Genomic DNA, 45,452 nt, shown 5'->3' on the forward strand with positions numbered 1-45,452 from the left:
GCCGGACAGGAAGCAGCTGGAATCCGGGCAGAAGGTATCGCCCAGGTTAATGCTGGTGCTCAGAATGGACCGGATCGACGGTTTTGCATTGACTGAAAGCGACTCGTACTCGGTGTTGCCGGCCAGGTCGGTGGTGGTTTTCAGGGCTGCCTCGGAGTGCAGGGTAATCCGGGTGGAAAAGCCGGCATCGATGCCCCGCCACAGCGTAGTCGCCCCGCCGAGGTTGAGAAACAGCGGCTGGCGGTCATAGGTCAGGAACTGGCCGGTATCGGAGGTCTCGGATCCAAAAGCCAGCAGCTCCTTGCCAAATTTTTCGACACCAGCGACAAAACCAAGGTAGATCGGGTGCTTGACCCGGGTCAGCGACGACAGATTGGTCTTCATGCCAATCAGCACATGCTGGCTGGGGCGATCTGACAGCACTTCCCCGGTGCGGTCTGACCCGGTTGCCCGGAGTTCCGGCTCGGCATGCAGGATGCCGCCGGTAAGCTCGCCTCTTTCGTCTGCTGCCAGGTACGCCGGGTTGTAGTAGGTGGCGGATACCTGGGTGTTGAACATGGACAGGGCCTGGGCGGAGGCGATGTCAGAAGGCAGTATGCCGTAGGTAGTACCGATGTTACCCATGCTGGCGGCAACATTCATCGAGAGGCCGGCTGATGCGGCGGCAATTGCGAGAGACAGTGCCCGGACAGAAGAGCGGGAAGAAACGACCATGAATATGACTCCAGTTATTTTTGTCTTTCCATCTGCCGGTGCCCGCGACAAAGCCCGAGGCACCAGGAATTCAGAACGTGTACTTTTGTTCTATTTCGGAGTGTAACCACCTTGTCTTTTTAGGACGTTGGCCACCATGACACCGGCTGACGTCTGAATAACCACCCCGGCTCATTACGGAGGGGCCCGGGGCGAACGGAGCCGCGGGATTCTTCCGGAAGCACGCCGGGTCCAGTAGATGGGGCGACCTCCCTATTGTTGACCGCGTTGCTCGGATATTTCCCGCCGAGATTTGTTGGAGATTTGTCAGTAAAACCGGGAGTTTGGTGAACCTGAACACGTCGTGGTGCGGGCGGTGGGCTATTGGGGGGGGCTTGCGGAAGGGAAAAAACAAAGGGGCGCCATTATGGCGCCCCGAATCAGCCGGTCAGCTTTCTGTAAAGAAAACTGACGGCCTTTTAGTAACGATCAGGATGCTTGTTTTTTGCGACGCTGGAGACCGAGTCCGATCAGGCCAAGGCCCAGCAGGGCCAGGGTTCCCGGCTCGGGTACGGTCACTGTGCCGCCGTTAAACTCGGTTACGTGACTGAGCTGGAGCTCTTCCAGCTTGTGGGTACCGAAGTAGTCCAGCAGGCTGAACACTGCCCAGTCCAGGCTGGGATTGTTCAGGAACAGGATCGTGGTCTGGGCGTCTTTGACCAGGTACCAGCCCGGGCTGGTCAACAGCTCGATGGCAATGACGTTCGGATCCTCATCGGTAACCTGGAAAACTGCCGGGTCTGACTTGGATGTCAGCGTGACGTCGAAGCCCAGAACCCCCGAAACCCAATCGGTTTCGGCCTGTTCACCACTGAGTACGCCGGTTTGGTCGACATAATCATCGAGCCCACCAACGTCGGTACTGCCGACAGAATATGCGAAGGCTGTACCGCTGATGCCCAGTGCAGCCGCCGCTCCCATACTTAAAAGCAGATTTTTCATTTTCATAAGCGACACTCCTTTACCCCTTCAGCGGCACCGTGCCACTGCAATCTCTCGAGTACTTCCCGTTATCGAGACGCTCTGAGACTTCCAAAGTGGGTGAAGCAAGGCGGATGCCACATTTGTAATGGTCTGAAATAGCGAGGGAAATTCCGCCGACGGATGCCGTGGATGGCGAGGGGTGTAAGAAATTCCGACGGCCCGAGAGGGTGGTGGAGGGGAAGGAGTGGTGGGCCCGGCTGGGCGGAACAGGAAATTGCGGAAGCGAAGCTTGCGCCCTGTGGAGCGACAAAAATCCGTGATTTTTGGCTGGAATAGTGCGCTGTGGTTCAGCACGACTGAAAGGAGTGGTGGGCCCAGCTGGACTCGAACCAGCGACCAAGGGATTATGAGTCCCCTGCTCTAACCAACTGAGCTATAGGCCCGGAAGACGCGTTTCTGTATGAAGAAAGCGGGCGCCATTATACCCATGAGGGTAGGCGCCCGCTACTGATGCTGCAGAGTTATGAGCCCTGGTCGTCGATAAAGCCGCGCAGGTGATCGGAGCGGGACGGGTGGCGCAGTTTGCGCAATGCCTTGGCTTCGATCTGCCGGATTCGTTCGCGGGTCACGTCGAACTGCTTGCCCACTTCTTCCAGGGTGTGGTCGGTGTTCATCTCGATGCCGAAGCGCATCCGCAATACCTTGGACTCGCGGGCGGTAAGGCCGGCCAGCACGGAGCGCGTGGCTTCGCGCAGGCCCTCGGCAGTGGCAGAGTCCACCGGAGACAGCGCCTGGATGTCCTCAATGAAATCGCCCAGATGGCTGTCTTCGTCGTCGCCGATCGGGGTTTCCATGGAGATCGGCTCTTTGGCGATCTTCAGCACCTTGCGGATCTTGTCCTCGGGCATTTCCATGCGCTCACCAAGCTCTTCCGGCGTCGGCTCACGGCCCATTTCCTGCAACATCTGGCGGGAGATGCGGTTGAGCTTGTTGATGGTTTCAATCATATGCACCGGAATACGGATGGTGCGGGCCTGGTCCGCAATGGAGCGGGTAATGGCCTGACGAATCCACCAGGTGGCATAGGTGGAGAACTTGTAGCCGCGACGGTATTCGAACTTGTCCACCGCCTTCATCAGGCCGATGTTGCCTTCCTGGATCAGGTCGAGGAACTGCAGGCCGCGGTTGGTGTATTTCTTGGCGATGGAAATAACCAGGCGCAGGTTGGCCTCGACCATTTCCTTCTTCGCACGGCGGGCCTTGGCTTCGCCAATAGACACGCGGCGATTGATTTCCTTGATGTCAGCCACATCCAGGTCGACTTCGGCCTGAATGTTGTGGATGCGCTTCTGCAGGCGCACGATTTCATCCGCGCGCTCGACGATCGCTGCGGCATATGGCTTCTTGCTGCTGGCGAAACTGGTGGCCCATTCCAGGTCGGTTTCGTTGCCCGGGAACCACTTGATAAAGTCCTTGCGCGGCATCTTGCAGTCTTTGATGCAGATCTGCATGATCGCCCGTTCGTTCTCCCGCACCATGTCGTTGGTGGAGCGAACCACGTTTACCAGCTCGTCGAACGCCTTGTTGGCCAGCTTGAAGGGCGCGAAGACCAGGCCAAGTTCGTTCAGTGCTTCCTGGGTACGCTTGTCTGAGCGACCATGAGCGGCCAGCGCCTTGTCAGCGGCATCAAGCTTTTCTTTCAGCAGCTCGAAACGCAGCCGGGTCTCTTCCGGATCCGGACCGTTATCATTGTCGTCTTCGGTGGTGGTGCTGTCGTCGTCATCGTCATCACTGTCGGCGGCAGTGTCATCACTGGTGTCTTCCGTGGTGTCCTCACCCATAAACGGTTCGGCGTCATCGGGGTCGAGGAAGCCGGTCACGATGTCGCTGATGCGGCCTTCGTTTTCGAGAATACGCTCGTAGGCCTGGATTACGGTGCCCGCGGTACCCGGGAAGTGGGCGACGGCGGCCATGACATCCCGGATGCCTTCTTCGATGCGCTTGGCGATGACAATTTCGCCTTCGCGGGTCAGCAGTTCAACCGTACCCATCTCGCGCATGTACATGCGAACCGGATCGGTCGTGCGGCCAGCATCGGATTCCACGGCGGCAAGGGCGGCGGCAGCTTCGGCGGCGGCGGCTTCGTCAGCGGTGGAATCGCCTTCGGTCATGAGCAGGGTGTCGGCGTCGGGCGTTTCCTCGCACACCTGAATGCCCATGTCGTTAATCATGCGAATGATATCTTCGACCTGGTCCGGGTCGGCAATGTCTTCCGGGAGGTGGTCGTTAACCTCGGCGTAAGTCAGGTAACCTTGTTCCTTGCCTCGTGCAATGAGGTCTTTCAAACGTGATTTTTGCGAATTGCCTGACATAGACACCCTGTGAACTCGCTTATAAAAGGAAAAAAGTTAAACAGCCATTATAGCTGTCGCCCGGTTGCTCTGCCACCGATTGGTTAGATGGTGATCAACCCTTCAAGTTTCAAGTGGGCAAGGGAATTTTCTCCCTTGTCGCTGGTTTTCGTTGTCCGTCCGGGCCCCGGAATCCGACCCGCCAAATTCACTCTTCGCTCTGCCGGCTCAGGGCGCGCAACTCGTTGCGCTCCGCTTCGGTGAGGTCCGCCAGGCTGCGCTTTTCCGTGAGCAGGGCGCCTAGCCGCTGCTTGCGGCTGGCTTCCTGGTCGGGCGTCAGCAGTTCACGGGCGCCGGCGAGGGTTTTCTCCCGGGCCGGCACGTGTTCGATGCCATCAAACAGGCGGTAGAACCGCGTCCTCGCAGCATCGTCCGTTGCCAGGGTGTGCAGCAGCTGGCGTTGCCCCGCAATCTGCTGGCCGAGGATCCACTCGGCGAAGCTGCGGGCCTGGTGGAGCTGGCGGTCGCTGCGGCACAGTTCGGCCACTTCCGCGGCCAGGTCCGGTGCTTCCAGTAGCGCCAGGCACAGCATGCTGTCCTTGCTCAGCCGGACGTCGATCCGCTCTTCGCGGATCCGCTCCCTGCGGTCGCCAAACCTGCCTCGGTCGCCCCGGCCAAAATTGCCGGCACCCCTGTTATCGCGTGTGTTATCACGGGGCTGCCACTCCCGGCGTCCGCCACAGAGCCGCAACATTTCGTGCCACATGGCATCCCGCAGGGTGCTCTTGGGCATCTTGTTGAGCAGCGGCTCGGCGCGGGCGCGCAATTCACCGCGGTGTTCCGGCAAGGACAGGTCAAGCCCTTCGCTTTGCCTGTTGAACAGGTAGCGGGACAGGGGCGTGGCGCCGTCAATCCGCTGGCGGAACGCCTCGGGGCCTTCCTTGCGCACCAGCGTGTCGGGATCCTCGCCGTCCGGAAGCATCAGGAACTGCAAGTGAAGCCCGTCAGTGAGTAGCTCGAGTGCATTTTCCATGGCCCGGTCTGCGGCGCGGTAACCGGCAGCATCACCGTCAAAACAGAACACCAGGTGGCGCACCTGCTTGAGCAATGCGCTGAGGTTATCCTGGTTGGTTGCCGTGCCGAGTGTCGCGACGGCAAAATCAATGCCGTACTGCGCCAGGGCAATCACGTCCATGTAGCCTTCGACCACCAGCAGGCGGTCCAGTTGCCGCAGTGCCTGCTTCGCCTCATACAGGCCGTAGATCTCGCGGCTCTTGTGGAAGACATCCGATTCCGGGGAATTGATGTACTTCGCCTTGTCGTCGCCCAGGGTGCGCCCGCCAAAGGCAACGGTCCGTCCCCGGGTATTGCGGATCGGGAACATTACCCGGTTGCGGAACAGATCCCGCGGCCGGCCATAGCGATCCGAGACCGTGCCGGTTTCCAGCAGGGGGCCGCGCAGGTCTGCCGGCGCACTGTCAAACAGCGCAGTGCCTGTGCCGGGGGCGTATCCCAGCTGGTAGCGTTCGATGATGCCCTGGTCCAGCCCGCGCTGGTTCAGGTAATCCCGGGCGATGGCTCCCTGGCTGCCCAGCAGTGCCTGACGATAGAACTGGCTGGCGTAGTCCAGCGCATCGGTCAGGGTTCTGGCCTGCTGGATCTCCTGGCGTGCCGTCTTGTCATAGGGCACTTCGAGCCCGGCCCGCTTGGCCAGTTCCTCCACCGCGTCGGTAAATCCGAGGCCGTCGAACTCCCGGACAAAACTGATGGCATCACCATGGGCTCCGCAGCCGAAGCAGTGGTAAAAGCCCTTGTCGGGACGAACATTGAAGGACGGGGTCTTTTCATCGTGGAAAGGGCAGCAGGCCTTGTAGTTGCCACCAGCTTTCTTGAGCGTGATACGTGATCCAATCAGCTCTGCCAGATCAATGCGATCAAGCAGGTCTTCTACAAAACGTTGCGGGATCAGTCCGCTCATGATGTCTCCGGTACCGCCAAATAGTGCCTCAGAGATCGTGGCTGCGTGTCGGACGCAATAGCCAAAAATGCCGCCGAAGCCAGGCCCCGGCGGCATTTTTGGTCGTAGTCACCCGGCGCAGGCCAGGCGATACGGCTTGGAGCTTTCAGTCAAGTGAGGTCTGGCTAAAAACTTAGTACAGACGCTCGAACTTGCGCTGTTCCCGCTGAAGCTTCTTGAGATGACGCTTAACGGCAGCGGCTGCTTTGCGCTTACGTACGGAAGTCGGCTTCTCGTAGTGCTCACGACGACGGACTTCGGACAGGACGCCTGCTTTCTCGCAGGAGCGCTTGAAGCGACGCAGTGCTACGTCAAACGGTTCATTCTCTTTCACTTTAACAGCTGGCATTCGAAAATCACCTACCTGATAGATTCGGTTTCTGTGTTGTCCGATCGACCGAGTCGGACCGGCTCATACCTGGTCAGATTGGCTAAAACTCGACCAGTGCGTATTTAAGGCCGGCAATGATAGCGCCTGCCTGTAGCCGAGGTCAATGTTTGTTCGATGAATCTGCCGTTGGCTTTCGGGTTTCTGCTAAACTGCCGCCCAGTTTTTAAACCGATCCGAATCGTGGCCCGAATCTATGCTGATCCTTGGTATTGAAACTTCCTGTGATGAAACCGGCATCGCCCTCTATGACAGCGAGCGCGGCCTGCGGGCCCATGCCCTGTTCAGCCAGATCGATATGCACGCGGACTATGGCGGGGTAGTTCCTGAGCTGGCCTCGAGGGACCATGTCCGCAAGCTGTTGCCGCTGTGTGACCAGGTTCTGGCGGACGCGGGTTGCGGTCGCGCTGATATCGATGGCATTGCCTATACCGCAGGCCCCGGTCTGGTGGGTGCGCTGATGGTGGGCGGCTCGGTCGCCCATGCCCTTGGCTTCGCCCTGGGTGTGCCGGTGCTGGGTGTCCACCATATGGAGGGGCATCTGCTGGCCCCGATGCTGGAGCCCGAGCCGCCGGCCTTTCCGTTTGTGGCGCTGCTGGTCTCCGGTGGGCACACCCAGCTGGTGCGGGTGGACGGTATCGGTGAGTATGAAATGCTGGGCGAGTCGGTGGATGATGCCGCCGGCGAGGCGTTCGACAAGACTGCCAAAATGCTGGGGCTCGACTACCCCGGTGGGCCGCGGGTTGCCGCCCTTGCTGAACAGGGACGTGAAGGCCGTTACCGGTTTCCTCGCCCGATGACAGACCGGCCGGGTCTGGATTTCAGTTTCAGTGGCCTGAAAACGTTCACCCTGAACACGGTGACTGCGGCGGAGGAGGCCGGTGAGCTGGATGATCAGGTTCGGGCCGACATCGCCCTTGCCTTCGAAACTGCAGTCGTCGACACCCTGGTTATCAAGTGCCGGCGCGCGCTCCAGCAAACCGGCTGCAAGCGCCTGGTCATTGCCGGGGGTGTCAGTGCCAACAAGCGCCTGCGACATGCCCTCGAAGCGATGACCGGTAAACTGGGCGCAGGGGTGTTCTATGCCCGTCCTGAGTTCTGTACCGATAACGGCGCGATGATTGCCTATGCCGGCTGTCAGCGGTTGCTGGCGGGGCAACGGGACGGCGAACGGATTGTGGCAGTGCCCCGGTGGCCGATGAATACCCTGCCGCCGGTTGCGGAGCCCCGTACCAACGGCCTGGCAGACTGACCACGCGCCGTTGCCCGGGGCAGCTCAGAAGCGGGCCTCGCGCCCCTGGGCGAGGCGAATCAGGTTGTTGCGATGGCGCACCACGATCAGGATGGCAAGCAGGCCGAACAGCGGCAGCGTTTCGGGATCAAGCAGGGCGCTGAGCACCGGCCCGCTGACAATGGCGACGATGGACGCCAGCGCGGAAATCCGCCAGCGCCACATCACCAGGGACCAGATGGCCGCCAGTAACAGGGTCGTCACCGGGGCCAGTGCCAGGCCGCCCCCGAGGGCCGTAGCCACGCCTTTGCCGCCCTGGAACCGGTAAAACAGCGGGACCATGTGGCCGGTGACGGCGCACAGCGCCACCATCGCCTGGCTCAGGATTGACAGCTGGGCATGATGGGCCAGCCAGACCGGTAACCAGCCTTTGGCGGCATCGAGGACCAGGGTGACCAGGGCTGGCAGCCAGCCGCCGGTGCGATACACATTGGTGGCGCCTGGATTACCTGAACCCTGGGCCCTGGGGTCTGGCAGTTGCCATAGCTGGCATACCGGCAAGGCAAACAGGATCGAGCCCAGCAGGTAGGCCAGCGCGCACAGCATAACGGTCAGCAGCGGGGCGGGGATCAGATCCATGACAAAGACGTACGCCAGTAAATTGTGAGAAAATGCCGGACCGCAAAGCAGCGGCGGAAGGCTTCACACTAGCCGCTGGACGAAATGCAATCAATCATCAATGAGTCGCAACCCGGGAGACGAAAGCCGTTGACAGACAGTGTCCTGATCGAAGGTTTGGCTGTGGAGGCAGTCATCGGTGTCTATGACTGGGAGCGAGAGGTGTGCCAGCGTCTGTTGGTCGACCTCGAAATGGCCTGGGATAACCGCAAGCCGGCAGGCTCCGACGATGTCGCCGACGCACTGGACTATGCCCGGGTCAGTGAACGGGTAACCCACTATCTGCAGGGGGCGTGTCCGCAGTTGCTGGAAACCGCAGCGGAAGGCATTGCGGCGTTGCTGCGGGATGAATTCAATGTCCGCTGGTTGCGGCTCACCCTGCGCAAGCCCGGTGCGGTTCCCCAGGCACAGGCGGTGGGTGTGCGTATCGAGCGGGGTGACCGGTGATGGTTGCGGGCAAGCGGGTGTACATCAGTATCGGCAGCAATGTGGACCGTGAGCACTATGTTCGCGCGGCACTGGATGCCCTGGCCGACTGGTTTGGCGAGCTGACCGTTTCGTCGGTGTACGAGAGTGAGGCTGTGGGCTTTGATGGCGAGCCGTTCCTCAACCTGGTGGTCGGCGTCACAACCTCGCTGTCCGTGGCGGAACTCAGTCGTCGCTTCAAGCAGTTGGAGGCGGATAACGGCCGCCGTCGTGATGTTCCGAAGTTCAGTGCCCGGACGCTCGACCTGGATATCCTGACCTACGGGGACGCCACCGGACCGGTGGATGGTGTTGAGTTGCCGCGCGGGGAAATCCTGAAGAACGCCTTTGTGTTGCGCCCGCTGGCGGAGATTGCCCCCACCGAACGGCACCCGCTGTGCGGCCAAACCTACGCCGATCTCTGGCTCGCGTATGATCGTGACCAGAAGCTCTGGCCGGTGGATTTCGACTGGCGTGGCCAGCGGGTGTCCCGTGCACAAGGCGTCGTCTGACGCCTCGTGCAATGCTCTTCGCAGTTGGTGCTGGCTGTCAGCTGCCGTTGTGATGGCGGGAGCGGAACAGCTCGATCAGTCCGTCTGTTGAGCTGTCGTTGGCACCGGGCAGCGCATCCCGGCTGAGCAGCCGATCCAGAATGTCCTTGCCCAGCTGCTTGCCCAGCTCCACGCCCCACTGGTCGAACGAATCCACGTCCCAGATCACGCCCTGGGCAAAGGTCTTGTGCTCATAGAGGGCGATCAAGGCCCCCACGGTACGCGGGGTGCCTCGTTCGAACAACAGGGTGTTGCTCGGCTTGTTGCCCGGAATGACCTTGTGGGGCGCCAGTCGGGCCACTTCCTCCGGTGGCAGTCCCTGGGCTTCCAGCTCCGCACGGGCCTCGGCCTCGGTCTTGCCTTGCATCAGTGCCTGGGTCTGGCTCAGGCAGTTGGCAAACAGGATGGCGTGGTGATTGGCCACCGGATTGTGTGTGTGCAGGGGGATAATGAAATCTGCCGGTGACAGTTTGGTGCCCTGGTGGAGCAGCTGGTGGTAAGCGTGCTGGCCATTGGCACCGGCGCCCCCCCAGATGATCGGACCGGTCTGGTAATCCACGGGCTCGCCCGCCTGGGTGACGCATTTCCCGTTACTTTCCATGTCGAGCTGCTGCAGGTGTGCCGGCAGGCCCCGCAGGTAGTGGTCGTAGGGCAGGATGGCATGGGCATCTGCCTGCCAGAAGTTGCCATACCAGATACCCAGCAAGGCCAGGATCACCGGCAGGTTGTCTTCCAGTGGGGCGGTGCGGAAGTGCTGGTCCATGGCGTGGGCGCCGGACAGCAAGGCGCGGAAGTTCTCCATACCAATAGTCAGGGCGGTGGGCAGCCCGATGGCGGACCACAGGGAGTAGCGGCCACCCACCCAGTCCCACATCGGGAAGATGTTCTCCTCGGTGATGCCGAAGTCAATAGCTTCCCGGGTATTGGCGGTGACCGCCACAAAGTGCTTGCTGATCAGTTCCTCATTGCCACCGTTATGGAGGAACCACTCCCGCGCTACCTTGGTATTCTCCAGGGTTTCCTGGGTCTTGAAGGATTTGGACTGGATCAGGAACAGTGTGGTTTCCGGGTTGATGTGGCGCAATACTTCTGTGATGTGGCTGCCGTCGATGTTGGCGACATAATGGCAGTTCAGGCGCCCGTGCCAGTACGGCTTGAGCGATGCGGACACCAGTTTCGGGCCGAGAAAAGAGCCGCCAATGCCAATACTGACCACGTCGGTGAATGGCTTGTTGGTGAAGCCGCGCCATTGAGTGCTGCGTACCCGCCAGACAAACTCTTCCATCCGTGCCAGGGTGCCGCGAACCTCGGGCATGATGTCTTCGCCGGCGACGGTGATCGGCTCACTACCCATGTTACGCAGTGCCACGTGAAGTGCCGGTCGATCCTCGCTGGCGTTGATGTGCTCGCCGCGGAACATGGCCTCGATCCGGTCCGGCAACTGGCAGGCGCGGGCCAGGGCCATCAGCCGCGCCATGGTGTCCGTGGTAACCAGGTTCTTGGAGTAGTCCAGGGAAATACCGGCCGCTTCGGCGAAGAATCGACGGAAGCGGTCCGGGTCCTGGTGGAACAGGTCGCGCATGTGAACCTGCTGCATGCTGGCCTGATGCTCCGCCAGTGCCCGCCATTCCGGGCGCCGGCTGAGAAGGTCGTGAGCCTGGGGCATCGGTGATTCCTTTCGGGTAACGGGATTAGCGGGTGACTGAGAGATTGTCGATCAGTCGCGTCGTGCCCAGGTAAGCAGCTGCCAGAATGGTCAGCTCCCGGTCCTCGGGGCTGGCAGGCTTGAGAGTCAGGCTGTTCACAATGGTGTAGTAGTCTGGCCGGAATCCGGCATTTTTCAGCGTGTTGCTGGCAGCCTGTTCAAGGGCCGCATAATCGGTCTGGCCCCCGGTCAGCGCGCTGGCGGTGGTCTGCATGCTCTGATAGATCGCCGATGCCCGGTTGCGCTCCTCGGCGGACAGGTAGCCGTTGCGGGAACTTTTGGCCAGGCCATCCTCTTCCCGGACCGTCGGTGCACCAATGACGTCTACTGGCATGACCAGGTCTTTGACCAGCTTGCGGATGACCGCCAGTTGCTGGAAGTCCTTCTCGCCGAACACGGCAACATCGGGTTGCACGATGTTGAACAGCATGGTGACGACCGTTGCCACGCCCTCAAAATGGCCGGGACGGCTGGCGCCGCAGTGGCCATCGCTGACTTCCGGTACCACCACCTTGGTGTGCCTGGCCAGTCCTTCCGGGTAGATCTCATCCGGTGCGGGAGCAAAGACCAGGGTATTGCCGGCGGCCTCGAGCTTTTCCTGATCATCCTGCAGAGTGCGGGGATAGGTATCCAGGTCTTCGCCGGCACCGAATTGCATGGGGTTGACGAAGATACTGGTGACTACCACGTCGGAGGCCTCCAGCGCCCGTCTCACCAGGGATATGTGGCCCTCGTGGAGGTTGCCCATGGTGGGCACCAGCCCGATGCGTTTACCCTGCTGGCGGTAGCCCTGGAGGATGGCGCGAAGTTCTTTGAGTGTATGTACGGTTCTCATGCCTTGAACGTATGCTCCTCTGCCGGGAAGGAGCGCTCCCGGACAGCTTTGACGTAAGCCTCGACAGCGGCGGATACCGAGTCGGTCCCGGCCAGGAAGTTTTTCACGAAGCGCGGCTTGACGCCGGTGGAAATGCCCAGCATGTCATGCAGCACCAGTACCTGGCCATCGGTATCTGCGCCGGCGCCAATGCCGATCACCGGTGCCTTGACGGCCTGGGTAATGCGGGCGGCCAGCACTGCCGGAACGCACTCCAGCAGAATGACGTCGGCACCCGCCGCTTCCAGTTCACAGGCATGCTCAATCATCATCTCGGCCGCATGCTCATCGCGGCCCTGGACCTTGTAGCCGCCGAACTTGTTGACGAACTGTGGTGTAAGGCCAAGGTGGGCGCAGACCGGAACGCCCCGTTCGCTCAGGGCGGCGATGGTGTCAGTCATCCAGTCGGTACCTTCCAGCTTGACCATGTGGGCGCCGGCGCGCATCAGTTCGGCCGCGTTTTCCAGCGCGGCTTCGGTGGTGCCGTAGCTCATGAACGGCATGTCGGCCATGATCAGTGCCCCCTTGTTACCCTTGGCCACGCAGCTGGTATGGTAAATCATCTGGTCCATGGTGACGGGGAGGGTGCTGTCGTTGCCCTGCAGAACCATGCCGAGTGAGTCGCCAATCAGAATGATGTCAACACCGGCTTCACTGACAACCTGGGCAAAGGTCGCGTCATAGGAGGTGAGGGCGGCGAAGGCTTCGCCCTTTTGCTTGTATTCCCGCAGGGTATTGATGGTAACAGCCATAGGATCCTTGCCTTTTGGGTGGATATGCCTGGACTGGGCCGGAGCTGCCGGCACGATCAGTGGTTAAGGTTAATCCCGGGCTGATCGTGAGGCAAGGCCACGGTCGGGTGTCGGTTATACGGGAGCTTGCGTTCCCCGGGGTAGCGGATTCAGTTTTCGCAGTGCGTTATCCGGGCACTGCGCCCTGGCGCTGGTCAGCGATGTGCCATCAGGCAGCGTGAGTTCCGGCTTGAGGTCCAGCAGGGGTTGCAGCGCGAAATCGCGGTTAACCAGTTCCGGGTGGGGAACCGTCAGTCGCTCATCGTTAATGACGTTGTCGCCGTAGATCAGCAAATCCAGGTCCAGCGTGCGTGGCCCCCAGTGCTGGATGCGCTCGCGGCCGTGGGCCAGTTCGATGGCCTGGAGATGGTCGAGCAGTGCCAGCGGTGGCAATTCGGTACGCAGCCAGACGGCGCCATTGATAAAGTCTGGCTGGTCCTGGGGGCCAACTGGCCTGCTGGCGTAAAACGGCGACTGGGCAACCAGGGTGGTCATGGGCAGGCTGGCGAGCTCGGTAACGGCCGCCGCCAACTGGCGCTCCGGGTCGGCCAGGTTACTGCCCAGGCCGATAAAGGCGTCAACCGGGGTCATGACGGTTTCCTGGTTACAGGTTTGCGGCGCCGCCGGCGTTTGGCGGGCGCGGCGCTGCCGAGCTGGGTGAGCATACGTTCACGACCGCGGTCATCGGTGTTCTGGAAGTCGGTCCACCACTGGCCGAGCCCGGGTTCGATTTCCCCCGCGGCTTCCCGGACCAGCAGGAAATCATACGCGGCGCGGAAGCGGGGGTGCTCCATGGTAACCAGTGCCCGTTTGCCCTGACGGCGCGGCAGTCGCATCTGCAGTTCCCAGATTTCTTTCATCGGGCCAGAGAACCGCTTGGGAATGGCCGTAGCCTGGACCTGACGCCCGATCACTTTGCCTATTGCCTGGTGCAGAGCAAGCTGGACCGGCTCGCCGTTGTCCTGGCGCCGAAGCCATTCTGCCTGCAGCGCCGGCCACAGCATGGCGGCAAACAGGAAGTAGGGCGTTACGGATTTGCCCTGGGCGATCCGGGCGTCGGTATTCTGTAATGCCCGGCGGATCAGCTCGTCCGGTTCGCCGGCATCAATGGCCCGAACGGTTTCCGGGAACAGCGACTCCAGCAGACGGTAGGATTTGAGCAGGTCGTAGGTAGCTTCACCGTAACCTGCCGAAAACAGCTTCAGAACCTCGTCGAACAGCCGGGCAGAGGGAATATGGGTCAGCAGCGGGGCCAGGTCCCGAATCGGCGCCGCGGTTTCCGGTTCGATCTCGAAATCCAGCTTTGCCGCAAAGCGAATGGCCCGCAGCATTCTTACCGGGTCTTCGCGATAGCGGGTTTCCGGATCACCAATCAGCCTCAACTGGCGGTTGCGCAGGTCCTCGATACCGTTGGCAAAATCAATGACAGTAAAGTTGCGGATGCAGTAATAAAGGGCGTTGACCGTGAAGTCGCGCCGCAGGGCGTCTTCCTCAAGGTTGCCGTAGACGTTGTCCCGCAGCAGCAGGCCATGTTCACTGGTTTTGCGATCATCGTCGGCGCTGTCGACCTCGGTATCGCCGGCATTGCCGCGGAACGTGGTGACCTCGATTACTTCGCGGCCGAACAACACGTGGACAATACGGAAGCGCCGGCCAATCAGCCGGGAATTGCGGAACAGTTCATGCACCTCTTCCGGCGTGGCATCGGTGGCAATGTCGAAATCCTTGGGCTGGCCATCCAGCAGGATGTCACGGACGCCGCCGCCTACAAGGTAGGCCTCGTAGCCGGCCTTGTTGAGGCGGTTCAGCACTTTCTTGGCCGGCTCGCTGATCATTGAGCGGGACACGGTGTGTTCTTCCCGGGGAATGTCCCGGCGCTTGTAAGTGCGGGGTTTGGGTTTCCCGGTACCGGGAATCAGGGACAGCAGTCGTTTTAGCATTTAAATCCGTGGATGCGTTGAGCAAAAACGAGAGTTTAACGGTTTGCACAGGATTTGCACACGTTAGACCGTGATTCCGTGCTGATGAGGGGCGCGGGGAGGTGTTCGGCAAGTTGCAGGGGCCAGATAATCAAAAGGCGGATCCGTTTTCACGAATCCGCCCTGAAAGCGTTGACGATCTGCATTATTTTTGTTGTTGCAGGGATTTTTTTGGTTTTTTTGCCCCTTGTGCTCCCCAAGACGGGGGCGTCCAGGAATGCAAACGGAAAGCTTTGAACACATTGAGCGGTCAGCGACATCGGGCGGATTCTTGAGCAAATGTAGTGGCGCCTGGAGGACGATTCTTCTCTACATCTACAACCCGCACGAGCCAAGGGACCACTAAAAAGCATAGTACCCAAAACACTCAGTTCGCTTACGTTCTGTTCTTGTTTTTGTTGCCGAACGTTCTCTGCAGCTTTTTGTTTTTGTTGTTGCCGCTGCGTTGTCACTGTTGTTTTTGTTGTTGTGCGCTATATAGAGTGCACTGCCCGTGCCAGTTTTTAAAAAACCTTTATTAACAACACCTTGAAATTTTTTAACCTGGGGTGGCCTGGCGATATGAGACTAAGGTGTTACCCAGATCACAGTTTTCATTTTGATGGTGTTACCTGGGGGAACACCGGGTAACACGTATTGCGGGGAGGGGCGGTAACAGTTCCCGGTCAAACCGGGAAATTCAGCTGCCGGTGGTTTTCTTGCGGGGAATACCCAGGCGCTGACGACGCTCCCAGAGGGACTTGCGGCTAATGCCCAGCTTCTGCGCCAACTCGGTTTCGCTCATGCGGTCCTGGTTCTCGAGCACGAAGTGCTGGAAGTAATCCTCCAGTGAGAGATCGCTGGTGGCATCGTTATCCCGCGGGCGCATTTGTTCGTTATTGCCCTCCACCAGGGTTTCGGGAATGTTGACGTCGCCGCCTTCGCTTTCCAGATCCAGCAGGCCGGGGGTAATGACGTCAGTATCACAGAGAATGGTGGCACGTTCGATCGCATTCTCCAGTTCCCGGACGTTGCCGGGCCAGCGGTGTCGTTCCAGGGCACGCATTGCTTCCGGACTCAGGTTCAGCCCCGGCTTGCCCATCCGTTCTCCCTGCCGTTTAAGGAACCGGCTGGCCAGGCCCAGGATGTCGCCCTGGCGCTCACGCAATGGCGGAATCCGGATCTGCATGACGTTCAGGCGGTAATAAAGATCTTCCCGGAACTCTCCGGTACGGGTCATGGCCTTGAGGTTGCGGTGGGTAGCGGCAATCATCCGCACATCCACCTGGCGGCTCTGGGTGGAGCCGACCTTGCGGATTTCGCCTTCCTGCAGGACCCGTAGCAAGCGTGCCTGCGCTTCCGGAGGCAGTTCGCCGATTTCGTCGAGAAACAGGCTGCCACCGTCAGCGGCTTCGATCAGGCCGGTACGGGCAGAAACGGCACCGGTAAAGGCGCCTTTCTCGTGGCCAAACAGCTCCGATTCGATCAGGCTTTCCGGAATCGCAGCGCAGTTGACCGAAATCAGTGGTCGTGCCGCCCGTGGGCTGAGCAGGTGCAGGGCGCGGGCTGCCAGTTCCTTGCCAGTGCCGGATTCACCCTGGATCAGCACGGTGGTTTCGGTAGGTGCTACCTTGCGAATCAGGGTGAAGACCTTCTGCATGGCGTCGCACTTGCCATACATGATGGTCGACGGATCGATGGTGCCATCATTGCCGGCGGGCTCCTCAGGGGCATCCGCCGCGTGCTGGTCGGGGGCCTGGCGGCGTTGCAGAATCGCCGCCACAGCAGCCAGCATTTCATCATGGTCGAACGGTTTGGCAATGTACTCAACGGCCCCCATTTTCATGGAGTCCACCGCAGAACGCAGGCTGGCATAGCTGGTCATGATCAGTACCGGGGTGGCAGCTGCCCGGGTGATCAGTTCGGTACCGGGGGCGCCGGGCAGCCTCAGGTCGGAAATGATCAGATCAAAGTCGTTCAGTTCGTAGCCGCTGTCGGCCTCGTCGACCGAGCCGGCGACGGCCACCTCGTAGCCGGCGTGTTGCAGCAGTTTCCGCAAGGCGGAACGAATAATCTCTTCGTCTTCTACGATCAGTATGCGGGGCATAGCTGTTTCATGACCTTTCGTTCTGGCTGAGGGCGGACTCGGTGTCGGCTTCGTAGGCTGGCAGAGTCAGTCGTACGCAGGTGCCGTGGTCAGTCGTGGGACTGGCCGGGCTGATGACCTGGATGTTGCCGTAATGTTCTTCGATGATGCTGTAGACCAGGGACAGGCCGAGTCCGGTGCCCTGGTTGGGTCCTTTGGTGGTATAGAAGGGCTCGAAAATATGATCGAGCTGGTCTTCGGGAATCCCGGAACCCTCGTCGGTGACCTCGATGATAGCGGAGTATCCCTCGCGGTTTCCACTGATGCGGATCAGCCCGCCCTCGGGGGAGGCGTCCCGGGCATTGGCCAGCAGGTTGACGAATACCTGTACCAGGCGTTGTTCGTCCCCCAGCACCATGAGATTGACCGGACAGTCGTTCTGGTAGTGGATGCCGGCGCCTTTGTCGCTCAGCGACAGCAGGTTGATGGACTCCTCCACGCAGCGCCGGATGGTCACCGGTTCGTAACGGTTGGCGGGGGCGTGGTTGCCGGAGCGGGCGAAATTCATCAGCGATTGCAGGATTGCGGAGATGCGGCGGGTCTGCTGCTGGATCTGCTCCGCGGTGGCAAGAATGTCCGGGTTGTCGGTTTCCAGCTTCAGGTTCTGTGCCAGCGACGAAATGCCGGTCACCGGGTTGCCGATTTCGTGGGCGACGCCGGCCGCCAGCCGGCCCACCGAGGCCAGTCGTTCGCTGTGCATCAGCTCGTCCTCGAGCAACCGGGTTTCGGTCTGGTCTTCTACCAGGATGATGCTGCCTCCTTCGGGATGGTCGGGGCCGCTGAGCGCCGCCTTGTGCAGGTTGAGCCAGTGGGGGCGGCCCTTTAGGTCGAGCCGGTGCTTGTAACGGTGCAGATCCGGACCATTAACGAAATCCTCGAACAGGGCGGCCCAGTGTTCGGGCAGGGCCATCAGCCGGGCCCCGACAACGTCGTCCGCAGCAATCCCGGTCAGCTGCTCCATGGTGTGGTTCCACATCAGGATTTCGTCGTCATCCCCGACCGAAGCTGCCGGTATCGGCAGGTTCTGCAGGGTCTGGCGGTAGTGGCGGCGGAGGTTGTCCAGTTCGCCGGCAAGGCCGGTCAGCTGATTCTGGTATTCACCAAGAGTCCGTTCCACGTAGCGGATGTCCTGGGCGGTACCGCTGCTGGCCATGGGTTTAAAGCCCAGGTGCCGCTTGACGATATCGCTGGCCACGGAGGGGCCGAGCAGGCCTGACAGGTTGATCTCCACCTGATCGCGCAAGCGGCGTAACTGGTAGGGGCGGTACTCGACCTGAGGGAGTTTCAGCTGGCTGATGGCCCGCTCGACTTCCCGTCGGGCGACGCCAAGCCCGAGCGGGTCCGCCAGTTGCTGGACGAAATCCCGTGAGGAGGTGGCGACCAGTTCGCGGCGCTGGGGACGGGACAGGGCGCCGAGGGAGCAGGCCTGTGCCGAACTGCTTTCTTCAGCCGAACTGGCGCTCAGGACTGACGCAATGGCAAAAACGGTGACGTTGGCGGTCAGGCTGATAAAGGTGAACAGGTGCCAGTTGCCGTATTCGGGAATAATCGGGGCACCGAGCCATTCCAGCAGGTTGGCGGTGTGGGAAAACGGTAGCACCAGGGTGGCCACCCAGATCAGGGTGCCTGTTACCAGGCCGGCAATGAGACCGCGCCGGTTGCCTTCCGGCCAGTAGATGACCCCGAGCGCGCCGGGCAGCAATTGCAGGACGCCGGTGAGGGAAATGGCGCCTAGAATGGACAGGTCCAGGTTGTTGCCGACGGTGTCGTGGAACAGCAGGGCGGTCATGATGATCACGACAATCAGCAGACGCTTGGTCCAGCGCAGCCAGCGATAGATGTCGGCATGGTCTCGCGGCGTACGCAGTGGCAGAACCACGTGGTTCAGCACCATGCCCGCCAGCGCCAGGGTGCTGACGATCATCAGTCCGCTGGCGGCCGAGAGGCCTGCAATGTACATCAGCAGGGTAAGCAGGGGGCTGCCCAGCGCCTGCGCGATGCCGATGGCGAAGAAGTCGGGGCCGGTTGTCACGCCGAGTTCCTGGCCGCCCCACAGGATGACCGGCACTGGCAGTGCCAGCAGCAGCAGGTACAGTGGCAACCCCCAGCTGGCCTTTGCCAGGGCCTTAGGTGACGGGTTCTCGCTGAAAATCATGTGATACATGTGGGGCAGCACCAGTGCGCCGGCGAAAGACATCAGCATCAGCGCGCGCCAGCTGCCGTCGTCGATGCTCATGGTCATCGCGCCGGCGGGCGAGGTGTTCAGGCTGAGCCACTGTTCCAGGCCGCCCATGCCGCCGAAAACGCTGAACAGCAGGATGCCACCGAGCAGCAGCAGGCTGGCCAGTTTGATCAGGGAGTCAAAGGCGATGGCGACAACCAGTCCCTGGTGGCTCTCCGAGCCCTGGTCACGGCGGGCGCCGAACAGCATGGTGAACAGCACGACGGTGAGGCTGAAGTAAATACTGACCACGCCGGGAGAGGCCTCCGGCGCCAGCAGGCTGGCGGATGTCGACACCGCCTGAATCTGCATGCTGAGCAGCGACAGGATGGCCGCTCCGGAGCACAGGGTAACCAGGGTGCCAGCCCACTGGCTTCGGTAACGGAACGCAAACAGGTCGGCCAGGGAGGTCAGCTGGTAGGCGCGACCGATACGCATGATCGGATTAAGCAGCACCGGTGCCAGCAAGAACGCGCCACTGATGCCCAGGTAGTAGGCGAGAAAGCCAAAGCCGGATTCTGCCGCCAGGCCAACTGCGGCGTACACTGCCCAGATGCCGGCATAGACGCCGAGGCTGAGTACATAAACCAGCGGGTGGCGGACCCAGCTGCGGGGGATCACCCCGCGTTCGGTGATGTGGGCGATGCCGAACAGCAGGATCAGGTAACAGAGGCTGCTGCCCAGCAGCGTCAGCAGGCTAAAACTCATTGGGATCCCGACGCCATTCGAGCCAGAATCCCATGGCGATCAGCCCACCCCAGATCACGTAGGGGCTGTACCAGGCGTTCCCGGGGGAGATCCACCAGTCGAGAATGTTCGGGGAGAATATATAGATGGCCAGCACCAGCAGGAAAACAAGGCGGTAGATATACATCAGGCTTCAGGTCCGGGCTGTCAGTATGAACCGGTTTATACCACGTTGGGGGCGCCACTGTCAGTTGTGCTGACGGTCCGTCAGGCAGCCCGGTGCCTGGTGAGGGTGGCGCGGGATGGCATCGCGTCGCCAGTGGCGGACGGCCCAGGCGAGGATTTCGGCGGGCGTGCAGCTGCGCAATTCTGCAGGCGGCTGTTGGCCGAGCGCCTGCAGCGCATCAGTCAGGTTGGCAGCCGGGGTGGTGTCATCCAGTGCCGGAGCCTGATTCTGTTTGCTGAGCTTCTGGCCTGCGGCATTGAGGATGACGGGGATGTGCAGCCAGCGCGGTGGCTGATGGCCGAGGGCACGGAATAGCTGCTGTTGTTGCGCGGTCATCCCCAGCAGGTCGGAGCCGCGGACGACGTCGGTGATGCCTTGGTCAATGTCATCCACCACGACAGCGAGCTGATAGGCGAAAAACCCCTCCTTGCGCAGCAGAACCGGATCATCCAGCTCCCGGCGCACCCACTGGTGTTGCGGGCCAAGCAGTTCATCCTGCCATTCACTGCGCTCGTCTTCCAGCGCAAAGCGGATAGCGCACGGGGTGCCGCTGTCACTGAGGTGCGCGGTCCGGCAGTGATCCGGATGACGGCCACCATGGGCCAGCAACTGTTTGCGGGAGCAACGGCAACGGTAGGCCTTGTGTTGGCTGATCAGGCTGGCAATCGCGGCATGGTAGGCGGCGTGGCGCCGGGACTGGAAGCGAATCGGCTCGTCCGAAATGAGCTGGTGGACTTGCAGGCTATGAAGAATCCGGTCGGCGGCATCCGCGGGTTCCCGCAGCGGGTCGAGATCCTCAATGCGAACCAGCCAGGTGCCGGATCGGATTCGGGCCTCGAGGAAGCTGGCCAGCGCTGTCACCAGGGAGCCGAAATGAAGCGGGCCGGTAGGAGAGGGCGCAAATCGGCCCCGGTAGGGATTCTCGGTCATAGGTAGCCAGGTAACGGCCTCCGGGGAGGCCGGTACGGCAGGGCAGCGGTCAGATACCGGTCTGACGCTCGCGGATTTCCGCCAGGGTTTTGCAGTCGATGCACAGAGTCGCCGTGGGACGGGCTTCCAGGCGGCGAATGCCGATCTCGACGCCACACTGGTCACAGAAGCCGTAATCGTCCTTGTCGATACGGTCGATGGTCTGGTCGATTTTCTTGATCAGTTTGCGCTCACGATCGCGGGTGCGCAGTTCCAGGCTGAACTCTTCCTCCTGGGTGGCACGGTCGCTGGGATCCGCGTAGTTGGCTGCATCTTCCTGCATGTGATGCATGGTGCGGTCAACTTCTTCCATCAGCTCCTGCTTCCATTGCAGCAGCAGATTGCGGAAGTGCTCAAGCATGTCCGCGCTCATGTAATCTTCACCCTTCTTCATTTCATAGGGGGTGAAGTTTGAGAAACGCTCGCGTGGTTGTTCTGCAGTGTTTGCCATTGAACCCGGCCTCTTATTGGTACTTCGCTAGAACGCTTTTCTGTCGATGGCAGTGGCAATCCGCCACCGCCGCGTATTCGTTTTCCTTGCACCTGTACAGGGACAGGCACCTTCTCAGGGGCAGAAACGTTCGTCCTGAAACGGGAATTTGCGGAAAATAGCAGATAAGGCATGGGCGCGCCAGCCTTGTGATGGCACCTTTTACTCTGCGTTGGCCTCCGGCGGTCAGGATACGTATGATGCGGCAAACGAAAATCCGAGGATTTTGTCATGGAGTTTCCGTCTCCCCTGATCGGTGGCCGGCTAATCCGGCGTTACAAGCGGTTTCTCGCCGACGTCCGGCTTGAGGATGGCTGCGAGGTGACGGCTCATTGTCCCAATACCGGATCGATGCTCGGTTGCCAGCCGGAAGACGCCAGGGTCTGGCTGAGTGAGAGTGATAACCCCAAGCGTAAGTTGCGCTATACCTGGGAACTGGTGGACACCGGCGCCGGGCTGGCCTGTATCAACACTGCCAGACCCAATGGCCAGGCCCGGTGCGCGATCGAGGCGGGTATGGTGGCCGAGTTGGCGGGCTATGGCAGCTGCCGGTCGGAGGTTCGCTATGGCAGTGAAAAAAGCCGCATCGACCTCCATCTTTCAGGCCATCCCTCGGCCCCGGATGCCTGGGTGGAAGTCAAGAATGTCACGCTTTGTGAGGCAGGGGTGGGCTATTTTCCCGACGCGGTGACCGTGCGCGGCCAGAAACACCTGCGGGAACTGATGGGCCAGGTCGCGGCCGGCGAGCGCGGGGTGCTGTTGTTCGTGGTTAATCACAGCGGAATTCGTGAGGTCCGGCCGGCAGATCACATTGATCCGGCTTACGGCAAGTTGCTGCGGGAAGCGGCCGCCGCGGGGGTTGAAGTATTGGCTTACCGGGCTGACCTGGAGAGCAACGGCGAGCCGTCCGGAGCACTGGGTCTGGGGCGGGCGGTCCCTGTCTGCCTTTAAGTCATGGCCTTTCCGGGGTTGACCCGCACAATGCCTTCTTTGACCTGAACCGGCAGTGGCGTCAGGGCGTCGCCCTGGCAGGGGCCGGCGATACAGTGGCCGTCCTCCGGGGTGAACAGTGCGCCATGGGTGGCGCACTGGATGAAACAGCCATCGATATCGAAAAAGCGGCCCGGTAACCAGTTGAGTTCGATGCCCAGGTGGGGGCAGCGGTTAACGTAGGCGCAGACCCTGTCGCCGCGCCGGAACACGAAACCGCGGGTCGGCCGGGTCGCTTCGCCGAGGCTGAACTCGACGAATACGCCGCCCGCCAGCTCCTCCTCCTTGCAGATTGCCTGCCAGCCGCTCCCGCTCATTTGGCAGGGTCGGACAGACCGAAATGCTGCCGGATACGGTCAGCGAGGGCTTCTGCCACATGATCCTGGTCGGTATGGATGTGGATCGTGTGGCTCTTCTCCTCGGCGGTCAGCGGTTCGAACCAGCTGGCTTGCTGGTCCAGCAGTTCTTCGGTGGCTTCCGAGGCATCGTCGGAGCGCTTGCGGATCCATTCCCGGCGCAGCTGTTCCGGCGCCTCGCAGTGGATCAGCGCGAACGGGGCGCCGTGTTCTTCCGCCACTGCGGTCAGCAGTGCCCGCTCGGTCACTTTCAGGCTGGCGGCATCCACCACCACGGGCAGGCCGTCGTCGAGCATTTCCGCTGCCAGCCGGGCCAGGTGTTGGTAGGTAGCCTCGTTGGCTTCCGCGGTGTAGAGGTTTTCCCCGGGGGCAGACTTGCTCTGGTCCAGTGGGCCAAGGCCGTGCAGCCGCTTGCGTTCAACGTCGGAACGGATCCGGATCAGCCCCAGTTCCGCCGCCAGCGCGGCACTCACGCAGGATTTACCGCTCGCTGACAGGCCGGTAGTGGCCAGCATGTAGAGATTGGGGATGGTGCTGTAGCTTTCGGCCAGGTTGGCGTAATCGCGGTAGCGTTGCAGCAGGCCGATTTTGTCCTGCTCGCTGAGCCCCGGGGATGCCATGGTGAACAGGGCAATCTTCGCCCGCACCATCGCCCGGTAGGCCTTGTAGAGGGGCAGCAGGGCCAGGGCGTTATAGTCGCCGCGATACTCCAGGTAGGTGTTCAGCACCAGGTTGGCGAGCACGGTTTCCCGTCGCGATTCCAGATCCATCAGCAGGAAGGCCAGGTCGTTGATCACGTCGATCCAGCGGAAGGGTTCGTTGAATTCGATGCAGTCAAAGACGGTAACACGGCCTTCGAAGCTCGTGATGTTGGCCAGATGCAGGTCGCCGTGGCATTCGCGGACAAAACCCTGTGCCCGGCGCTGCGCAATCAGGTCCCGGTGGCGCTCGAAGGTGGTGCGGGTCCAGTCTTCCAGCACGTCCAGTTGTCCGAGCAGGGTATCGTCCTCGAGCAGTGGCCGGATCTGGTCAAAGTTCTCCTGCATGGCGGCAAACACCGCTCCGGGGGTGCCCAGTGGTTGGTCATCGGCGACCGGAGGCAGCTGGTCGTGGAACTGTGCAACCTGGCGTGCCAGGCTGTTCAGCAGCTCGCTGTTTAGCTGCCCTTTCTCCTGTAGCACGTCAAACAGCTGGTCCTGGTCGAACCGGCGCATACGGACGGCGTACTCAAAGGCCTCCCCCTGGCCGCCCAGCTGCGGTTGCTCGGGGCTTCCGGTAATCGGCACCACTCCGAGGTACAGGTTGGCTGCGAGACGACGGTTCAGCCGGACCTCTTCCTCGCAGAAATGCTTGCGCTGCGCCAGGGTGGAGAAGTCCAGAAAGCCGAAGTTCATAGGCTTTTTGATCTTGTAGGCGTAGTCGCCTGCCAGAATGACCCAGGAAATATGGGTCTGGAGGACCTGGAAGTCCGTGACCGGGTGGTCGTAGAGCGCCGGATTCTGTAATGCGCTGATCAGATCGGTGTTGGTGTCAGTCACGGGCCTCTCCTTAGAACTCGATAGTTATGGCTGCGGCTATCATAACGGGCATAAATCGCAGATTACAGAAATAACATGGAGCGGGGCTGCATCATGGTGGCCCGCTTTCGCTATAATCGGCGCCATGAAAAAGTCCAGTTCCCCAAGAAAAAATCCCAAAAAGAACAAGCGCAAACACAGTAAACCCTGGTTCTGGCGCTTGTTCTTCCGGCTCGCAGCCATCGGCCTGGTCATCCTGGCCGGCTGGACGGTCTATCTGGACGCGGTGGTCACCTCCCGCTTTGAGGGCCGCCGCTTTGAGGTGCCGTCGCGGGTATATGCGCGTCCTCTGGAATTGTACGACGGGGCCAGTGTCAGTGCCGGGGGGCTGCTTCGCGAGCTTGAACTGGCAGGGTTCCGGCGCGGCGATGGCGTCCAGCCTGGCACCTTCCGTCAGAGCGGGGGGCGGTTTGTTATCAGCTCCCGTGGTTTCCGCTTTGCCGATGGCGCCGAGCCCCGGCGCCAGTTGTCATTTACGGTGTCTGGCGACCGGGTCAGTAATTTCCGGGTTGTCGCCGGAGATGCCTCGCCCATTGTTCGCCTCGAACCCGCCCAGATCGGCGGAATCTATCCGGCCCACAAGGAGGACCGGGTCCTGATCCGTCTGGAAGATCTGCCACCGATGTTCGAGGAAACGCTGCTGGCGGTGGAAGATCGTAATTTCTATGATCATTCCGGCATTGCACCGTTGTCCATTGCCCGTGCTATGTGGGTGAACCTGCAGGCTGGCCGCGTCGTCCAGGGCGGCAGTACCCTGACCCAGCAGTTGGTCAAGAATTTCTTCCTGACCCGTGACCAGACGCTGATCCGTAAAGGGAATGAAGCACTGATGTCGCTGCTGCTGGAGCTGCATTACGACAAACGGGATATTCTCGAGACGTACCTGAACGAGGTCTATCTCGGCCAGGCTGGCAGTCGCGGAATTCACGGCTTTGGCCTGGCCTCCCAGTTCTATTTCGGGGAATCCCTGGGCAATCTGGAGCTGCACCAGCTGGCGTTGCTGGTCGGCATGGTCAAGGGCCCCAGCTACTATGATCCGCGGCGCCACCCGGAGCGGGCGCTGGAACGGCGTAACCTGGTAATCGATGTGCTGGCGGAAACCGGTCATATCGACGCTGCCCAGGCCAGTCGTGCCAAGGGACGTCCGCTGGGTATTGCTGCCCGACCGTCGTATTCTGAGAACCGTTATCCCGCCTACATCGACCTGGTGCGTCGCCACCTGGCGCGGGATTATAAGGAAGAAGATCTGAAGAGTGAGGGGTTGAGGATCTTCACCACCCTTGATCCCTTGTTGCAGCACGCCGCCGAGTATTCGGTGCGGGAAACCCTCGATGGCCTGGGCGGCGCGCCTACAGAGGGCGGGCTGGAGTCTGCCATGGTCGTTACCGCCAGGGACAGCGGGGAAGTGCTGGCACTGGTAGGCGGCCGCGATCCGAAATTCGCCGGTTTCAATCGTGCGGTGGATGCCAGCCGTCCCATCGGCTCGTTGGTCAAACCGTTTATTTACCTGGCCGCCCTGCAGCAACCCCAGCGTTATACCCTGATTACGCCGGTGGAGGATCGCTCGTTCTCGCTGGTGTTTGATGATGGCCGCCGCTGGGAACCGCAGAACTATGACAAGCAGGAGCGGGGTGACGTGCCGCTGCACAGCGCGCTGTCCCATTCCTATAACCTGCCTGCAGTCCGGGTGGGGCTGGATGTGGGTATCGACAAGGTGATCGCCGTCCTGCAGGACCTGGGTGTTACCAGCCCGGTTCCCGAGTACCCGTCGATGTTGCTGGGAGCGGTTTCCATGTCGCCGGTCACCGTAGCCCAGATCTACCAGGGACTGGCGACGTCCGGTTTCAACACCCCATTGCGGACGATCCGTCAGGTTACCGATGCCAAGGGCGAGCCGCTGTCACGCTACAATCTCAAGGTCGACCAGGTGGCGGACCCGGCGGCGGTTCACCTGGTTCAGTACGCCATGCAGGAAACCATGCAGGAGGGCACCGGGCGCTCGGCATACCGGTTCGTGCCGGGAAGCCTGACCCTTGCAGGCAAGACCGGAACCACCGATGATGGCCGGGATTCCTGGTTTGCCGGTTTCAGTGGCGACCTGCTGGCGGTCACCTGGGTTGGCCGGGACGACAATGGGCCGACGTCGCTGACCGGTGCCAGTGGAGCGTTGCCGGTATGGGCGAGGTTTATGAGCCAGGTGCCTCAACACGGGTTTTCCCCTGTGGTGCCGGATGGCGTCCGCTATCACTGGGTCGACCCCGCTGCGGAAGCCCTGACTGATGAATTTTGTGACAATGCACGCTTCGTACCTTTTATCGCGGGCAGCGAACCGACGGCGACCGTGTCCTGTTCCGGGCGGTTGCAAAAACGGTTGCGAGGCTGGTTTGAAGGATTGTTCCAATGATGATGTCGAAACTGAAATACGCCACACTGCTTGCCACGGGTCTGACTCTGGCCGGGTGTGCCAGCAGCCCCGGGGGTTCCATTTACGTGCCGATTGGAAGCTCCCAGCCCCGCGAACAGGCGCCGGAGCCGCCCCGCAGTACCCAGGGTAGTTACCCGGAATCCGCCGCTGACCAGGGTTATGAGGAGGACGAGCCGGTCGTCAGTCAGCCGGCGCCTGAGCGGGACTCCTCCTCACGGCCGAGTTATCAGGACCAGAGTGAGGCTCTGTCGCCCGCTGCCGCTAGCCTGATTCGCCAGGCGGACAACCTGCTGGCCAGTGGTGATGCCCGGGGTGCGGTCAGTCAACTGGAACGGGCCCAGCGCATCGCACCACGCTCTCCTGAGGTGTACTTCAAGCTGTCCGAAGCTTACGTCGCAATGAATCAGCTTGGCTCGGCGGAACAGTTTACCCTGAAGGGACTGTCACTCGCTGGCAGCGATAGCCGGCTGCAGCGCACCGGCTGGCTGTTGTTGGCCGATATCCGGCGGGCAAGGGGTAATACCGCAGGAGCCCGTGAGGCCGAGTCCCGGGCGGCGATGCTCTGATCCGACCCGGCGAGATCGGGTGAGGTGCGGAGGGTGACATCGCCAGGGTTGGTGGTGTCGCGCCGGACATACAAAAAAAGAGCCCGCAATGGGCTCTTTTTTTGGGTTGGGCGGAAACGCTCGGACAATCAGAAGTCCGCAGTCGTTGTGGTGTCCGCAACCACGGTGACGTTCTGCGTGCCGTAGAAAGTCAGCTCCTCATCCACCAGTTCGCCATTAGCATCCTCCCGGGTGTCCAGGTCGCAGGTATAGCTTACGGTGTAGTTGCCGGCGCTGATAAAGGCTGCGGTGTAGGAGTAAGCGGTACCATCGAATGCTACGGGAGCAATCACCAGTGGCTCGTTGGTGCTGCCAAGGTCATCCGGAACCTGGTCTGCGCCGGTGTGGACATAAACTCCGCCATCAAAGGTGGCGGCATCGGTGCAGGCTTCGGCGATCAGTGTTCCGTCGACGGTGCCGCTGATGGTGCCCGCTTCAACATTGTCGATCAGCCGTAATGCCGGCTTGAGAAAGTACTCGGCGCCGCTCGGGTTGCTGCCCTGGGGATCGACGATGGATTTGCGCACGTCGAAATCGATGGTGAAGTCCGCATCGCCACCGGCAGGTACGGTGAAGCCGCTCACCAGCTTGAGTCCGGTTTGTGCGCCGGATGGAATGTAGAGATCATGGACGCCGCCGTTCATATCTACGGCAGTCAGTTCGCCCGGCTCGGTGCTGATGTACAGGCGGACCCAGTTGTATTCGCCTGCAGGTACTTCCTCGTCGTTCAGCAGCAGGGCGGCGTTACCGCCTTGCAGAGCCAGCAGGTCGAGAGCCAGCGGCTCCTCGAAATCATAGCGCCGGCTTTCGCCGGAGGCCGGCTTGATTTCCACGCCGGTTACTGTGATGTTCACTTCCTTGAGTTCGTCCACCGGGGCATCGGTAATGCCCAGGGACAGGGTGCCTGTAGCCTGGCTGTCGCCACCGTCGCCACCACAGGCTGCGAGGCTGGCCGCGAGGGCTGTGACCGTAAGAAACTTCAGCGAGTTATTCATTTTGTGTCTCCATTCTTTTGGCTGGTCACGAAATGGGTATGTGCGAAACGTTGCACATCCTCCCTATTAAACGACACATTCCGTTACCGGGTTCCTGCCGGCTTGTTAACGTTTTCTAACTTTATGAGTGTAAAGTTTACGGATTGCCGCGGGTAACTCATATTCCCGGCTCTGGTTCTGTTATAGACTGGCCTGACCCGATTTCATACCTGATCACCTGAAGTAAGTGAGCACTGGATTTGGCGTTACTTCCATTTCGGCCTTCCCGGTCCAAGCGATTTGAACGGCTTGTGCAGCCCCATTTGCAGGGTATGTACCGCTTCGCCTTCAGATTGGCCGGGCAACAACAGGACGCCGAAGACCTGGTTCAGGATGTGGTGGTAAAACTCTATCCGCGCCTCGAGGAACTGGAAGCGGTCGATCAGCTCAGACCGTGGCTCAATCGTGTGTTGTATCGGCATTTCATTGACCAGGTTCGTCGCAAGGGCCGTCAGTCGGATCGGCCGATCAGTGAAGTGGCAGACCCGGAGCAGCAGGCTGGCTATCTCGATGCGTTTGCCTCCGACACCCCGGAGCTGGGTGAGCAGCTCGATCTTGCGCGGCTGGGTCCACAGCTTGCCCGGGTGCTTGAGAGCCTGTCGCCCGATCAGCGAACGCTGATCATGTTGCACGATGTCGACGGCTGGCGGCAGGAGGACATTGCAGAAGTACTTGATGTGCCCATCGGGACCATCAAATCCCGGCTCCATCGGTGCCGGGCAGCACTCCGTGAACGGTTGCAGCGAGAAATGGAACCTTTTTCCGTTACCGGGCGTGTGGAACAATGAGGTGATGGATATGACTTGTCGTGACTGCCAGCGTGATCTGGTTTCTTACATTCTGAACGAGCTTCCGGCGGCGCAGGCAAAAGGGGTTGCCGCCCATCTTGCCGGCTGCGAGCGCTGCTTGTCACGGCTGGCCAGTGAAAGGGCGATTCTGGATGCGCTTGCGCAGCACGGCATTCCGGATCCGTCACCGGATTTCGAGCAGCGGGTGCTTGGTGCCGCGACTACTCGCCATGGCGGCGGGGGTGCAGGGCAGGGCTGGAGCACGCCGATTCTGGGTGGCGCCATCGCAGCGGCGCTGGCGTTGGGCATTGCTTTAGGTGTGGGGCTCAAGTCCGGATCGGGCGAAGGGGAGCCGTCAGCCATGGCTGACGCGACTGCGACGTCAGTTGCGCCGGTTGCAGAAGGCAGCTCGGACAGCGTTCCGGTAGTTGTCGACAGTGTCCGGACGGTGCGGCTGGCTTTCAATTCCGGCGAGGCGCTGACCGGTGTGACCCTGACACTGGAACTGCCTCCCCATGTGGAGCTGGCAACCTACCCGGGTCATCACCAGCTGAGCTGGAAAGTGGACCTTGCGGCGGGTGAAAACGTCCTCGCGCTGCCTCTGAGGGTACTGTTCCCCGGGGCCGGAGAACTGGTTGCTCACCTTGATGACGGTCGCCGACAGAAAACCTTCCGGGCTAGTATCCCCGGAGCTACTGCGGCGGCAACAACGGAGCCTGCATCATGATTGAGGTGCTGAACAAGATGGCAGGGCGGATATCAGGCGTGCTGGTTTTGCTGGTGTTCGTGGTAACGGCGGCGCACGCCAGTGATGATCTCGATGTCACCATGCGAATGGTGACGGACGATGCCGAACTCACGGAGTCGGTGGTCCGGGAGATTGAACTGCCACAGCCGGTGATTACGGACCGATTCGAGATGCCGGGACTGCGGGACAGCATCGACGTGCTGGACAGCACGCGGGAGCTGAGTGACGCGGTCAGCGAGCAGACCAGCGATATTCAGGATCTGGTCGATGATGATCTGCTGAACACCGAAGATATACTCGAGGGTCCCGGCGATATCCTTGACGGAACTCTTGATGGCACCGGTGACCTGTTGGATGGCACCGGTGATGTTCTTGATGGCGTTCTCGGTGATAACGGAGGTCTGCTGGATGGCACCGGCGACGTGCTGGACGGCACCCTCGATGGCGCCGGCAACCTGCTCGACGCCACTGGTGACACCCTGGAGCAGACAACCGATACGCTGCTGAACGGCTCGGGCAACTGAGGGTTTCGCCGCCAGCGGTCAACGGAGCTACCCGAGGACGTTCGGGCCATTCTTGCCGAGGCATGTTGCCCACTTTAACTCCGGCTTCCCAGCCGGCCTTCGCTGTTATACTCTCCAAGTAACGAGGTCTGCTCATTGGTCGCCAACTGACGCGGAATTGCGGGATACTCCGGCAAATACTGCGTAGTGGTTGCGGCTGGTGCGTTATTCACACCTGTTCCGGGGAGCCCCGCTTGCTTGCAAGTTGGCGATTAGTACCGATTCTGCTTGTGCTTTGCCTGCCGGTGTCTACGGTCGTCGCCGCGACCGGAGCGGGAGCAGCTGATGCCCAGGCGTCGTTTCGTTCCGGTGTGAAGGCGTTCGGAGCGGGCGACCTGCAGCTGGCGCGCCAGTTTCTTGAAGAGGCTCGCAGCCGGGGCCTGACCCGTCTTTCCTTGCACTACAATCTTGGCGTTGTCTATTTTCGGTTGGGCGAATACTCGTTGGCAGAGGCCGAGTTTACCGCCTTACTGGATTCCGATCACCGCACCCTCGCAATGTACAACCTGGGCCTGGTTGCCCTCGGGTCCGGCAATACATTGTCTGCGCGAGACTGGTTCAGCTCGGTCCGACAGTCCGGGAGTGATGACAAGCTGGTGGCCCTTGCCACCCGCCAGCTTGACAGACTGGAGGCCGGTCAGCAGGAGATGCGGGTAGCCGACCGCGAATGGCAGGGCTACCTGTCCCTCGCAGGTGGCTACGACGACAATATTGCCAGTGCACCAGAGTCTGCCGCGACCGGTCGATCGGGTGCCGCCTGGGAGGCCATACTTGCCGGATCAGGTATCGCTGCCGGTAACCGGGACTCCGGGCTCCGCATTGAAGGTGCCGCTTATACCCGCCGCTACCCCTCGGCAAGTGATTTCAATACCGATCTGATCCGGTTGGGTGTTGCCTGGTTGCAACAGGCTGGCCCGGGACGTCTGGTGACGACGGTCAGTGGCTCCCAGAGCTGGCTGGACAGCCGGGAGCTCGAGCGTCAAGCCAGGCTGGACCTGGCCTACGAGGCCGATAATTGCGCCCTGTTGGGTAACGGAGGTGACTGCAAGGCGACGGTATCCGGCAGCTCGGTCACCGGCGGTGAGGCGTTTCAGGCGTACGATGGTGAGTGGTATCGTGCGGCGTTTCGCGCCCGCAAGAAGATGGGCGCCTGGCGACTGGATGCCGAGTATCGCTATGAAGTAAACGACCGCGACGATCTCGAAACCTTCTGGGAGTTCTACAGCGTCTCGCCGCGTCGGCACTTTGTCGAGGCGGGAGTGCGCCGCTTGCTGACCTCGCGGTTGCAGGTCGGTGTCGAGGCCGGGTATCGGCATAGCCGGTATCCGGATCCCCACCGCCTTATCAGCGATGGTGTGATCCGGACCCTTGAGCGTGAGGATGAACGTGTCGAGGGTGGCGTGCTGGCCCGTTACGTGCTGAGTCGTCAATGGGTGATCAGTGCGGAATGGAATCTCACGGATAACGACAGCACCATCGATCGCTACGAGTATCGCCGTCAAACTGCCCAGATGGCGCTCGAAGGAGTCTTCTGACGAAAACAGAACGGCCGCAAGGTGCGGCCGTTCTGTTTTCTGGTGTCGCTCTTCAGGTGCCGGGATCAGAGTCCGGCATTTTTCAGGCGGTTGGCCTGCTGGAGGTAAACAGTCTTGGGGTCGGTTTCGAACAGACTGTGCAGGCCGAGAGTCTGGTTGACCTCATCCAGATGGTTCATGAAGTAATCATCGCGGATTACCCGTCCGAAGTGGGAGCTGCACCGGCCAACCAGGCCGTCGTTCGCACTGAAGCCAAAGGCCAGGCTGGTGGTGCCCATGAGCGCATCCGACGGATCCAGGACGTTTGTCAGCACTCCGGTGCCCCCCCAGGAATAGAAGCGGATACCGTTGGCGGAATAAGCCCCTTCGCTACAGCTGCTGGAGGGCATGCCGGCAGGCGCAAAGCGGTTGAACTCGGCGCTGCCTTCGGTAGTGAGTGAATACAGGCTGGCGCGCATGTCCTGGTTGTAGCCACCGCCGGAAAGCAGGTCGATCAGGCCCGCAAGGGCATTGCCCAGAGACGCGGCAAGACCTTCGGCGGGTGAGCCGTAGATCAGGTCGGCAACCGGAGATCCTGTGTGGGGGGATCCGACGGATGTCACCGAGGCAACGAGGTCCGGACGAACCCTGGCAATATAACGGGCGGTTGGGCCACCGTGGCTGTGACCGATCAGGTTGACCTTGCCGTGGACGGCCGCGATGGCCTGGATCTGTGACAACAGAGCTTCTCCACGGGCAACCGTGCTGTCGAGCGCCGGCACCTGAGTGGTATAGACATCGGCACCGTGGCGCCGGAGGTCTTCAGCGATACCGTACCAGTAATCAACGCCGGCGAGTGAATCGAAACCGAACATGCCGTGTACCAGTACGACCGGGTAACGGGTGTCGGTGTAATCGGAAGGGGTGTTATCCCACCACCAGGCCATTGAGGGCGCGGACCAGGCCAGGGCCAGCGCCAGACTGCTTGCTTTCAACCATTGTTTCATTGCTGCACCTACAGTTTGTTGTTGTCTTTGTTGGTCAAACTGCGGTCGGGGTCCAGTGGACCCGTGTCAACCTAACGGGCGTCTCCAGAGACATCTGGACATCATCCTGCGGACTGATGCTCACTTCTGTGCGCTGACTTCTTTTGGAATTGTTAGATCGTCGCAGTCAGTGCATCTCCTGGGAGATCTGATCAGTTTTCGGACAATATTGCGGGCAAGTCAACGAAGTTGGGGCGTTATGGGGCGGTTTTTGGCGGGTTTGTGATGCGGGTCGCCACCCTGGCCCGGAATGACATCCGGACCAGGGTGGCATCGAAACGCCTGGGGAGGGCGCCCGGTTTATTTCAGGGTTGCCATTACCTTGCTGGCGGCTTCAAGGGTATGGGCGATGTCGTCTTCGGACAGCGCGCCGCAGGTAAAGCCCGCCTCGAATGCGGAGGGTGCCAGGTAGACGCCTTCTTTCAGCATGCCCTGGAAGAAAGCCTTGAAGCGCTCAATGTCGCAGGCCATCACCTGGTCAAAACGGGTGATCTGCGATTCTGAGCTGAAGAAGAAGCCAAACATCCCGCCAACGCCCTGTACGGCCATCGGAATGCCGGCCTTGTCTGCGACAGCCTTCAATCCGTCCCGCACCGCAGCAGTCCGGGCTGCCAGGCGGTCGTGGAATCCGGGTTCGCAAATGGCATTGAGGGTCGTCAGGCCTGCGGTCATTGCCAGCGGATTACCGGACAGGGTGCCTGCCTGGTAAACCGGCCCAAGGGGGGAGATGTGCTCCATAATCTCCCGTTTACCGCCAAAGGCACCCACCGGCAGGCCGCCACCGATGACCTTGCCAAGTGCAGTCAGGTCCGGGGTGATGCCATAGTGGCCCTGGGCGCCGCCGAGAGAAACCCGGAAGCCGGTCATTACCTCATCAAAGATCAACACCGTACCGTACTGGTCACAGACCTCCCGCAACCCCTCCAGGAAGCCCGGCACCGGCGGAATACAGTTCATATTACCGGCCACCGGCTCGACAATGATGGCGGCAACCTGGTCGCCGAGGCGGGCAAAGGTTTCCCGCACGCTGTCGATGTCGTTATAGGTGAGCGTAATGGTGAGTTCGGCAAGGCTGGCCGGAATGCCCGGTGAATTGGGCACCCCCAGCGTCAGTGCCCCCGAGCCGGCTTTTACCAGCAGCGAGTCGACGTGACCATGGTAGCAACCCTCGAACTTGACCACTTTGTCCCGGCCGGTATAGCCGCGGGCGAGCCGGATGGCACTCATCGTGGCTTCGGTGCCGGAGTTGACCATCCGCACCAGATCGATCGAGGGCACAAGTTCGCAGACTTTCTTGGCCATTTCGGTCTCGATCGCGGTCGGTGCGCCATAGCCCACCCCCAGTTCGATCTGCGCGTGCAAGGCATCCTTGATGCGCTTGTCTGAATGGCCAAGGATCATGGGGCCCCAGGAGCCGATGTAATCAATGTATCGGCGGCCATCTTCATCGTAGAGGTAGGCGCCCTCTGCGTGGTTGAAGAACAATGGAGTGCCACCCACGCCCCGGAACGCCCGGACCGGCGAGTTAACGCCGCCAGGAATATATTTCTGGGCCTGCTCAAAAAGGATTTCGGAATGGGTCATGATTCAGGACTCCCGTACTGACGATAAATGAAAAAGGGGATGGTGGCGGCTGAACAGGTTAGCAAATTCCCGGGCCCGCTGTTCGGTGTCGTCGCTGCCGAACAGTCCGCCCACGACGGCGAGCAGGTCAGCACCGGCGCAAATCATCTGCGCAGCATTATCAAGGGTGATGCCGCCGATGGCTGTTACCGGTTTGCCAAACTGGCGGGCGCGCCCGAGCACAGCCGGATCGGCTGGTGGCGCGGTGGGTTTGGTGCCGGAAACGAAGAAACGGCCAAAGGCGAGGTAGTCGGCGCCGGCCTGATCGGCGGTGCGGGCCAGCTCCAGGTCGCCGTGGCAGGTGATACCGACGATGGCGTCGTCACCCAGCAGTTGCCTTGCTTCGTGAAGTGGGCGATCGCCCTGGCCCAGATGAACACCTGCCGCCCCGACCCGCAGTGCGAGCTCCGGGTCGTCATTGATGATCAGCAGGGCTCCGGCATTGCGACAGGCGGCCTGCAGGCTGCGGGCCTGGCTCAGGCGGTCGCTCGGCGGTGAGTTCTTGTCACGATACTGCACCATGACAGCGCCGCCGGTGAGCGCGGCTTCCACGTCGCGGATCAGTCGCGAGTCTGGCATCAGGGCGCTGTCGGTAATGGCATAGAGTCCGGGGCGAATGCCCTTGCACGCGGGCGCTGTCATGATTCGAGCCGGACGCTGCGGTCCGGAACGGGCTGTCCCTGGCCGACTGCCAGGGCGTGCCCGATGGCTAGCGCAACGAACTGCTGGGCCTGCTCGATGGCGGCCTCAAGGGGCAGGCCGGCGGCCCGTCCCGCCGCAATCGATGCGGCCAGGGTGCAGCCGGTGCCGTGGTATTCACCACCCACCCGGGTGATGGACCATTGGGTTGGTGCCTGGCCCGAGCGGTACAGCGTGTTGATGATTTTTGCTCCCTCGCCATGGCCACCGGTTGCCAGCACCGAGTGACAGCCTGCCTGCAGCAGAGTGTTCGCAGCACTCGGTGGGTTGTCGCTCTGGCCCAGCAAGGCTAGCTCAATGCCGTTCGGCGTGATGACCTCGGCGCGGGGAAACAGGTCGCCTCGCATCCGCGTAATTAACTCGGCGTCGGCCAGGTCGCCACCACCGGCGGCTTTGATCACCGGGTCGACTATCAGGGGAATTCCCGGGTGCAGATCGAGAAACCGGGTAATGGCCCCGACCACGCTGGCGTTGCCCAGCGCGCCGGTCTTGATGGCGTGGATCGGTGTGTCGGCAGCCAGGCACGCCAGTTGTTCGCCGATCAGTTCCGCTGCCACCGGTGCCGCATTGTAGACGTTGCGGGTATCCTGCACCGTCAGGCAGGTCAGCACCGGCAGTGGATGACAGCCCAGTGCGGTGATGGCCTGGATGTCGGCCTGGATGCCGGCCCCACCACAAGGGTCCAGTCCGGACAGAACGAGGACCTGGGGGCGTTGCTGTAGTTTGATAGCGCGACTCCTTGAATCAGTTCATCAGAACGGTCGCACCGTGGCGAGGATGATCACCGCCACCAGGATGAAGACCGGAATTTCATTGAACCAGCGGTAAAAAACATGGCTGCGGGTGTTGCGATCGTCCCGGAACACCCGCACCAGGTGGCCGCAATAAAAATGGTAAATAATCAGCAGGACAATAAGGCTGAGCTTGGCGTGCAGCCAGCCCTGGCTGAGGTAACCGGCCGTATTGTAACTGATCAGCCACACCCCAAAAATCACCGTGGCGACCATTGAAGGCGTGGTGATGCCACGATACAGCTTACGCTCCATGATCTTGAAGCGGTCGCGCCCGGGCTGATCCTCACAGGCGGCGTGATACACGAACAGCCGCGGTAAATAGAAGATGCCGGCAAACCAGCAAACCATGGCAATCAGGTGGAGGGCTTTAACCCATAGCATGTGTCAGCTCCGTCGGTATTGGTAATAACTCTCGATATCGGACCTTAGAACGACGCCATAGATCCGCTGGATCATCGGCGCCGCATGACGCTGGACAAAAAGTGCCTCCGCGCTGGTTTCATCAAATTCGTTCAATGCCTCTTCGAGCGTGGCCTGGTACTGCACCGGCGCCACGTCACGGCGGTTAGCCGGAATGTCCATCAGGTCAATGGTTTCCGGCAGTTCCACTTCGCCTTCGCTGGCGAGAGTGGCGATATCCTCTAGATAGCGTGCGAGGTCCACAGAGGGCATCAGGGCGGTCGGCCCGTCACTGCCATCAACGATGAGCCACTTCGGCTCGGCCCTGAGAATCTGGCGAGCCTCCTCCAGGGGCAGGTAGCGTTCGGTGCGGTGAATGCTGCGATCCATGATGGCGCCGACAGATACCCGCCGCAGGGCCTGGATAATCGGCGAGTTCTGATAACTCAGGCCCTGGCTCTTGAGGATGGTCAGAAACAGCGACTTCTTGCCGAACACTTCACTGGTCACCAGGCTGGCGGTGGTGATCACCAGCATCCCCGGCAGAATGATATTGGGATTGCGGGTCAGCTCGATCAGGGCCATCAGCGCGGCGAGTGGCGCCTGCAGCACCGCACCCATCATCGCGCCCATGCCCAGCATGGCATAGAAGCCGACCGAGGACGCATGTTCCGGGGCGACATGGGCGCCCACCAGCCCCATGGCCCCGCCCAGGGTTGCGCCCATGAAAATGGTGGGGCCGATGACGCCGCTGGGCATGCCAAGGCCGATCGTCACCGAGGTGATCACCAGCTTGGCGAGCCCGGCCCCGAGCAGCAGCCAGAACGGCAGCTGATTGTGGATGGTAAGGCTAACGGTGTCATATCCAATACCCATCACCTGGGGCACGAGGATTGCAAAGGGAACCATCAGCACGCCGGCAAAGGTGAGTCTCAGCCAGATCGGACGGTGCTGGAAGCGGCCACTGCTGTCCACCAAGTGGATAAAGGCTGCGGCCGCCACCCCGATGATGACGGCAATCGCCAGGATCCAGGGGATCTCCATCAGTGAATTCATCGTCAGTGCCGGAACACTGAACGCCGGCTCGGCGCCGTACACCACCTGGGTGACGATGGCGGCACTGACGGCAGCCAGGATAATCGGCGTGAAGCCGGCGATGGTGTATTCCATCATCACGACTTCCATGGCAAAGATGACCCCGGAGATCGGGGTGTTGAATGACGCTGAAATGGCGGCAGCGCAGCCACAGGCTACCAGGGTCCGGATGCTGTTGTTGGGTAGCCTCATCCACTGCCCCATCAGACTGGACACCGCGGCGCCAAGGTGTACTGCGGGGCCCTCGCGGCCAGCTGACTGCCCGCTGATGACGGTGCCGACGCCGGCGACGAACTGGACCATCATGCTGCGAAAGGAAATGTAGCCCTGATGGTAGTTCAGGCGCTCCATGACATGGACAATCCCAACCTTGCGATCCTGAATATGCAGACGGTGCAACAACACGCCCAGGGCGATTGCTCCGCCCAGCGGAAGCAGCCCGCGAGTCAGGATGTCGAGGTTCTCGAAGCCTTCGGAGCCCCGCCCGGGCAGGAAATAGTCCAGTGGCCACTCAATGGCCTGGCGAAACAACAGGATGACGGCCCCGGTAAAGATCCCGGACAATAGCCCCAGCAACGCGAGCTGGGGCAGAGCATCCACACCGGACAACCTGCGTCGGAACATCGGAATCAGGTTCTCGGTGATGTAATGCATAATGTTGGGCATGGATGCCGGAGTTCCGGGTTGGGAGGCTGGAAAACGTTCTTGAAAAGGTATTGTAACGGGCAGTTAGGATGCTGCAATAAGTCGATGGTTTATCATGATAGACTAGTTGGCCGGAATTGGTCGCGCGGTGCTGGTCAGGCCCGCCAAATTAATTGTCAGAAGGTGGAGTTTTCGGTGATTAAAGTAGGTATTGTTGGCGGAACCGGTTACACCGGTGTGGAGTTGTTGAGAATTCTTGCCGGGCACCCGGATGCCGACGTGCGCTGTATCACCTCCCGCTCGGAAGCCGGCATGGCGGTGGCTGACCTGTATCCCAACCTGCGCGGCCATTTCGACCTGGCGTTTTCTGAACCGGATCTGGATACCCTGACCGCCTGCGACCTGGTGTTCTTTGCGACTCCCCATGGTGTCGCGATGCGCATGGTGCCGGAACTGATGGCCCGGGGTATCCGTGTGGTGGACCTGTCTGCTGACTTCCGGATCAAGGATCTGAAGGTATGGGCCGATTGGTATGGTATGCCCCATGAGACTCCGGAGTGGGCGGCCAAAGCGGTTTACGGTCTGCCGGAAGTGGCGCGCGATGCCATTCGTGCGGCGCAGCTGGTGGCCAATCCCGGTTGTTATCCCACCGCGGTGCAACTGGGTTTCCTGCCGCTGCTGGAGAATGACCTGGTGGATACCTCACGACTCATTGCCGACGCCAAGTCCGGTGCCAGTGGAGCAGGGCGCCAGGCCAACATAGGGATGCTGCATGGTGAAATCGGCGAGAGCTTCAAGGCCTATGGGGCGTCCGGTCACCGGCACCTGCCGGAAATCCGGCAGGGGCTGGCCAATGCGGCTTCGGGCGCGGACATAGGTGTCACCTTTGTGCCGCACCTGTTGCCCATGATTCGTGGCATCGAGGCTACCCTGTATGCCGAGCTGCGTAATCCGGCCGATTTTGACCGCCTGCAGAGTCTTTACGAGGAGCGCTTCGCGGACGAACCGTTTGTGGATGTGATGCCGTTCGGCAGTCATCCTGAAACCCGCAGTGTCCGCGGTGCCAATGCCTGCCGCATGGCGCTGCACCGGCAGCCGGGGAGCAATATGGTCATTGTCAGTTCGGTGATTGATAACCTGGTCAAGGGGGCGGCAGGTCAGGCAGTGCAGAACATGAACATCATGTTTGGCATCGACGAGACCCTGGGCCTGGCTGCTCCGGCGTTGTTGCCGTAGGTCGTCCGGTGAGTATCAGCAAAAAGCCGTCGGAAGAATTTGTCGTCGTTCGCCACCGGCCCGGTCACAAGCTGCGCCGGTTTCTGGTGATGCTCGTTGTCACGGTGATGGCGGCGTTGATCGGATATGCTGCAGGCAGCACGCTGGAGGGTTTCCGGTTGTCGGATGTGACGGCGTCCCGTGACGAGCTGAAAACGGAATTGCGGGAGTTGCGGTCCCGCTATGCCGAAGCCAGCCAGCAGCTGGTAAACCTCGAGCGCGGTCGCACCATCGATCAGCAGGCACTGGCACAGACCCGCCGGACCATTGCCCGGCTGGAAACGCAGATTTCATCACTGAAAGCAGACCTGACTTTCTATAAAAATATCATGGCGCCGTCAGAAACCAGCACGGGCCTTCAGGTCGACCGTTTTACGGTCAGCCGGGCCCGCCAGGAAGGCGCCTACAACTTCAAGCTGGTGCTGACCCAGGTTGGCAATAATAAAAACTATATCTCGGGAATGGTGGCGGTGAACGTCATCGGATCCCGGAATGGCGAAAAAGAAGTCGTTGCCTTACGAGACCTGTCCGACGATATCGAGGATCTGGGAGTCAAGTTCCGGTTCCGTTATTTTCAGGACATTGACGGCCTGTTTGCCCTGCCGGAAGGATTTGAGCCCCTGGAAGTCCAGGTGGTGGCTCAGGCCGAAGGCAAGAAATCAACGCAGGCTGAACGTACCTTTGATTGGGGTTCTCTGACGGAGAAGTAGTTATGCTCGGAAAGAAAAAACAAAAGCCGCGTCGCCCGGCTGGTCATTTTGATACGCTGATTTCCGCCAAGACGTCGCTGGTGGGTGATATCCAGTTTTCCGGAGGGCTGCACATTGATGGTCGTGTCACCGGTAAAGTAGTCGCGGAAGACGGAGCTGATGCCATTCTGCGCCTTTCCGAAGTCGGTGAGGTTGATGGAGATATCGTGGCGCCCCACGTCATCATCAACGGCACCGTGCATGGAGATGTCTATGCCTCGGCGCACCTTGAGCTTGCCTCCAATGCCTCCATTAATGGCAACGTCTATTACAACCTTATCGAAATGGCGATGGGTGCGGCCGTCAACGGTAACCTTGTTCATCAGAAGGAACCGGTGGGGCTCATTGGCCAGTCAACCGGCAAGAAGGACAAGCAGTCGGTGGCCAAAGTTGATGCTGAGGCAGATAGCAGCAAAAAGGCCGAAGTTACCCTGAGCGCGGAATAGTTGATTGTTTTGGTCGGGAATACGATAATTGTGGCCAATTTACGAACAATGTACCGGAGGCGGACTTGAGTGTAGTTCAGCAACAAATGCCGACACCGCTGTTTCTCAGTGACAGTGCAGTTGCGAAGGTGCGTGAACTGGTCGAAGAAGAAGGCAATCCCGACCTTAAATTGCGGGTATTTGTGACCGGAGGCGGTTGCTCCGGTTTTCAGTACGGTTTTTCGTTTGACGAAGCGCAGGATGAAGAAGACACGGTGATTGAAAAAGACGGCGTCACCTTGCTGGTAGATCCGATGAGTTACCAGTATCTGGTGGGGGCAACCATCGAGTATCAGGAAGGCCTCCAGGGCTCCCAGTTCACCGTCAGCAATCCCAATGCCAGCTCCACTTGCGGGTGCGGATCCTCTTTTTCCATCTGATCTGACGGGGTAGTCAACCCGCCGTGTCGCACTCATGCTGGCCGGCGGGGGCATTCAGGGCAGGTAGATGGCTCCCAGTATCCGACTTCCACGGGCGCCAGTGGCGCCGGGCAGGTTGCCAGTTTTCCCTTCGAGTGTCTGTTTGGCCAGCCATGCAAAGGCGCTCGCCTCCACCCATTGTGGATCCAACCCGAGTTCTGCCGTTGAGCGGAGCGTGCGAGGTTGGATGGCGTGAGCCAGTTCGTCGAAAAGCAAAGAGTTTCTGACCCCTCCTCCGCAGGCATAGATAGTTACTGCCGTGTTCTCCGGTAACTGGTCGACGATGGTTTGCACGGTCAAGGCCAGCAGGGTCCGCTGAATATCTGCCGGAGGTATGTCCGGATGGCGCTGCACCACGGTTCGGATCCAGCTCAGATTAAACTTCTCTTTGCCGGTGCTTTTCGGCGGATGCTGGGCAAAGTAGGCATCTGTCAGCATGTCGTCGAGCAGTTCCCGGTTTACCTTGCCTTCGCTCGCCCAGTGGCCGTCCTCGTCAAACGGGCGTCCGGTCTGGTCGAGGCTCCAGGCGTCAAGCAGGGCATTGGCCGGACCGGTATCGAAACCGCTGGCGGACTCAGGACTACCGGCCGGTAGCCAGCTGATATTGGCGATACCGCCGAGATTGAGGATGCAGCGATCTTCCTCGCTGGAGCCAAAAAATGCGCGATGAAAGGCAGGCACCAGTGGTGCCCCCTCGCCGCCGGCGGCCATATCCCGGCGCCGGAAGTCAGTGATAGTGGTAATGCCGGTTTTTTCAACGATCAGGTTCGGGTCACCGATCTGCATTGAAAACGGGGCGATGTGGCGTGGTTGGTGACGGATCGTCTGGCCATGGCTGCCGATGGCGGCCACCTCGGCAGCTGTGGTATGTGACTTTTCCAGAAGACCGCAGGCGGTAAGTGCGAAGAGTTCGCCGATGGCGTGGTCAACCTCGCCAATATCGTCCGGCGTCCCCTGGTTTTGGCTCAGGCGGCAAACGCGATGGCGAAGGTCATCCGGATAAGGCATGGAGTGGGTGGCATGTATTTCGACCCGACCGGTCGGGAACGACACCAGGGCGGCATCTATCCCGTCCATACTGGTTCCCGACATCAGCCCGATGAATTTTCCGGGACGGGCGCTCCCTGCCTGTCCTGACATCAGTCACCCCGCGCGAGAGTCATCCGTGCCGTATCCCGATAGGTGTCCAGTTGTGCCAGGCTTTGCTCGGTGGCCGCCTTGAACCGGGCCATTTCCGCTTTGGGAATGGGAGCCGCGTCTGGAAGTTTCACTGTGACCGGGTTGCGTGGCGCGCCGTTGAGGCGGAACTCATAGTGCAGGTGCGGTCCTGTAGCCAGTCCGGACGACCCCACATAGCCAATGACCTGACCCTGTTTGATCCACTTGCCGGAACGAATGCCTCGTGCAAAACCCTTCATGTGAGCGTAGAGCGTCGTTATGTTGTTGCCGTGCTGGAGTACAACAGTATTGCCGTACCCGCCCTTGCGGCCGGCCAGGATGATTTTGCCGTCACCTGCTGCCTTGATGGGAGTGCCTGGCGACGCAGCATAGTCAGTGCCCTTGTGCGCGCGGATCTTGTGCAATACCGGGTGCTTGCGCTTCAAGTTGAAGTGCGACGAAATCCGGGCAAAGTCCACCGGGGTGCGGAGAAACGCTTTGCGCATGCTGCGCCCGTCCGGAGTAAAGTACCCGCTGACACCGTTATCGTCGGTATACAGGACGGCGGCGAGATCCCGCCCGCTGTTCTGGAAGTTGGCCGCCAGGATTCGACCATTGTCAATTTTCTCACCGTCCAGGTAGAGCTCTTCGTAGACCACGCTGAAACGATCACCCTTGCGGATATCCATTACGAAGTCGATATCCCAGCCGAAAATCCCGGCCAGTTCCATCGTTAGCTTGTCTGTAAGGCCGGCAGACTGTCCTGCACCGAACAGCGAGCTGTCAATTTCCGCCTCTGCATAGGTAATGCGGGCTTCCGGTTCGCGAATGACCCGTTCGCCGTGGAAGCCGTCTTCCGCCCTTTTGATCTCCAGGGTCTCCAGCAGGCTGCGTTCCAGCCGGATGGCGTCAAGCTCCCCTTCATCGCCCCGGGCGAAAGCGATGGTCTCACCGGCGTAAAGGTGTTGAAGCTGCTCGGCATCGCCTTTGCCATGGATCACGGACAACATCAGGCGATCGTTGAAGCCGGCCTGTCTGAACAGTGATGACAGGGTGTCACCGCTCTTGATTTCAAAGCGATCCCAGGTCTGTTCGGGTTCAGCGGGAACATCCTCCGACGTTGTGGTCGAAGCGGTGGCGTTTTCTGGATTAACGGCTTCGCCGGTCGGCGATATCATGGCGATCGCCGGCTGCTGGGTGTCGGTGACTGGCTTCCCGGACTCTTGTTGATTCAGGTCCAGCGAAACAGACATTCGCTTTGCCTCAACGTCAGCGCTGGGACTCAACATCATCGCAGTACCGACAACCGCTCCGGCAAAAATCGCGGCCGCGAGGTGCGTTTTGGGAAACATTTTAAGCACGTCTGAAACCTGTTTTGGTTGTTAGGTCGCTAGGTTGTACAACCCAATTAAAGTTACCATTAAAGTATAGTTCAACAGACTACCGTATAAAAAGCGTTCAGGGTAGCGTCAGTCATGGCGTCACAAGCATCTCAGGCGCGGATTTTCGCTTCATGGATTGCTATAATGCTGCCCTTTTTCCGGGGCTGGCCGTTGTTTTGACTGGTCAGAAATCACTCTATCAGGCTTGGCAGTAACGCACAGATTCGATTTGTAGAACTCTGTAACTGGCCGGCCTGTTTCAGATATGTGGGGAATCACTGTTCATGGCATCCATCGAAGAAGCTCTGGCCATCATCAAGCGAGGAGTGGATGAATTACTTCCGGAGGACGAACTGGTCGAGAAGCTGCGCCAGGGGCGTCCATTGCGGATCAAGGCCGGCTTTGATCCCACTGCGCCGGATCTTCACCTCGGGCATACCGTGCTTATTAACAAGCTCCGCCAGTTTCAGGACCTTGGTCATGAGGTGATCTTCCTGATCGGTGACTTCACCGGGATGATCGGTGACCCGACGGGAAAAAGTGCCACCCGGCCACCGCTTACCGAAGAACAGGTTGCCCAGAATGCCGTTTCTTATAAAGAGCAGGTATTCAAGATCCTTGATCGGGAGAAAACCCGCGTTGTCTTCAATTCCGAATGGATGGGCAAGATGACCGCTGCGGACATGATCAAGCTCGCGGGCCAGTACACCGTGGCACGGATGCTCGAGCGGGATGACTTTACCAAGCGTTACCGTTCCGAGCAGTCTATTGCGATTCATGAATTCCTCTACCCGTTGGTGCAGGGTTACGACTCCGTTGCCCTGGAGGCGGATGTTGAACTCGGCGGAACAGACCAGAAGTTCAATCTGTTGATGGGGCGTATTCTGCAAAAGCACTATGGCCAGTCCCCTCAGGCGATTCTGACCATGCCAATCCTTGAGGGGCTGGATGGTGTTCAGAAAATGTCCAAGTCGCTGGGTAACTATGTGGGCGTTAATGACGCGCCGGGTGAAATGTTCACCAAGCTGCTGTCCGTGCCTGACGAGTTGTTGTGGCGTTATTTCGAGTTGCTGAGCTTCCGGCCGATGGCGGAAGTTGATGAGTTCCGCCAGGCGGTTGCCGGTGGGGCCAACCCGCAGGACTATAAGAGGTTGCTTGCCGAGGAGATCATTACGCGCTTCCATGGCGAGGATGCTGCGGCGACGGCGCACAAGTCCGCCGGTAACCGTGTTGCCCTGGGCGAAATTCCTGAAAATGTGCCCACTGTCGAGGTTTCGGCTGAAGGTCAGGGCGAGCTTCCGATTGCCGCAGTGCTCCGGCTGGCCGGCCTGGTAAAGAATGGCGCGGCAGCGCGGGACGTTCTTGGGCGTGGGGCGGTTTTTATTGATGGGGTTCAGCTTGAGGGCGAGCGCCACTTCAAAGTGGGTGATGAGGCGGTTGTACAGGCTGGCAAGAAGAAAATTGCCCGGGTGGTGGTCACGGATTGAGCTGTTTTGCGGGGGCTGCAAGAAAATCTGAAATTCTTTGCTGGCCCCCGTTGACTCCTCGGCTGAGGTCTGTAGAATGCGCATCTCTTTCGAGGGGCAAGCCACTGAGGCGGGCCGGAAATCGAAAGACAACCGTTTGAAAGTATTGAAGAAATTGAGTTTGAAAGTTCT

The 45,452-nt window shown here is 60.4% G+C and carries 42 protein-coding genes, 1 tRNA gene and 1 pseudogene (1 of these 44 only partly in view); 15 read left to right on the top strand and 29 right to left on the bottom strand.

Annotation, left to right across the window (positions count from 1 at the left end):
* The 6 genes and pseudogenes from CLH61_RS13015 to rpsU all read right to left on the bottom strand — a co-directional run.
* A protein-coding gene (locus CLH61_RS13015) for an outer membrane protein transport protein (protein ID WP_099615180.1) crosses the window boundary here: on the bottom strand, positions 1-714 show its 5' portion. The gene continues 621 nt to the left of window position 1, outside the view; the window shows 714 of its 1,335 coding nt (coding positions 1-714); the start codon lies at positions 712-714; its stop codon lies off the left edge, out of view.
* A 468-nt stretch (positions 715-1,182) separates the two neighbouring features.
* Positions 1,183-1,275: pseudogene (locus tag CLH61_RS18680) on the bottom strand (PEP-CTERM sorting domain-containing protein); the annotation flags it as partial.
* A gap of 768 nt (positions 1,276-2,043) precedes the next feature.
* Positions 2,044-2,120 (bottom strand) — tRNA-Ile (locus CLH61_RS13025).
* Between the two features lie 78 nt (positions 2,121-2,198).
* Positions 2,199-4,049 (bottom strand): RNA polymerase sigma factor RpoD, encoded by a 1,851-nt coding sequence (gene rpoD / locus CLH61_RS13030; protein WP_099615181.1) that lies wholly within the window; start codon positions 4,047-4,049, stop codon positions 2,199-2,201.
* 187 nt (positions 4,050-4,236) lie between these two features.
* Positions 4,237-6,006 carry a DNA primase gene (gene dnaG / locus CLH61_RS13035; protein WP_099615182.1) on the bottom strand — a complete coding sequence of 590 codons (1,770 nt, stop codon included), beginning with the start codon at positions 6,004-6,006 and terminating at the stop codon, positions 4,237-4,239.
* 172 nt (positions 6,007-6,178) lie between these two features.
* Positions 6,179-6,394, bottom strand: coding sequence for a 30S ribosomal protein S21 (gene rpsU, locus CLH61_RS13040; RefSeq protein WP_072794797.1), 216 nt, complete (start codon positions 6,392-6,394; stop codon positions 6,179-6,181).
* 235 nt (positions 6,395-6,629) lie between these two features.
* Here rpsU and tsaD point away from each other — a divergent pair, with 235 nt between their 5' ends.
* Entirely contained in the window at positions 6,630-7,685 is a 1,056-nt protein-coding gene (gene tsaD / locus CLH61_RS13045; RefSeq protein ID WP_099615183.1) for a tRNA (adenosine(37)-N6)-threonylcarbamoyltransferase complex transferase subunit TsaD, read from the top strand.
* Between the two features lie 24 nt (positions 7,686-7,709).
* Here the strand turns inward: tsaD and plsY are convergent, their stop codons facing one another.
* Entirely contained in the window at positions 7,710-8,303 is a 594-nt protein-coding gene (gene plsY, locus CLH61_RS13050) for a glycerol-3-phosphate 1-O-acyltransferase PlsY (RefSeq protein ID WP_099615184.1), read from the bottom strand.
* Between the two features lie 129 nt (positions 8,304-8,432).
* Between plsY and folB the strand changes: the two genes are divergently transcribed.
* Together folB and folK (CLH61_RS13060) are read left to right on the top strand one after the other, a co-directional pair.
* Positions 8,433-8,789, top strand: coding sequence for a dihydroneopterin aldolase (gene folB, locus CLH61_RS13055; protein WP_228152633.1), 357 nt, complete (start codon positions 8,433-8,435; stop codon positions 8,787-8,789).
* Positions 8,789-9,319 carry a 2-amino-4-hydroxy-6-hydroxymethyldihydropteridine diphosphokinase gene (folK, locus tag CLH61_RS13060; RefSeq protein ID WP_099615186.1) on the top strand — a complete coding sequence of 177 codons (531 nt, stop codon included), beginning with the start codon at positions 8,789-8,791 and terminating at the stop codon, positions 9,317-9,319. Before folB ends, folK (CLH61_RS13060) begins: the two co-directional genes overlap by 1 nt.
* Before the next feature lie 37 nt (positions 9,320-9,356).
* Here folK (CLH61_RS13060) and pgi read toward each other — a convergent pair whose 3' ends face one another.
* The 10 genes from pgi to dksA form a co-directional block, all read right to left on the bottom strand.
* Positions 9,357-11,024, bottom strand: coding sequence for a glucose-6-phosphate isomerase (gene pgi / locus CLH61_RS13065; RefSeq protein ID WP_099615187.1), 1,668 nt, complete (start codon positions 11,022-11,024; stop codon positions 9,357-9,359).
* 25 nt (positions 11,025-11,049) lie between these two features.
* On the bottom strand, positions 11,050-11,898 hold the full coding sequence (panC, locus tag CLH61_RS13070) for a pantoate--beta-alanine ligase (RefSeq protein WP_099615188.1): 849 nt from the start codon (positions 11,896-11,898) through the stop codon (positions 11,050-11,052).
* The gene (panB, locus tag CLH61_RS13075) at positions 11,895-12,689 is read right to left on the bottom strand and encodes a 3-methyl-2-oxobutanoate hydroxymethyltransferase (RefSeq protein WP_099615189.1); all 795 of its coding nucleotides are present in this window, start codon (positions 12,687-12,689) and stop codon (positions 11,895-11,897) included. Before panB ends, panC begins: the two co-directional genes overlap by 4 nt.
* Before the next feature lie 114 nt (positions 12,690-12,803).
* On the bottom strand, positions 12,804-13,319 hold the full coding sequence (gene folK, locus CLH61_RS13080; protein ID WP_099615190.1) for a 2-amino-4-hydroxy-6-hydroxymethyldihydropteridine diphosphokinase: 516 nt from the start codon (positions 13,317-13,319) through the stop codon (positions 12,804-12,806).
* Positions 13,316-14,668, bottom strand: a complete 1,353-nt coding sequence (gene pcnB, locus CLH61_RS13085) for a polynucleotide adenylyltransferase PcnB (protein WP_099615191.1) — start codon at positions 14,666-14,668, stop codon at positions 13,316-13,318. Before pcnB ends, folK (CLH61_RS13080) begins: the two co-directional genes overlap by 4 nt.
* 718 nt (positions 14,669-15,386) lie before the next feature.
* Entirely contained in the window at positions 15,387-16,793 is a 1,407-nt protein-coding gene (locus tag CLH61_RS13095; RefSeq protein WP_099615192.1) for a sigma-54-dependent transcriptional regulator, read from the bottom strand.
* Between the two features lie 7 nt (positions 16,794-16,800).
* Positions 16,801-19,761: an ATP-binding protein gene (locus tag CLH61_RS13100; protein ID WP_099615193.1), complete on the bottom strand. Its 2,961-nt coding sequence runs from the start codon at positions 19,759-19,761 to the stop codon at positions 16,801-16,803.
* Positions 19,751-19,927 carry a hypothetical protein gene (locus CLH61_RS18455; RefSeq protein ID WP_170003732.1) on the bottom strand — a complete coding sequence of 59 codons (177 nt, stop codon included), beginning with the start codon at positions 19,925-19,927 and terminating at the stop codon, positions 19,751-19,753. Before CLH61_RS18455 ends, CLH61_RS13100 begins: the two co-directional genes overlap by 11 nt.
* A gap of 60 nt (positions 19,928-19,987) precedes the next feature.
* Positions 19,988-20,896: a tRNA glutamyl-Q(34) synthetase GluQRS gene (gene gluQRS, locus CLH61_RS13105; RefSeq protein ID WP_099615194.1), complete on the bottom strand. Its 909-nt coding sequence runs from the start codon at positions 20,894-20,896 to the stop codon at positions 19,988-19,990.
* Positions 20,897-20,945: 49 nt separating this feature from the next.
* The gene (gene dksA / locus CLH61_RS13110; RefSeq protein WP_099615195.1) at positions 20,946-21,386 is read right to left on the bottom strand and encodes an RNA polymerase-binding protein DksA; all 441 of its coding nucleotides are present in this window, start codon (positions 21,384-21,386) and stop codon (positions 20,946-20,948) included.
* A gap of 270 nt (positions 21,387-21,656) precedes the next feature.
* On the opposite strand from dksA, the gene sfsA reads away from it, so the two are divergent.
* Positions 21,657-22,376: a DNA/RNA nuclease SfsA gene (gene sfsA, locus CLH61_RS13115; RefSeq protein WP_099615196.1), complete on the top strand. Its 720-nt coding sequence runs from the start codon at positions 21,657-21,659 to the stop codon at positions 22,374-22,376.
* Here sfsA and CLH61_RS13120 read toward each other — a convergent pair.
* Together CLH61_RS13120 and CLH61_RS13125 are read right to left on the bottom strand one after the other, a co-directional pair.
* The gene (locus tag CLH61_RS13120) at positions 22,373-22,732 is read right to left on the bottom strand and encodes a Rieske (2Fe-2S) protein (RefSeq protein WP_099615197.1); all 360 of its coding nucleotides are present in this window, start codon (positions 22,730-22,732) and stop codon (positions 22,373-22,375) included. The genes sfsA and CLH61_RS13120 overlap by 4 nt on opposite strands.
* Positions 22,729-24,309, bottom strand: coding sequence for a bifunctional aminoglycoside phosphotransferase/ATP-binding protein (locus CLH61_RS13125; RefSeq protein WP_099615198.1), 1,581 nt, complete (start codon positions 24,307-24,309; stop codon positions 22,729-22,731). The genes CLH61_RS13120 and CLH61_RS13125 overlap by 4 nt, the downstream gene beginning before the upstream one ends.
* A 124-nt stretch (positions 24,310-24,433) precedes the next feature.
* Between CLH61_RS13125 and mrcB the strand changes: the two genes are divergently transcribed.
* Together mrcB and CLH61_RS13135 are read left to right on the top strand one after the other, a co-directional pair.
* Complete coding sequence (mrcB, locus tag CLH61_RS13130) at positions 24,434-26,752, top strand: penicillin-binding protein 1B (protein ID WP_099615199.1); 2,319 nt, start codon at positions 24,434-24,436, stop codon at positions 26,750-26,752.
* Complete coding sequence (locus tag CLH61_RS13135; RefSeq protein WP_407657584.1) at positions 26,749-27,339, top strand: tetratricopeptide repeat protein; 591 nt, start codon at positions 26,749-26,751, stop codon at positions 27,337-27,339. The genes mrcB and CLH61_RS13135 overlap by 4 nt, the downstream gene beginning before the upstream one ends.
* Positions 27,340-27,467: 128 nt before the next feature.
* Here the strand turns inward: CLH61_RS13135 and CLH61_RS13140 are convergent, their stop codons facing one another.
* Complete coding sequence (locus CLH61_RS13140; RefSeq protein ID WP_099615200.1) at positions 27,468-28,373, bottom strand: DUF4382 domain-containing protein; 906 nt, start codon at positions 28,371-28,373, stop codon at positions 27,468-27,470.
* 290 nt (positions 28,374-28,663) lie between these two features.
* Here CLH61_RS13140 and CLH61_RS13145 point away from each other — a divergent pair, with 290 nt between their 5' ends.
* The 4 genes from CLH61_RS13145 (at position 28,664) to CLH61_RS13160 (ending at position 32,046) form a co-directional block, all read left to right on the top strand.
* A complete protein-coding gene (locus tag CLH61_RS13145; protein WP_265734792.1) occupies positions 28,664-29,200 on the top strand; it encodes an RNA polymerase sigma factor in 537 nt (178 codons plus the stop codon).
* Positions 29,201-29,210: 10 nt separating this feature from the next.
* Complete coding sequence (locus tag CLH61_RS13150) at positions 29,211-29,927, top strand: anti-sigma factor family protein (RefSeq protein ID WP_099615202.1); 717 nt, start codon at positions 29,211-29,213, stop codon at positions 29,925-29,927.
* Positions 29,924-30,472, top strand: coding sequence for a hypothetical protein (locus tag CLH61_RS13155; protein WP_099615203.1), 549 nt, complete (start codon positions 29,924-29,926; stop codon positions 30,470-30,472). Before CLH61_RS13150 ends, CLH61_RS13155 begins: the two co-directional genes overlap by 4 nt.
* Positions 30,473-30,705: 233 nt before the next feature.
* Positions 30,706-32,046, top strand: coding sequence for a tetratricopeptide repeat protein (locus CLH61_RS13160; RefSeq protein ID WP_170003735.1), 1,341 nt, complete (start codon positions 30,706-30,708; stop codon positions 32,044-32,046).
* Positions 32,047-32,111: 65 nt separating this feature from the next.
* Here CLH61_RS13160 and CLH61_RS13165 read toward each other — a convergent pair whose 3' ends face one another.
* From CLH61_RS13165 to CLH61_RS13190, 6 genes are all read right to left on the bottom strand, one after another.
* A complete protein-coding gene (locus tag CLH61_RS13165; protein WP_099615205.1) occupies positions 32,112-33,032 on the bottom strand; it encodes a lipase family alpha/beta hydrolase in 921 nt (306 codons plus the stop codon).
* Positions 33,033-33,371: 339 nt separating this feature from the next.
* Positions 33,372-34,655 (bottom strand): glutamate-1-semialdehyde 2,1-aminomutase, encoded by a 1,284-nt coding sequence (gene hemL / locus CLH61_RS13170; RefSeq protein ID WP_099615206.1) that lies wholly within the window; start codon positions 34,653-34,655, stop codon positions 33,372-33,374.
* Between the two features lie 3 nt (positions 34,656-34,658).
* Positions 34,659-35,336: a thiamine phosphate synthase gene (gene thiE, locus CLH61_RS13175; RefSeq protein WP_099615207.1), complete on the bottom strand. Its 678-nt coding sequence runs from the start codon at positions 35,334-35,336 to the stop codon at positions 34,659-34,661.
* On the bottom strand, positions 35,333-36,043 hold the full coding sequence (thiD, locus tag CLH61_RS13180) for a bifunctional hydroxymethylpyrimidine kinase/phosphomethylpyrimidine kinase (protein ID WP_265734793.1): 711 nt from the start codon (positions 36,041-36,043) through the stop codon (positions 35,333-35,335). Before thiD ends, thiE begins: the two co-directional genes overlap by 4 nt.
* Before the next feature lie 102 nt (positions 36,044-36,145).
* Complete coding sequence (gene hemJ / locus CLH61_RS13185; protein ID WP_099615209.1) at positions 36,146-36,568, bottom strand: protoporphyrinogen oxidase HemJ; 423 nt, start codon at positions 36,566-36,568, stop codon at positions 36,146-36,148.
* A gap of 3 nt (positions 36,569-36,571) precedes the next feature.
* A complete protein-coding gene (locus CLH61_RS13190; RefSeq protein WP_099615210.1) occupies positions 36,572-38,347 on the bottom strand; it encodes a chloride channel protein in 1,776 nt (591 codons plus the stop codon).
* A 174-nt stretch (positions 38,348-38,521) separates the two neighbouring features.
* Here CLH61_RS13190 and argC point away from each other — a divergent pair, with 174 nt between their 5' ends.
* The 4 genes from argC (at position 38,522) to erpA (ending at position 41,215) form a co-directional block, all read left to right on the top strand.
* Entirely contained in the window at positions 38,522-39,562 is a 1,041-nt protein-coding gene (gene argC, locus CLH61_RS13195) for an N-acetyl-gamma-glutamyl-phosphate reductase (RefSeq protein WP_099615211.1), read from the top strand.
* 8 nt (positions 39,563-39,570) lie between these two features.
* Entirely contained in the window at positions 39,571-40,311 is a 741-nt protein-coding gene (locus tag CLH61_RS13200; RefSeq protein WP_099615212.1) for a DUF6776 family protein, read from the top strand.
* A 2-nt stretch (positions 40,312-40,313) separates the two neighbouring features.
* On the top strand, positions 40,314-40,796 hold the full coding sequence (locus CLH61_RS13205) for a bactofilin family protein (protein ID WP_099615213.1): 483 nt from the start codon (positions 40,314-40,316) through the stop codon (positions 40,794-40,796).
* Between the two features lie 86 nt (positions 40,797-40,882).
* The gene (gene erpA / locus CLH61_RS13210) at positions 40,883-41,215 is read left to right on the top strand and encodes an iron-sulfur cluster insertion protein ErpA (RefSeq protein WP_211289122.1); all 333 of its coding nucleotides are present in this window, start codon (positions 40,883-40,885) and stop codon (positions 41,213-41,215) included.
* Between the two features lie 54 nt (positions 41,216-41,269).
* On the opposite strand, the gene CLH61_RS13215 is transcribed toward erpA, so the two are convergent.
* Entirely contained in the window at positions 41,270-42,394 is a 1,125-nt protein-coding gene (locus CLH61_RS13215) for an anhydro-N-acetylmuramic acid kinase (RefSeq protein ID WP_099615215.1), read from the bottom strand.
* Positions 42,394-43,773 carry an OapA family protein gene (locus CLH61_RS13220; RefSeq protein WP_099615216.1) on the bottom strand — a complete coding sequence of 460 codons (1,380 nt, stop codon included), beginning with the start codon at positions 43,771-43,773 and terminating at the stop codon, positions 42,394-42,396. The genes CLH61_RS13215 and CLH61_RS13220 overlap by 1 nt, the downstream gene beginning before the upstream one ends.
* A gap of 305 nt (positions 43,774-44,078) precedes the next feature.
* Here CLH61_RS13220 and tyrS point away from each other — a divergent pair, with 305 nt between their 5' ends.
* On the top strand, positions 44,079-45,281 hold the full coding sequence (gene tyrS / locus CLH61_RS13225) for a tyrosine--tRNA ligase (RefSeq protein WP_099615217.1): 1,203 nt from the start codon (positions 44,079-44,081) through the stop codon (positions 45,279-45,281).
* On the opposite strand, the gene CLH61_RS18485 is transcribed toward tyrS, so the two are convergent.
* The coding region (locus CLH61_RS18485) for a hypothetical protein (RefSeq protein ID WP_211289116.1) at positions 45,271-45,452 on the bottom strand (182 nt) is incomplete at its 5' end. The genes tyrS and CLH61_RS18485 overlap by 11 nt on opposite strands.

Source organism: Marinobacter profundi, from assembly GCF_002744715.1.
Taxonomy (GTDB): Bacteria; Pseudomonadota; Gammaproteobacteria; order Pseudomonadales; family Oleiphilaceae; genus Marinobacter; species Marinobacter profundi.

Bases quoted from the DNA above. Each gene is read 5' to 3' on its own strand.
- rpoD (WP_099615181.1), bottom strand. From the start codon at position 4,049: ATGTCAGGCAATTCGCAAAAATCACGTTTGAAAGACCTCATTGCACGA.
- dnaG (WP_099615182.1), bottom strand. From the start codon at position 6,006: ATGAGCGGACTGATCCCGCAACGTTTTGTAGAAGACCTGCTTGATCGC.
- rpsU (WP_072794797.1), bottom strand. From the start codon at position 6,394: ATGCCAGCTGTTAAAGTGAAAGAGAATGAACCGTTTGACGTAGCACTG.
- tsaD (WP_099615183.1), top strand. From the start codon at position 6,630: ATGCTGATCCTTGGTATTGAAACTTCCTGTGATGAAACCGGCATCGCC.
- plsY (WP_099615184.1), bottom strand. From the start codon at position 8,303: ATGGATCTGATCCCCGCCCCGCTGCTGACCGTTATGCTGTGCGCGCTG.
- folK (WP_099615186.1), top strand. From the start codon at position 8,789: ATGGTTGCGGGCAAGCGGGTGTACATCAGTATCGGCAGCAATGTGGAC.
- pgi (WP_099615187.1), bottom strand. From the start codon at position 11,024: ATGCCCCAGGCTCACGACCTTCTCAGCCGGCGCCCGGAATGGCGGGCA.
- panC (WP_099615188.1), bottom strand. From the start codon at position 11,898: ATGAGAACCGTACATACACTCAAAGAACTTCGCGCCATCCTCCAGGGC.
- panB (WP_099615189.1), bottom strand. From the start codon at position 12,689: ATGGCTGTTACCATCAATACCCTGCGGGAATACAAGCAAAAGGGCGAA.
- folK (WP_099615190.1), bottom strand. From the start codon at position 13,319: ATGACCCCGGTTGACGCCTTTATCGGCCTGGGCAGTAACCTGGCCGAC.
- pcnB (WP_099615191.1), bottom strand. From the start codon at position 14,668: ATGCTAAAACGACTGCTGTCCCTGATTCCCGGTACCGGGAAACCCAAA.
- CLH61_RS13095 (WP_099615192.1), bottom strand. From the start codon at position 16,793: ATGCCCCGCATACTGATCGTAGAAGACGAAGAGATTATTCGTTCCGCC.
- CLH61_RS13100 (WP_099615193.1), bottom strand. From the start codon at position 19,761: ATGAGTTTTAGCCTGCTGACGCTGCTGGGCAGCAGCCTCTGTTACCTG.
- CLH61_RS18455 (WP_170003732.1), bottom strand. From the start codon at position 19,927: ATGTATATCTACCGCCTTGTTTTCCTGCTGGTGCTGGCCATCTATATA.
- gluQRS (WP_099615194.1), bottom strand. From the start codon at position 20,896: ATGACCGAGAATCCCTACCGGGGCCGATTTGCGCCCTCTCCTACCGGC.
- dksA (WP_099615195.1), bottom strand. From the start codon at position 21,386: ATGGCAAACACTGCAGAACAACCACGCGAGCGTTTCTCAAACTTCACC.
- sfsA (WP_099615196.1), top strand. From the start codon at position 21,657: ATGGAGTTTCCGTCTCCCCTGATCGGTGGCCGGCTAATCCGGCGTTAC.
- CLH61_RS13120 (WP_099615197.1), bottom strand. From the start codon at position 22,732: ATGAGCGGGAGCGGCTGGCAGGCAATCTGCAAGGAGGAGGAGCTGGCG.
- mrcB (WP_099615199.1), top strand. From the start codon at position 24,434: ATGAAAAAGTCCAGTTCCCCAAGAAAAAATCCCAAAAAGAACAAGCGC.
- CLH61_RS13135 (WP_407657584.1), top strand. From the start codon at position 26,749: ATGATGATGTCGAAACTGAAATACGCCACACTGCTTGCCACGGGTCTG.
- CLH61_RS13140 (WP_099615200.1), bottom strand. From the start codon at position 28,373: ATGAATAACTCGCTGAAGTTTCTTACGGTCACAGCCCTCGCGGCCAGC.
- CLH61_RS13150 (WP_099615202.1), top strand. From the start codon at position 29,211: ATGACTTGTCGTGACTGCCAGCGTGATCTGGTTTCTTACATTCTGAAC.
- CLH61_RS13155 (WP_099615203.1), top strand. From the start codon at position 29,924: ATGATTGAGGTGCTGAACAAGATGGCAGGGCGGATATCAGGCGTGCTG.
- CLH61_RS13165 (WP_099615205.1), bottom strand. From the start codon at position 33,032: ATGAAACAATGGTTGAAAGCAAGCAGTCTGGCGCTGGCCCTGGCCTGG.
- hemL (WP_099615206.1), bottom strand. From the start codon at position 34,655: ATGACCCATTCCGAAATCCTTTTTGAGCAGGCCCAGAAATATATTCCT.
- thiE (WP_099615207.1), bottom strand. From the start codon at position 35,336: ATGACAGCGCCCGCGTGCAAGGGCATTCGCCCCGGACTCTATGCCATT.
- hemJ (WP_099615209.1), bottom strand. From the start codon at position 36,568: ATGCTATGGGTTAAAGCCCTCCACCTGATTGCCATGGTTTGCTGGTTT.
- CLH61_RS13190 (WP_099615210.1), bottom strand. From the start codon at position 38,347: ATGCCCAACATTATGCATTACATCACCGAGAACCTGATTCCGATGTTC.
- CLH61_RS13205 (WP_099615213.1), top strand. From the start codon at position 40,314: ATGCTCGGAAAGAAAAAACAAAAGCCGCGTCGCCCGGCTGGTCATTTT.
- erpA (WP_211289122.1), top strand. From the start codon at position 40,883: ATGCCGACACCGCTGTTTCTCAGTGACAGTGCAGTTGCGAAGGTGCGT.
- CLH61_RS13215 (WP_099615215.1), bottom strand. From the start codon at position 42,394: ATGTCAGGACAGGCAGGGAGCGCCCGTCCCGGAAAATTCATCGGGCTG.
- tyrS (WP_099615217.1), top strand. From the start codon at position 44,079: ATGGCATCCATCGAAGAAGCTCTGGCCATCATCAAGCGAGGAGTGGAT.